Here is a 56,944-nt window from a genome sequence, read left to right on the forward strand (position 1 = left end):
GGGAAGTCCGGGTCGCCGGGGTCGAGTACGGCGGTGAGGCGGTGGAGTACTGAGACGTCACCCCGGATCTGGACGCCGGCTCGGTCGAGACCTTCGGAGGTGATGCCGGTGACGGTCAGGTGCGACAAGGCGCTGACGGTGCTGGTGAGCGTGACGTCGGCGGTGGTCTCCCGCGGGGCGTTGCTGTAGCTGAGGACGCCGTTGGCCAAGGTCAGGCGGTAGCGTTCGTCGGCGTCGGTGAGGTGGACGTCGATGGTGAGCTTCTCGTCCCATGCCTTGGGGCCGTTGATCTGGATGGCGATGGCGTCGAAGAGCATGGTCGGGGTGAGGTGGGCGATGACGTCGGGTGACGCGGTGACCGTGGGGGTGCCGAACTGGCCTTGGCGTAGTTCGGTGGTGGCGGACAGGTAGAAGTTGCGCCAGGTGCCGTTCTCCGCGCCGTAGCCGAGTTGCTCGAAGGTGTCGGCGAGCAGATCGCGGGCTGCGGTGTGCTGGGGGTCGGCGAAGACGACGTGGCTGAGGACTTCGGCCGCCCAGCGGTAGTCACCCGCCTCGAACGACGCACGCGCCTTGTCCACGACGGTGTCGGCGCCGCCCATGAACTGGACGTAGCGTTTCCCGGCTTCGACCGGCGGGTGCTGCCACAGGTGTGCAGGGTTGCCGTCGAACCAGCCCATGTAGCGCTGGTAGACGGCCTTGAGGTTGTGGCTGACCGAGCCGTAGTAACCATGGGCGCTCCAGGCGTTCTCCAGTGACGGCGGCAGGGGGAGGTGTTCGGCGATCTCGATGCCGGTCCAGCCTTTGTTGATCAGGCGCAGTGACTGGTCGTGGAGGTAGCCGTACAGGTCGCGCTGGGCGCTCAGGAAGGCGGTCACCCGTTCTTGGCCCCAGGTGGGCCAGTGGTGGGAGGCGAACGCGACGTCCGTCGTCTCGCCGAAGAGATCGATGGTCGCGGTCAGCGCGTGGGACCAGGCGTGCGGGTCGCGGACCACCGCGCCGCGCAGGGTGAGCATGTTGTGCAGCGTGTGGGTGGCGTCCTCCGCCGTGCACAGTGCCCTGAAGCCCGGGAAGTGGATGAGCAGTTCAGCGGGTGCCTCGGTGTTGGGGGCCATCTGGAAGACCATCCGGATGCCGTCGACGGTCTCCTCCTGCCCTGTCCGGGTGACGGTCAGGGTCGGTGCGATCAGGGTGACGGTGCCGGTGGAGGTGGTCTGCCCGAGTCCGGCGCCGACGGCGCCCTGCGGTCCGCGGGCGAGCGCGGCCCCGTACATGTAGGCGGCCCGGCGCCCCATGGCGGTGCCCGCGTACACGTTCTCCGCCACGGCGTGCTCGGTGAAACCCTCCGGCGCGAGCACGGGGCACCGGCCGGCGTCGACGTCCTCCTGCGTGGTGACGCCCTTCACGCCGCCGAAGTGGTCGACGTGCGAGTGCGTGTACAGGACGCCGGTCACCGGGCGCTCGCCGCGGTGCTCGCGGTAGAGGGCCAGAGCCGCGGCGGCGGTCTCCGTCGAGATCAGGGGGTCGATGACGAGGACGCCGGTGGCTCCCTCGACGAACGTGATGTTCGACAGATCGAGACCACGCACCTGATAGATGCCTTCGACGACCTCGAACAGGCCCTGTTCGGCGACCAGCTGGGACTGCCTCCACAGACTCGGGTTCACCGTGTCGGGTGCCTCACCCTGGAGAAACGCGTACGTGTCGTTGTCCCACACGACGGTGCCGGAGGCGTCGGTGACGGCACCGGGCACCCTGCGCGCGATGAGACCCCGCCTGGCGTCCTCAAAATCCTGTCCGTCTGAGAACGGGAGCCGCTCCCGGATCTCGCTCTGCTGTCGGACGACGGGCGACTGAGCAACCTTCGGTGTCGAAGCCATAGAGGTAGATTCACACCAGAGGCACCTAAAATATGGTCACGACACCGCTACTCTCCTCGTCCAGATCCGGGGCGGTTGCACCGGAGTCCTGGGGCAGTTGCTGGCGCGGAGCCCGGGGCGGGTCGTTGGGATACGGGGCAGGAAACAGCAGGAAGTGATACCGCGGTGCGAGGGTCGCTGTCCGAGGTGTCCGCACATGGTGACGAGGAGGCCGCAGTTCCCTTCCACCACTGGCCCAACTTTCACTGACGGAGAGGTATGACGAGTGTTCTCGGACCCGCGTGTCCACACGCGTAAATGGGCCGCAAGGCATCCAATCCGTACAGGGTTGATCGTGGGAGTGCTCTTCTATCTCGTGGAGATCCTCGCCACCACCGACGCTCTCGGTTCCCTGCCGTTCGCCGTCGCGATCGCAGCGATCTTTACTCTGACCGCCTTTGGCGAGAGGCGACGGCGGAAGAAGCGCACGTTGCCACTCTGACGTAAAACTGGGTGCTGCGAGGCCCCCCGGCCTCGCATCACCCACTGCTCTTTCAGGCCGACCGCTCATCGCCACGGGCCGCGCGGCCGACTGCATGCGTGTCGAGTGGCGCCGCCTTCATCAGGGTGGCATGCGCAGGTGAGAGAGGGAGGGACGGGCGGTGGTGCCCTGGTTACCAGCGCGTCACGAATCGGTCAACCGCCTGCTGGAGCTGCGCGCGACTCTCTACGCCGATTACCTGCTCGCGATGGAGGAGACGGGCAGATGGCTTCTCCAGGTGTGGAGCACCGCTGAGGCGTCCGAGAGGCTTCGAGCCGCGCATGCCGCGTTCGACGGCTGCGGCCTCGGTGGTGCTCGGCAAAAGATCCATGTCCTGGCGCCGGCTTCCACAGTCGAAGCTGCGGATGCGGTCTTCCATGGGCTGAGGGGCGCCCGAGACTTCGTGGCCACCGCCGACCAGCACGACTCCGACAGCTTGCACGTCTTCAGAGAAGAAGTCGGTGCACTGCGCGACGTCTTCCAGGAGGCGGCGCGAAACGACGTGCGCGCCCTGCTGGCCGGTTCGGCACGCTGGACGGTGTGAGCTGTCATTCAGCTCTGCTTCCAGGTGGGACGCGCGACGTACCGGGACACGGCGTGGCTGAATCAGCCGCAGGCCCCGGCCCGGCTCGGGGTCGTCCTCCGGCTCCAGCGGTGCGGCGGGCTCAAGGCGGGCGGCTTCGGCGGCCTCCTGGCGGGCGACGTCGTCGGCGCGGCACGGGCCGCACTCGGATGTGCCGCGTGCGCAGACGATGAGGCAGGGCCCGCCCCGTCTGCCACGATGGTCGGGTGACCGAGACCGCTGTAGAGTTCTAGTCGTGGGCGGCAGCGACCTACCGCTACCGGGCCCTGCGCCAGATCGAGGGCTGCTCCTGGTCGCCCGCTTCGATCTTCGTCACCGTGCTGCAGCCGGTGGAGGACGGCGGGCTGATCGTCGGCCGGAGCTCCGACCTCACCGCGCAGCCGGGAAGGTGGGCGCTGCCCGGGGGATCGGCGCAGCCGCCGACCGGCGGCGAGCGTTTCGACCTGGCGGCGTTGCGACGGCATGCCGCGCAGGAGCTGCTGGAGGAGATCGGTGTCGTCTCCGACCCCGAGGACATGACCGCCTGGGGCGTGACCCGTGGCGAGTACGGAAACATCGGTGTCCACTTCCTGGCGCCGGCAGTCCCGGCCGCCCTGGCGCTCAAGCAACACGAGGTGCTGGCGGACGAGGAGCGTGCCCGCGGTGAGGGCCCCGAACTGGATCGGCTCGCGGTCGTGCACAGCGTGCAGGGCGTGAGTGGCCTCGGGCACTGCGCGGACTTCCTTCCGCTGGTCGTCTCCCGCTACGGCCGCGGCGAACCCGCCACCGCCTGAGCGCCTTGCTCCGGCGGCCGGGTCCGGCGGCGTGTCGGCCCCGCCGTCGGTCCGTCGGCCCCCTCGTGAGCCCTGCCGCGGGCGGTGGCCACTGGGCTGTGATGGTCACCGGTGCTGAACTGCTGCACCAGGACCGCACGCCTGGGGGACTCCATGTCCGCACGCTCCCAACGCTCTGCCGCTCTGCCGCTCTGCCGCTCTGCCGCCCGGCCGGCGGCAGGTTCGTCAACCGACCGCCGGTGCCGCCGGACCTGCCGCATCTCGGTGCCGCCTTCGCCGGCCAGGGGGCGGGCAGTGAGGTGCCGCCGTGGGTCGGGCGGGAAGCCCTCGCTCTGTGCCATGCCGAGCGCGCCGCCGTCTCCGTCGACGCGTTGACCGCCCGACGCCCGGACGTGGACCTGCTGGACGCCTACCGGATTCAGTGGGCAGGCACTGCGCTGCGGATGGCGGGCGGGGCCCGGCCGATCGGCCACAAGGTCGGCCTCACCTCCGAGGCGATGCGCCAGCAGACGGGCATCGACGGCCCGGACTCCGGCATCCTGCTTGACTACATGGCCGTCCCCAGCGGAGGCACGGTCGACACCATCGCCCTGGTGTCCCCGTTGGTCGAGACCGAGTTCGCTTTCGGCCTCGGCAAGGACCTGGCCGGCCGGGAGGTCGACGTCGCCGCCGCCCGCGCAGCGGTGTCCGAGGTGATGGTCGCCCTGGAAGTGATCGACACCCGCTACCGGGGCCGGCAACTCACACTGGCGGACAGCATCGCGGACAACGCAGCGTGCGCGCGGATCGTCACCGGACCCGCCGTGCCTTTCCGCCCCGGCCTCCAGCTGCCCGAGCGCCTTCTGACCCTGGGGATCGGCGGCACCCCCGGCCGCCTCCGGAGGGCCGCGAGGTCCTCGGCGACCCACTCGCGGCCGTGGCGTGGCTGACCCGGGCCCTGGCCGAGTTCGGCACCGGACTGAAGGCGCGCGACATCGTGCTGGCCGGCTCCGTGCACCGGGCCGTCCCGCTGCGCCCCGGCATGCTTCTCGAAGCTGGCTGCGACGCCCTGCCCCCGGTGACTGCCCACGCCATCTGAACACCGCCCCGCCCGCGCCCGGCACCGGAGCCGGGACGCGGCCCGCCGTCCTGCACAGCTCACCCCTACAGGAGGACTTCGCCATGAACGGACCGGGAGAGCGGCCCCGCGCCGTCGTGCTCGGATGCGGAAAGATCGGAATGGACCTGGCCGAACGCATCGGCTACTCCGGCCTGCTGGAGTGCGCGCTGATCGTCGGCCGCGACCGGACCTCGCCGGGGCTGGGCCGCGCCCAGGAACTCGGCCTGCCGACGATGGCAGGCGGGATCGCCGCGTTCGTCGACGCCGCAGAGCACTTCGACGTGGTCTTCGACGCCTCCAACGCCGCAGCGCACACCGCCCACTGGCAGGCCCTCGCTGCCACCGGCACGGTGCTGGTCGACCTGACCCCCAGCGGCACCGGCACCCGCGTGGTGCCCGCCGTCAACGGGGACGCGGCCGTGCAGTCGTCCCGGCACTTCAACATGATCAGCTGCGGTGTGCAGAGCGCGATCCCCGTTCTGCACGCCATCGCCGTAACCTGCACTCCTTCCTACGTGGAGATCGTGGCTACCGGCGCCTTCGCCAGCACGGGGCGCGCGACCCGCCTCAACATTGACGAGTACGTCGCCACCACGCAGGACGCCGTCCGTGAGCTCGCCGGTGTGCCCGAGGCCCCGGTCAAGGCGCTGGTGAACCTCAGCCCCGCCCAGCCCGAGCCACCCTTTCGCGTCCTGGCCACCGTCCTGGCCGACGACGCCCGCCCCGAGCCCGTCCAGGCCGCCGTCCGCGCCGCCGCCGCCCGCGTCCGCGCCTACGCCCCCGGCTACACCCTTACCTCCTGCACCGTCACGGACGGCAGGGTCGACGTCGCGCTGGAGATCACCGCCCACGGCAGCCACATCCCCCCTGGGCGGGAAACCTCGACATCATCAACGCCGCCGCCGTGCGGATCGCCGAGCGGGCCGTCGCTGCCCTCGCCCGGGAAGGAGCGGCCCCGTGGAGCAGCTGACCGCCGGCCCCGTAACCCTGCACGACCCGACCCTTCGCGACGGTCACCACGCGGTGCGCCACCAGCTCGGCGCCGACCAGCTGCGCGCCTACGCCAGCGCCGCCAACGCCGCGGGCGTGCCCGTCGTCGAGGTCGGACACGGTAACGGTCTGGGCGCCTCCTCCCTCCAGCTCGGCCGCGCCCGCCTCGCCGACGAGGAAACGATCACTGCCGTTCGCGAGTGCCTGACCACCAGCCGGCTCGGAGTCTTCCTCGCGCCGGGCTGGGGTACCGGCATCGACCTGCGGGCGGCGGTGCGCCACGGCGCGGACGTGGTACCGATCGCCGCGCACTGCTTCCAGGCCGACGTCGCCGAGCGCCACCTCGGCGAGACGCGTGCCGCCGGTGTCGAAGCCCAGGCCGTCCTGCTGATGAGCCACATGCTCGGCCCCGCAGAACTAGCCGACCAGTGCGCCCAGTTGATCGGATTCGGCGCGCAGGACGTCGGCATCATGGACTCCGCCGGCCACTACCTGCCCGACGACGTCGTTCACCGCATCAGCGCCATCCGGGAGGCCGCCGGGACTGTGCCGATCATCTTCCACGGCCACAACAACCTCGGCATGGCGATGGCCAACTCCCTCGGCGCAGTTGCGGCCGGTGCCACCGTCATCGACGGCTGCGCCCGCGGCTTTGGCGCGGGGGCGGGCAACACCCAGCTGGAAGTCCTCGCGGCCGTCCTGCAGCGCACCGGGCACACCACCGGAATCGACCTGCGCCGCCTGCTGGCCGCCGCCGACATCGGCGAGGTGCAGCTGATGGACGCGCCCCCGACGATCGACTCCATCAGCCTGGCCTCCGGCCTGGCGGGGGTGTTCTCCGGGTCCAAACTGCCGGTCCTGGACGCCGCCCGGCGCGGGGGAGTGAACCCCATCGACGTGCTGTTCGAACTCGGCCGCCGCCAGGTCGTCGCGGGCCAGGAAGACCAGATCCACGCCGTCGTCCGCGACCTCCAGCACACCTGACCGACCGGCCCGCCGCTGTGCCCCCATGGCGGTGGGCCGCTCACCCACCGAACAGGAGGACCCGATGACCGCCACCACCCGGTGGAGCACCCCAGGCGGGCCGTGGATCGTCACCCCGGCCACCGCCCCCGCCCGCTTCGCCGCCGCCCGCGCCAGCGGCGCCACCGTCACGGTGGTCGACCTGGAGGACTCCGTCGCCCCCGGGGGCAAGGACGCCGCACGGGAGCGCGCGGCCGACTTCTTCGCCACCGCCGACCCCGCCGGACCCGTCCCCGGCATCCGGATCAACGCCCTGACCAACAGAGAAGGGCTGCGTGACCTGACCACCCTCGCCGACTACCCCCACCGCCCGCAGATCGTGGTCCTCCCGATGGTCGAGTCCGCCCGCGACATCGAACTGGCCGCCGCCGCCCTCGACACCGACAGCTACGCCCCGCAGCTATGGGCGCTCGTCGAGACCCCGCGGGCGGTCGAGAAGGCCGCCGAGATCTGCGCCGCACCCCGACTGGCCGGATTGGCGTTCGGCGCGGCCGACTACGCCGCCGCCACCGGCGCCGCCCGCACCTGGGAGGCGCTGCTGCACCCGCGGGCCCAACTCGCCAACAGCGCTGCCGCCGCCGGGATCGCCGCCCTGGACTTCCCCTGGTTCGACCTGAAACACGAGCAGGGGCTGCGCCGCGAGGCGCTGCGGGCCCGGGACCTGGGCTTACCGGCAAGATCGCCGTCCACCCCCGCCAGGTCGTGGCCATCGCTGAGGCGTTCCGCCCCACCGAGGAACAACTTGTTCACGCTCGCGCCGTCGTCGCCGCCCGGGAGCGGACCGACGGTTCGATCACCAGCGTCGACGGCCGCATGACCGGCGCCCCCCTCTACGCTGCCGCGACCGCCCTGCTCGCCCGCGCCGACTACCGTCCCGCCTGACCGCCCGTCGAAGGAGCACCCCATGGACACCAGCACCGACGGCTTCCTCCCGCAGGGCTTTCGCTGGATCGGGCAGCTGCGCTTCCGCGAGACGGTCGGCGCCGGACTTGCCGACTTCCCTACGGGATGGTGATCGAGCACCGGCCGCGGCGCACCGTCACCGAACTCGACCACGCCATGGTGCCTTCCATCCCGGGCAGCGGCGGTTCGCCGAAGCCCGCGCGTACGGGACCACCTCCGCTGGGGTCCGCCTGTCCGAGGCTAGGACCAGGACAGCTCGGGATTGCTCCGAGGCAGAGAGTGCGGATGCCGTTCATCCGGTCGCTGGGTTTTTCCGCTCCCAGCGCCAGAGGGTATTGACCCGGTGGTCGTGGACCGTGTCGCTCTCGTCTCCCCAGGGTCCTACCCGCTCGATCGCCTGCCTCGTGCGAGGGTCGTCGCGCTGGGCCAGGCCGTATGCCGCTTCGAGGCGTACCAGCTGGTCTTCGTCATGTGTGAGGGCGGCGAGGGTGTCCGCGGCAGCGGGCGTACGGTGCTTCGGGAAAGCGAGCTGTTCCGCCGCCCCGCGCCGGATGCGGGCATCCGGGTCGCTGGTGAGCGAGAGAAGGGCGTCGGTGACTTCGGGCAGAGGGGTGTCGCCCCAGCTGCCCACCGTGCAGGCATCGGTACGGACCCACGGGTCCGGGTCCCGCACCAGGCGGAGAAGAGCGGCCTGGGCCGCAGGGGAGGCGCCCGCAGAGTCCTCGTACCGCCGGAGGGCGTAGGGCACCTGTCGGCGCACCTCAGGGCCGGGGTGGTCGGCGAGCTGGAGACCAACCCGCTCGTGACCGGGATGCTCGTAGCTCGTGTACGTGTCGAGGACCCGGGCGAGCACCGCCCCGTCGGCCTCCCGCAAAGCCCACCCGTACAAGAGATCACCGGCCTCCCGCGCCCGGTAGGGATCGCCGACCGGCGGCGACGCGAGGATCAACAGATACCGCGCCACGAACACACGGCGCGCGGGGTCAGGATGGGTATGGTGCGCCACCACTGCCGACCACGTCCGCTCACTGCGACGCCGGCTGAGTACCCAGCAGGCTTCCCACGCGTCCACATGCTCCTCGTCCGCGTGACGCAGCGCGCGGCCGACGAGCTCGTCGACCGACGCCGAGATACCAAAGGCCCACTCCAGCTTGGTCAGAACCGCACCGTGACCCGCCCGCACGGTGCGCCCGCCCACGGTCACTTCGTCGACGTAGTTGTACTCGCCGTCGAGGACACGTACGGACACGGCGGGCTCCAGGGAGCCGGTCCTGCGCCGCAGCTCTTCGGCGGCTCCGCGGGTGTACCAGGTCCGCGCGGCGCCGAGCGCTTGTACACGGTCCGCTCCGGAGAGCCGCAGCACGAGGTCCTCGCCCAGGAGCGCCTGGACGACGGCCGGTGACCCGCCGTCGACAGCCAGTGTCAGCGGTGTGGTTCCGTCCGGCTGTACGAGCAGAGGATCCGCGCCGCTGTCCACCAGGGCGCTCGCGATCTCCTCCTCGTACGAGGCCACCGCCCCGGTGAGCGCTGAGAAACCGTCCGGACCCGCGACGTCCGGGTCCGCCCCGTCACCCAGCAGGTCCCGGACCGCCTCCGCATCACTACGCGCCGCTGCTGCCAGCAACAAGCTCTCAAGTTCGCCCCGGATCAAGCCCGCCCCCGAAATCTGCGACACTTTCTCGATAGCGGGAGGGACACCGAGGGCATGTGCCACGCCACCATCGCGGGCGCCGCGTGGACTCGGGCTCGGGCAGCCGGCCTGACACGGCTGGTCAAGGCAGACGAACGGTCCCGCGTTCGCGCGCGTGGAGGTGTCCCTCGGCCTCGTGCGGGGTACGAGGCGGCAGGACGCTCTCCAGGGTGTAGCCCGTCTTTTGCGCGACTCGGCAGGAGGCGGGGTTGCCGGTGTCGTGGATCAGTTCCAGCCGGCTGAGTCCCGCTCCCGTCCTGGTGTCGAAGGCCCAGCTCGTCAGCAGTTCCACGGCCCTGGAAGCAACGCCGAGGCCCCGTGCCGAGGCGCCCGTCCAGTAGCCGACCTCACCGCGCGCCTCGCCGCCGGACCGCTTGAGAACGACGTGTCCCACGACCCGCCCAGTCATGAGGATGGCGAAGCTGAGGCGCTTCCCGGACTTCCAGCCCGCCTCCTGCGTCGCGATCCAGCGCACCGCGTCCTGCGGGCCCGCCACGCGGTGCGACGTCCAGCGACGCAGATTCTCGTCATCGGCCAGCGCCGCCAGCGCGTCAGCGTCACCCGGCTCCCACGGCCTCAGCGTCAGATCGGTCGAGCTCAGCACCACAGTCGTCACCGCTTGGTCCTTCCTGTCCTCCCACCACCCTAGATGACCACGGTCACACCACTTGACCTGCACCGGAGCGTTCGACCGGGAGAGCAGGACGTCTGCTCTCCACCCCGAAGAAGCACAGAGGCCATCACGGCTGTCGGGTCGGAGTCGATTCGCCAATGACGTCGTCCCTTTCCCGACGGCACGGCCATGCGTCCCGACCAGTGGCCATGGGGCGGTTCTGGGGCAGCCCGCCCGTCCAACCGGGCGTGCAAGAACGTCACATGGTGTGGTGAAACCATTCCCGGTGACTGAACACGATGAAGGGCGCACGGCGGAACTCCAGCCCCCACCAAGCTGGACGCTCCAGAGGATCCGGGACGTGTCCGGCGACCAGGAGGCTGTCGTGCTCTCTGCGGACCGGGTGGTGAAGTGGGTCGCCTCCGACGGGCCTGACGAAGCGATGGACGCGGAGGTCGTGCTCGGGTTCCACGGCCTGTGCATCGTGAAGACCGTGCGGGACGACGACTGGTACATGGGGAGCCTGTACGAGGACGGCAGCATCGACTGCTGGACCGCCTACGGCGAGCTGTACGAGGCGCTGCGCGGGCTCTGACGGCGTGCTGCGCCGCGTGGCGGTAGGCGCAGCGCCCGGTGTGCAGGCGGTGCGGCCAGAAGTTCACCGACGAGCGCTGGAAGGAGATCACCGTGCACCGGACCGCCGTACGGGCCGGGGACAAGTCCGAGTGCGGCCCGTGCCGCGCCGACGACGTCGCCCGCCAGGAGGCCGCCGAAGCCGCCCGCCTTGAGCCCGCCGCACCGCTGGAGCCGGAGGACGACCCCGAGCCGGGCCGGGGCCTGCGGCTGGTTCCGCCTTCGCCCCCCTCGACGACCGTCTCAGCCATGCCTACGCCGGCCCCTACCGCAACGAACCCGCATGCCCCCTCTACGACCTCCTGCTCCTCGAATTAGGCAGAGACGCTGTTCCCGTGACCGCGGCCTCTGTCCCATGTGGTGATCAAGCTTCTGGCTTGCTCCTGCCGGGAGCCGTTGCCGGGTTCGTGGTCCGTGACCACAGGCCGTCGTTCCCTTAGCTTGACTCTGTCGGGGATCTTGGAGTGGTCGAGGTCAGGTGCCCAGGGTCCGCCAGGATTTCGGTCGGGGTAGCTCGCGCTGGTCGAGATAATTCTGGAAGGCAGTCGGTCGGCGGGGTGCAGGTACGTCCTCTGCCGTTGGCAGTTTGCTGAGGCGCTCGATGTTGACGGCGATGGCCGTCAGGACGTGTTGGATGTGGGCTTTCCCCTGTCCTCGGTAGCGGCAGCGTCGCATGCCGTGGCCGTGGGCGAACTCGTTGACCGTGCCCTCCACTCCGGAGCGGATCGCGTAGCGGGCCTTCCATTCCGGCGTCTGCTGCTCTGTTCGGACACGGAGTTGCAGATCGCGGAGTTCTCGCGGGGGAAAGCCCACCGTGCGGGCGCTGTCTGCGGTGCTGGTGCACTGCGCGCGGGTTGGGCAGGGGCGGCACTGGCTCTTGGTGAACCTGGCCACGATCAGCGGGGCCGCGGTGGGTGAGGAGGTCGGGTAGGGGCCGTGCCAGCCGGCGCTGACCTGTCCCTGGGGACAGGTGACCTGCTGGCGGTCGTAGTCGATGTGGAAGTCGTCCCGGGCGAAGCCCTCGTTCCGACGATGCTGGCGGGTGGGATTGCTGGTCAGCGGCCCGGAGACGGTGACCTGGTGCTCCCGGGCGGCTTGTTCCAGGTGGGGCAGGGAGGTGTAGCCGGCGTCGACCAAGTGCTCGGCGGGCAGCAGTCCCCGACGTGCCAGGCGGGTGTGGATGCCGGGCAGGACCTTGCTGTCGTGGGTGGTGGCCGCGGTGGTGGCCACGTCCGTGATCACCTTGGGGCTGTGGGGAGCGCAGGTCTCGGTCAGGTGAGCGGAGAACCCCGTCCAGCTGATGATGTGTCCATGGCGTGCGTAACGAGCCGAGGTGTCGTAGGGGGAGATGATCGCCCGGGACGAGGGCGGCAGTCCGGGGCCATCTTCCTTTTCGGCGGTGCGCCAGCGCAGGTGTCCTGCGGTGTCATGGTGGTAGTTCTGCAGGATGATCTGGCGCAGGGCCTGGACGCGAGGGCCGGACGCGCGGTCCGCTCCGTGCCGGTAGAGGTGTTCCAGGAGCCGGACAGCATCATTTCCCGTGGCAAGGGTCCTGGTCTTGAGCCTGGTGGGGTTCTTGCCCAGGCGGACCGGCCGCCCGTAGCGGCGCCCCCAGTCCTCGCCGACCAGTTCGTCCAGCAGGTGAGGCGCGGTGCCGGCGACTTCTTCCAGTGCGGCGCGGACCGCCTCGCTGATCAGCTCCAGGCGGGTCAGGTCGCGCACCAAGGCCAGGACGTGGGTGGAGTCGGTGCGCTGCGTGGTGCGCTCGCCCACCAGTCCGGCCTCCTTGAGGCGGGCCAGCGCGAGGTCGAGGAGGCGGTCGGCGCGGTCGTCTTCGGCGAGACGGTCGCGGAAATCGCCCAGCACGCTGTGGTGGAAGCCGGGATCGTCCAGCTCCATGGCCATCGCGTACTTGAAGTCGATGCGGCAGCGGACTGCCTCGGCGGCCTGCCGGTCCGAGAGACCGAGCAGGAACTGCAGCACACAGACGGTGGCCAGTTGAGCAGGCGAAAGACCCGGACGCCCGTCACGCGGGTACCAGTCCGCGAAGTCCTCGTCGCACCACAGCCCATCCAGCCGATCGCGCACCCATATTGCCGTCGTACCAGCCGGGTTGCTCGCCCGCGCGATCCGCGCAGTCAGAGGCGGAACTTGCTCACCGGAACGGGGGCGAAGGGACAACGGGCACCTCGACAGTTGCATCGGTCGGCGGAACTATCCGAGCATGCCCGTCGATCGTGCTGCCGCACCGGGAAACTCCAAGATCCCCGACAGAGTCAAGCTCAGAGCGGGATCACATGGCCCGTAAGCGATATGGCATCGCAGCCCTGCAGCCGCTTGGTGCTCCCATGGCCGACGCCGTAATCGATCCAGTCGTAGCGTTCTCGCGCAGCCCGCCGCATCGGCTCGTGGTAGGTCACCGCCAGATGCGCGTACGGCGTGTTGCGGCCCTCCTCAGTCGTGCCGACATACACGTTCTGCAAGGTCCTCCTGTCGGACACAAAGAGGGCGTGGGCGATCAATCGGCTGTCATGGTGGGCGGTGTAGAGCAACAGGTCTCTGCCGAACGAGTCGATCAGGGTGCGCAGCCGGCGCCGCTCGGACGCCTCGTCCGCGGGTTGCCCATACCAGCGCAGCAGTGCGCACCTGCCCTCGACGACCTCGTCGAACAGTTCGTCGGGGTCCCCCGTGCCGACGACGCAACCGTGTTCCGCCAGTCGGCGCAGCTGACGCCCCGCCTCGATGCGTTGCCGCTTCGAGCGGCTGACTGAGAGGCCCTTCTCGTCGTCCCATGTCACTCGCATCATCGATCGTGTCGTCAGCTCGAAGCTCTCGCCGCCTAGAGCGCCGACCGCGGGCTCCAGGACCTCAGAGGCGGTCGGTGTGGTGTACAGCACCGACACGGTGGCCAGGCCCGCCCCCCTTGCCCACGCGCAAACGTCGGTGAGGCACTGCTTCACGCTTTCGGGCCGGTCCGCGGCGGCCCCCACGGGATCGCCGAGGTAGCCGGGTGCCACCAAAAGCAGTGTCGGCAGGATTTCCTCGGGTCCGTCGCCGAGCTGCGGCAGGACACGCCGACGCGAGCACTCCGCCTCGGGAAAGACGGCGTCCTTGCGGCGCAGGATGGCCCATGGGTTGTATGCCTCGTATGCGTCGCCGTCCCTGATCACGGCACCGGTGAAGGCGAGCGCGCCGTTCGGGCCGGAATGCAGGACCGTCACTGGCTCGCCGGGAAGTCGGCTGATCATCGAGCGCAGCCAGCGGCCACCCTGGACCGCGGCGCCCGGACCCAGGTGGTCCCAGCCGTCGCCGTCGAACGGGCCGGACAACGGGGTCACATCTGTCCTGTACATGACCTTCCTGTATCTATCTCGGCTCTGACCTCTGACGATCGCGCCTAGAGCTTGTCGACGTTTCCGTCGGCGGGATCGGGCGGTGTACCAGTGTCTGGCTTGGGGTCCTGTGTGATGAGACGGCGAACATCCCTGGACAGCAGGGCGGCGAGACTCACCAGAGCGGCCGCAAGCCCTGCCCAGGCGGCCGCGCCCCGGGGGTCGAGGGTGGTCACCAGCGGTCCCATCAGCAGGGCGCCTAGTGGCATCAGGCCGTTGAACCCGAGAAAAGCCAGGCTGCCCACACGGCTGAGCAGGGACTCCGGCACCCGTTCCTGCAACAGGCTGGGGAAGAGTGAGTTGAAGAAGTGCAGGCCGATCCCGTAGACGAAGGCCATAGTGAGAGCGCCCGCGCCACCACCCATGAGGCCGGTTCCCGCGAGGGACAGGGCCATGAGCGCCAGCATGGAGAACAGGATCGGCCCCATCCTGCGCACGGTCAGCCTGGCCAGCACTGCTGCCCCAGCCAGCGCGCCGATGCCCTGGAGCGCGTAGAACGTACCCAGCGCCCTGCCCTCGGACGTCCCCTGCGGTGCCATGATCAGCGGCACCGAGACATCTAGGACGCCTGCGTACACGGCGTTGGTGCAGGCGCCAACCACCAGGGAGACCAGCAGCCAGCGCAGGCCGGCCACATAGCGGCCTGCCACGGCGACGTCCGCGCCGACCTGCCTGAGTCGTTGCATGCCTGACACCGGTTCCCCAGGTGTTCTGGCCTCGGTCACAGGGTCCGGCTTCACTGGGCCGGATTTGCTCTCCTCGCTGTTGTTCCGGGGCGTGCGGATCAGTAGGAGCAGAATCGCCGAGAGCAGGAAGGTCGCGGCGTCGAACGCGAACGTCGCGGAGGCTCCCGCGAGGCTCACCATGAACCCGCCGACAAGGGGGCCGCCGATGAGTCCGATCTGCTGGCCTACGGAGAGCGCCGAGTTCGCGGCGACCAGCTTCTCCCTAGGCGTGATCTCCAGCATGTACGCGAAGGAAACGGGCTGGAAGAAGCCGTCCGCCACACCGATCAGCACGGCGAGAACGACGAGCAGCGCGATGCTGGACGTCCAGTACGTCACCCCGGCGATGAGCAGAAGGACCACCAACCGGGCGATGTCGGCACCGATCATGATTGCCCGACGGGACCGCGTACGGTCTCCGATGGCGCCACCCACCAGGTAGGACACCAGTGAGGGCAAGAGCAGCACGGCCGTTGCCGCGGCCAGTGTGGACGCCGAGCCGCTCGTGCTGATGATGTGTGTTGCAAAGGCGGTACGGAAAGCGTAGTCCCCGACCAGGGACAGGGCGCGCGCCGTCCAGTAGTACCGGAAACCCCGCTCCTGCAGGATGCTTCGCCTCTTGGAGGTGTTGCCGACGTCGGTGACCATCACTCTCCCGTCTTCCTGTGCGATTCCGTGGCGGGACGAGCGAGCCCCCCGGCGAGGGCCTGCGCAGCACGGCGCGCCGGCTCCAGGCCGTCGTCGCTCAGTGGGAGCACGAAGCCGCTCACCTCGTCCAGGCGGCAGCCCCGTTCGAGCTTGGTGCTCTCCGCGCCGTAGCTGAAAGACAACTCCTTACGGCCAGTGCGGTAGGAGTCCTCGACCGGGCGGTAATAACACACCTCGAAATACGTGTCCTTGGACCGGCTGTCGGTGTAGTCGGTGCCGTTTGTCCAGGAGTGTCGTACGTCTCCAGCATCTAGGAAGAGGCAGAACCCGATGATCCGCTCGTCGGCCAGGGCGGCCACGACCTCGCACCGGTCGCCGAAGTCGCGACGAAGCATCATGAGCTGCTCTCGCTCTCCGGTTGCATCGGGACGCCGGCCGTACTTGGAGCGGTACTGGAGCCGCAGCTCAACCAGCCGTTCAACCTGCGCGTCGTCCAGCTCGCTCAGCCGGAACTGGGCGATGGACACGCCCCGTTCGGCCATGCGTCGGCGGACACGGTCCATGCTGTGGACCGCGCTGCGGCCCAGCGTGGCCCGGTAGTCGGCGAACGAGGTGCCGGGCGGGCGCAGGTTGCAGCGCAGGGCAAGCGGGAACTCCACGAACTCCGCGCGGCGCAACGCCTCGGCGAGCGCCCGTTCCTCCGGCTGCACATACAGGAAGGCCACCGACTTCAGGCCCTCGTCACGGGCCCGGCCGAGGAGGTCCGCGACCGCGTGGTCCAGAGCGGCGGGACGGTGGCGGCCCGGACCGGCCGGGAAGCATTCCAGGCCCGGGTACATCAGCACCAGCGAGGGAAACCATGCCTCGCGGGGCGGCCCCCCGGCACGAGCCGCGGCCTGCGCCGCCGTCGCCCCGGGGGTCAGCGTCCGCATGCTGCAGGGTTCGAACAGCAACTGCCAGGGGTTCTTGCTTTCGGAGACCTCACTGTTGTCGATGATGGTGCCGAAGAAGCCGGTGGCGTCCGGTGTACCAGGCGCGCTGACGAAGCGATGGTGGCTGCCCTCGATCCGGTCAGCGACCAGCTCCAGCCACGTCTCGGACGCGAACAACGGCGGATCGGGATCCAACAGTCTCCAAGCCTCGTCTGCCGCCCGGTCGGCGCCGCGGGCCGTCACGCGCTCTTCCTCAGGAAGGGCCGCCCGGTCTCCCCGCGACCGTGTCCCGGCGCCGACCACGCACGTCCCGTCCACGCCCAGGCCGGGACAAGCGGGTCGAGCATGGGGAGCGCGCGGGAGGGGCAACGTGGATCAGTGAACGACCGGTACAGATCCTCGGCCAGGTCCAGAACCAGGCCGAGAGCTTCCTCGTGAGGCAGCCGGTCCGCGAACAGCAGGGTCTCGATCTGCGAGAAAAGTCTGGGAACTTGCGGGAGTTCAGAGATGCGAGCTGCCCTGGTGAGCAGGTGTTTGCCGTCGTGGGTCAGCGGGCCGAACGCGTTCACCGCCGACATCAGCAGGGACTCCGCGGCGCCCCGGCACATCAGCTCACGGGTCGGGCTCGCCAGGACGGTCGAGTCTTCCATCAGGCTGAGCGTGCCGACGAAAGCGAGGGCGGTGGCCGCCGAGCGGACCGCGTCGAGGTCGAGGCCCGCACGGAGCCGGTCCAGTTCTCCGGTGCCGCTCAGCGCGATGCCGCTGTGCATGCGCTGCACGAGCCGTATCTCAAGTCCCTGGAGGTTCGGCAGGTCGACCGTGCCGCCATCCCCGGCGGCGCTCTCCAGCACCTGGGCCAGGTCGTGCAGACGCTCCGCAGAGACGTACTCGACGTTGACAGGAAGGTCACCCACCTGCCCGTCGAAGCTGTCCCCGAGGATCGAGGGGTGGTTCGTGGTGCCGGGCGTTCGGCGCGAACGGTGCCGCTTGGTGAGAACCAGCAGGTCGAGGTCGGAGGTGGGGTTCCACTCCCCGGTCGCATAGGAGCCGGCGAGTAGCACGGGTTCGTCGTCGTCGGCCTCCACCAAGGCCGCCATCGCCGGCAGCGCGGCCTGTCGGCGGTCGAGTTCGGCCCGTACCGGGGCGGGCAGCCGGTCGAGCACGGAGACATCCACTAGAGGCTTCCTCTCACAAGGGAAAACAGCGGTTGGAACGGATCACGACGGGGCGGGCGGCGATATGCCCCGGGGGGTCTCAGGCAGTGGTGAGCGCGTGTCGCAGGCGTTCCAGCCCGGTCGTGAGCTGCGGGGCGGGAAGGGCGAACGACAGCCGTAGATAGCCCGGCGCTCCGAACGCCGCGCCGTCCACGACCGCGACCCGGTGCCGGTCCTTGAGCCAGGCGGCCGGCGCACGAAGCGCCTCGCTCCTGGGCTCGCCAAGGCGACCGAGGCCGGCGAGCGGCTCGCGGACGTCCGGGAACAGGAAGATGCCTCCCTCCGGACGGGGACAGACGAGCCCCTCGACGGAGTCGAGAACTTTCATCGCCAGATCCAGGTTCGCGGTGAGCTCGCGGCCGACCAGCTGTCTCTCCGGCTCCCCCTCAGCCAGCACGACGGCCGCCGCGGACTGCACCAGGCTGCTGGTGTTGCCGATGAGATGGGAGGCTACGGCGACGGCGCGGGCGCGGATGTCCGCGGGGGCGATCGTCCAGCCGAACCGCAACCCTGCCAGGGCATGGCTCTTGGACAGCCCGTCGACGACCACGCAGTGCTCCGGCAGCTCCCCGAACACGTCCCGCACCGAGGGAGCTGTCCGGCCGTCGAGGGGCACCCCTCGGTACACCTCGTCACAGATCACGGTCAGTCCGTGCCGACCTGCCCATTCGATCAGGGCACGCAGCAAATCCTCGGGGATGACAGCACCGTCGGGGTTGCGGGGCGAGTTGACGATGATCGCGGCCGTGTCCGGCGTACGGCGTGCCTCCCACGCGTCCACGTCGAGGGTGCCGTCGCCGACGGGCCCCGGCACCGGAACCGGGACGCCCCCGACCAACTTCACAAGGTGCGGGTAACTGGCCCAGTACGGCGCCGCGAAAAGCACCTCGCGGCGCTCGCCCAGGACCGCGCCGAGCACCGCGACCAGGGCCTGCCGGGCTCCCGGCGCCACGAGAACCTCCTCGGGCGAAACGACCGGAGACCCCTCGGGAGCGGCATACCGGGCGATGAGGGACCTGAGGTCCGGGTCGCCGGCGGGCGCCCGGTAGTGCTGGTCGGCCCGCCGTGCCCGTACAGCGGAGGCGGCCGGGTGGACGGGGACGCGCACGTCGCCGGTGGCGAGGACGACGACGTCCTGCTCGTGGGCCCCGGCGGCCGTCGGGGAGAGCACGGTCACCGGCCCGACCCCTGTCCCCAGACCCGGCCGGGGTGGCCGTCGATCTGTCCGCCGAGGGCCGCCCGCACGAGCTCGGCCACCCGGCGACGGCTGCTGGCCTCAGCCTCCTCGGACAGGAAGGCGCGGTGGCTGGTGACCACGGCCCGGGGATGCCGGAGCACCGGCTGCCACCGGGGATCGTGATGAGGGTTCTCGGGGTAGAAGACATCGAGGGCAGCGCCCGCGATCCACTCCTGCTCCAGTGCCTTGGCCAAGGCTTCGGGATCGACCAGCTTGCCGCGGGCCGCGTTGACCAGATACGCGCCCGGCTTCATGGCGCGCAGCGCGTCGGCGTCCATCAACCCCTCGGTCTCGGGAGTCAACGGGCAGTGCAAGGTCACCAGGTCCGACTCTGTGAGCAGTTCGTCGAGGGTGTCGACGGCGCGGGCCCCGTAGCCCTCGGCGAGGTCCCGGCCCAGGTAGGGGTCGTAGACCCGGACCTCGCCGTAGAAGGAGCCGAGGCGCCGGGCGACGGCGCGGCCGATGCGGCCGAAACCGACGATGCCGAGGGTGCGCCGGTTGGTGCGGTGCGGGGTGCCGCCGGCGTAGATGTCGAAGGTGCCCCCGGTCAGAGTCTGGTGCTGAGGGATCAGCTGCCGCTCCAGTGCCAGGGCGAGTGCCGAGGTGTGGGCGGCGACCTCGTCCACGCAGTAGTCGGGCACGTTGTAGGCGGGGATTCCGCGGGCGGCGAGCAGATCGGCGTTGAGGTTGTCCACGCCGACGCCCTGGCGCACGACCACGCGCAGCCGGTCCCCGGCGGCGTCGAGGAGTTCCTCGGTGACCTGGGTGCGGTAGACCACCAGTACCTCGCACCCGTCGGCCGCCTCGCGCATCGCGGGGCTGTCGACCAGGTAGCGGCCGTTCTCGTACGGGCCGAAGCGCACCTCTACGTCGGGTCCGAGAACCTCCCGTTCCACCGTGGCCCGTTCGCGGCTCCAGGTTCCGTCCTCCACGAGCCACACGGGGTCGGTGTACAGCACGCGGCCAGTCGCCATTGTCGTCCGCCTTTCATCGTTCGTCCGTCATGCTTCGGCGTACGCCGTCGCGTTCTGTCGTGCGTCGTTGTGCTTCGCAGTGCTTCGTGGCGCGGGGCTTCAGCGGAGCAGCTGAAGCACGTCGGCCTCGGTCAGTAGGCAGGGGTTGTTGGTGGCCCGGCCGGAAGCGAGCGCCTCCGTCAGAGGGCCGCGCCAGCGTTCTGCGGGCAACGCCAGGTCCTCGATCCGGGCCGGCTGCCCGGCGCGGATCAGCAACTGCTCCACCAGTTGTCGCACGCTCCGTCCGGCACGGTTACGGGTGACGTCCTCGATGACGGCCACGGCGTCCCGTACCGCTGAGGCGCCCTGCGGATGGCGGCAGTCGGATGCGCCGACGGTCGCGTGCCGCTCCAGCAGCCAGGGCAGATTCAGCGCCACGGCGATGCCGTGTGCCAGGCCCAGTCGCGCCGTCAGGTCGTAGGACAGGGCGTGGGCCGCCGTGGTACGGGTGAGGTCGATCGCCGCGCCCGCCAGGGACGCCCCGTGCGCGGTACCGACGCGGATCGCCGGGTCCGCGAAGGTGCCGGTGTCGGCCGCCCGGGCCAGGGCCGGCACCAGCCGCTCCAGAGCGGTGAGGGCCAACGCCTGGGAGGCGTCGGTGGCCGCGACGGACCAGTACGACTCGACGGCCTGGCTGAGCGCGTCCAAGCCGCTGGCCACCGAGTCGCCGAGCGGGAGCGACGCGGTCAGGTCGGTGTCGACGAGAACCAGGTCGGCCCGGGCCTGGCCGACGTCGAGGGAATGCTTGCGGCCTTCGATGTAGACGGTGGCGAAGCGGGTCATCTCGCTGCCGGAGCCGGCCGTGGTCGGCAGCAGGACAAGTGCGCACTCCCGGCGCTCGGTGACGACCTCGGTGTGGCGCAGGCACTCCTCGGCGTCGTGCCGCTGGGCGGCCAAGACGGCGATCGTCTTGGCTACGTCCAGGCTGCTGCCGCCGCCGATGCCGACAACCGCGTGGGGCGCGAAGCGCCGTACGGCGTCGACACCGGCCCGGATCTGGTCGATGCCGGGGTTGGGGCGCACCCCGTCGAAGTGCTCCACTGTGTGCCGCTCCGACAGGGTCGCCAGGCTCCGGTCGGCGCCGGAGCGCAGGTAGGAGGTCTGGCCGTGCACCACCAGGACCCGCTCGGCGCCCAGCGCGGCAAGCGCGTCGCTCAGCCGGGCCGCGGCACCGGCCCCGAGATGGGCCGCGGGGTGGCCGGGCAGCCGGATCAGTCCGGGCCACGCGCCGGGAAGCACCGGCAGCATGGTGCCGCTCATGCCTCCTCCCGGTGGCCGCCGGGAGGAGGCACGGCTGTCTCGTGCAGGGCGGTGAAGCGCGTCGCGATGTCCGTGACGGACAGGCTGCTGGAGGCCCGCTCGCCGGGCGCGCCGCCGACCTTCCCGTCCACCGCTAGCAGAGCGGGCCCCGGCGCGTCCAGCAGCGCCCGCAGGGCGGGTCGCAGCTCGGCCCTCGTCCCCACCCGGCGCACGTGCCGGTAGCCCACGGCGCGAGCGACCGCGGCGAAGTCGGTGGTCCCGGACGTGGTGGGCTGCCCGCCGGTGGAGTCATACGCCTGGTTGTCGAAGACGACATGGACCAGGTTGGCAGGCGCGAAGTGGCCCACGGTGGCGAGCGAGCCCAGGTGCATCAGGGCCGAACCGTCGCCGTCCAGGACCACGAACCGTTCCTCGGGACGGGCCAGCGCCGCGCCCAGCGCGAGACCCGTGATGTGTCCCATCGAGCCCTGCATGTAGAAGTTCCCGGGCCGGTCGCCCCGGTTGTACAGGGTGCGGGAGAGATACCCGGTGGTGGACAAGATCCGCGCTCCGCGCACCTCGGCCAGGACCGCGTCCACCATGTCGTCACGGTCGGGGACCGAGGCATCGGCCGCGTCCGCCTCCAGATCCGACGCGACGCCCCCGAACGCGCCCTTGCCCACCAGGACGAACGCGCTGTGCCCGGAGTCCAGGGCCATGCCCGCATCCTTCACCACCGCGTCGGGCGAGGGGCCGCCGGCGGTCAGCCACCAGTACGGCACGTCCAGCGAGTCCAGCCATCCGGGTACGACCTTGCCCATCCAGTGGTGTTGCGGCTCGCCCGCGTCGGCCGTGGGCCAGCCCCGCATGCTGACGAAGACCAGCAGGGGGATTCGGTATGGCAGGACCAGCGAGGTCAGCGGGTTGACCAGGTTGCCGAAACCGGAGTTCTGCGCGAACACCGCGGTCGGTTCACCGGTGAGCCGGGCACCGGCGGCGACCGCCAGCGCGCTTCCCTCGTTCACTGCGGGGACGTAGCGGATCGTGGGGTGCCGCTCCAGGCGCCGGATCGGTTCCTTGAAGTAGGAGCAGGGCACCCCGGACACCAGGGAGACCCCGATGTTCTCCAGCCCGGCAAGCAATGCCTTCGACCCGTCGACCATCTGGCTGGTCACGGCTTCGTGTGGAACGTCGACGGCATGCCCTGGAGCGCGAAGACTTCGGCCATCGGCGCGATGCGCTCCTCGATCTCGGCGGCCCGGTCCGCCCCACCGAGATCCCGCAGTACCTCCTGCATGCCCTTGACCGCAGCCCGCAGGCCCTGGTTCGCGTAGATCACAAGCCGGTACCCGGCGTCGTACAGCTCGCTCTCGGTCACGGTGTTGTAGGTGGTCGGTACGGCGACCAGCGGCACCGACGACTGCCAGCGGGAGGCGAACTCCAGCACCTCCTCAGGACGGCGGCTCTTGCTGTGCACGAGGACCGCGTCGGCGCCCGCGGCGACGTAGGCGTGCGCGCGCTCCAGCGCTTCTCCCACCGAATGGCCGGCGATCAGCGCCTCGGTGCGAGCGATCAGCACGGTGTCGGGATCGGACTGCACCTCCTTGATGTTCTTGAGCTTGAGGGCGAAATCCTCGATGGGCAGCAGATCCTGGGCCGCGTTGGCGAAGCTGTTGATCTTCGGGAACAGCTTGTCCTCGATGCAGAGCGCGGCGATACCCGCCCGCTCGTAGCGCTGCATCGCGTACGAGGCGTTCATCGGGCCGCCGAAACCGGTATCGCAGTCGGCGATGACCGGGATATCGGATACCGCGTCCATCGCGATCGCGGCGTCCAGGTACTGCGTCATGGTCACTAGGCTCGCGTCCGGCAGCCCGTGGCTCGCGGAGATCTCGAAGCTGGAGGCCCATACGGCCTCGAAGCCGGCGCGTTGAACCAGCTTGGCGGTGAGACCGTCGTGCGCGCCGACAGCCCGGGCCACGGAGGTCCCGGCGAGCAGCGTGCGCAGGCGGGCAGCCTTGGAGGCTCGGGCCCGGATCGGCTGAGTGTCCGGCACGGCGATCAGTTTCCTTCCTTGCTGTACCACAGGCGGTCTTCGGCGATGTAGCGGTCGATGCCCTGCTCGGCCATGGCGCCCAGCGCATGGCGCACCTCGGGGGTGACGCTTCCGCCGATGCGGAGCAGCAGCACCCGGGGGATGGTGCCGGTGACGCCCGAGAACGTGAGGGGGACGAGTGGTTGGGTGTAGGCGGAGTCGCCCGGTTCAAGCGTGTCGGTGTGGCGCTCGCCATCCCGCTCCCAGCCGACTCGCACGGGTGCGTCACCGAGCACGAACAGGTACTGGTGCTGGTAGGTGACCAGCGGGGCGCTATCGGTGCCCGCCGTGGCCAGCACGTCGAGCTGGAGGGATGAGGTGTGAGGGTGCAGCGGGTCGCCCGCGAGCTGGGTGATCCGGTAGGCGGGCCGGCCGGGGTCCGGGTACACCCAGCATCGCGCGTCCTGGGCGTGCTGAATGGACACGCCGTGCCGCGCTGCGCTGCGTGGCGTCAGCAGGTCCCGTGCGGACACCCCCAGACCTTCGGCGAGTACGACGAGTTCGGCCGGCGTGGGCACAGCGTTCGGGCCGGTGCCGGTCATCTCCCGGATCCGCTCGGCCGTGAGTCCGGTGCGCGTGGAGAGTTCGGCGGGAGTGACACACGCCGCCTCCATGAAGGAGCGGACCGGTCCGGCAGCGGACGAGGCGTCCGGCCTGACAGGCAGGGCCAGGTCGCGGGCTGTCTGCCGGCCGAGCACCGCCAGCTCTCGCTGGGCGTCACCGGTCAGGCCGCCGCCGTAGGTCAGGGCGAGGATGTACGCCGGCTCGGCATCGCTGCGGGCGGTGAAGGAGTGCGGGGCGAACGGCAGGCCCCACACGGAGTCCCCGGTCTTCATGGGGACGCAGTACGACTCGCCCTGCCAGCGGTAGTAGTAATTGACGGGGCCGACGAAATAGGTGAACTGGTACAGCAGGTGCCCCCGGTTCCACTGCACCTTCGGATTGTCCGCCCGGTCGTCTCCGACCACCTGGAGCATACGGATCCACTCCGGCCGGTATGAGGCGAGCCGGGACATGGCGGTGTCGCGGTACTCGTAGTAGTCCGTGCCGCCGCGGGCCAGCAGCCGAGAACTGGCCACGGACTCCTTGGCCCGCAGGACGGTCAGACCGGTCGGACAGTCGTAGTGGACGGGCAGCAGGTCCCGCTCGTTGAGCGGCCAGACCTCGGCGGCCCGGCGCAGGAGCGCCCAGTCGACCGGCCGGCGCCCGGAGGTGTACTCGGCGAAGGTGCCTGGTTCCAGGCCGAGGTCGCGCTCCGCGTTGTCGTCGTCGCGTTTGAGGTCGTTGGCCGCAGCGCGCAGAAGTGCGGCGGCCCTGCGGTCGAATCCCTCTCCCACTAATGCTGACATGGTGTTGTCCCCGAATTTCAAGTCGTCGGGTGCGGGCTGGAGTCTCGTTCCCGCACAAAGGTTCCGGGCCTTTTGGCAAAGGCCCGTACTCAGCCACGCCGTACCGCGCGGCCGAGCGGGTAGGCCTGGAGGCCATAGCGAAGCTTGAACTCGTCGTTGCGGCGGCCGCATTCCAGGACTGGCCGGCCGGAGCCGAACCCCGCTCTCAGTTCCGCCTCGAACAGGGCGTACTGCGGACTCCAGTTGAGTTCCGCCGGGTACAGACAGCCGCCCGCCCAGGCATGCATGCGGGTGTCGTCGTACAGGCAGATGGACGTGGCCAACAGTGTGCCGCCCAGATCGATGCGTAGGATCTGGCATGACTCGCCCAGCCGCTCGATCAGCGCGCCGAGCCGGTCGGGTGGGTAGTAGCCCGGCGCGTGCTTGTTCGCTGTGCCAAGGCACAGATCGAGCACGTCCTGGTCGAGGGCGTCGCGGCCGGTGCGCAGGGTGCTCCGCGCACCAGAGCGCTCGGCTCGGCGCGCGCTCTGCCGCAGCGATCTGCGCGAGGACCGACCGATGCCGGCCAGGTGCTCGTCCAGGGTCGCCGGGCCGCCCGCTATGGGCAGCCGGTAGCGTGGTGCCGTCTCCTCCACCGGTACGCCGATTGCCGTGAGGTGCTCCGCCAGCGGCTCTCTCAGAGCCACGTTGGCCAGGCCCCACAGCTCGGCCCGGTACTCGGCGGCCAGGTCCTCGAGCGCCTGCCAGAACTGTTCGACGAGCAGGACCGTCAGCTCTCCGCGGTGCAATAGGCGGGTGTCGTAGCAGTGCCAGACGTGTCCGACGAGGGCGTTCAGCACCGTGTCGGCGCCGGGGCCGGTCGCGAAGGGGTCGCGGGTCTGCTGGAGGTAGACGGGCAGAGCTGCGACCAGGTCGCCCGCGCCGGTGTGGGCGAGCAGGTACGACGCGGCCGACGGGTACGTTAGCGGGTCGGACTCGACGCTGCGCAGGAAGTCGTAGGACTGGAAGACGCCGGCGCCGCAGGCGGTCACCAGCTCGGTCCACGCCTCGTGGCCCACGGAGGCGAGGGAGTCCGCGACGGTGATCCGGATCCGCGTCTCCGCCCCGGTGGCCGTCATTGGACGGCCTGCCGGCTCGCGCGCAGCGGCTGGAAGTGCAGCGAGGACTCCAGCACCACCCGCTCCCAGGCATCGAGGACCACTCCGGAGCCACGGAGGACCTGATCGGCCACCGACATGCGCGTACCACCGGCCGCCGAGGGCTCGAACTCGCAGGAGAGGAACGACCGCAGTGGTTCGGCGGCGTGGCCGGCGAGCAGTGCCGCCAGTTCGCCTCCGGCGCCCACGTCGCCCAGCCGTGCGGTCTCCGGGAACCGATCCCGCACGCGGTGACGGACCTGGACGGGCAAGCCCTCCCACAGGGCGGCCACCACACGGGTGCGGACAGCGGCGAGCACTTGGTCGAAGTCCCGGTGCTCGGGCGTGTGTGGGGTGATCACCTGGCACAGATAGTCGATCTCGGTCGCCGCAACCTCCGGATCGGCGGCGGCGTCCGCTGCGGTGAGCCCGAAGATGGCGGCCTCGCGCGCGGACTCCACCGGCCCGTCGGAGCTGTGCATCAGTCCGACGATGCTGTTGACCGCGCCGAAGTCCCGGCGCAAGGTGCCGTGTTCTGCCTGTTCGGGGTGTTGATAGCCCTTGCGCCGGGCGAGAACGTCATGAGCGCTGTCATCCGGCCGGGAGCCGGCGTTTCCCTCGTACCGACAGATCAGGGCTATGGCCGGTCCCAGCGTGAGGACCGCGTCCACCAGCCGGTACCGCCAGGTCTGCCACTGGCCGGCGATGAGGTCCGCGTACAGGTCATCGATCAGCTCGGGGTCAGCGTGCAGGGCGCGGGCGGCGACAGGGGGGAATCCCTCCTTGCGTAACCGCTTGACCATATCGGCGTGGACGCCTCGGTAAACCGCGTCGGAACTGAAGAGCACGAAGACGTGGCGGGACCAGAAGTCGGAGTCGGGCACGGCGGAGTTACCTTTCGACCGGTCGGATCGGAGAGGGGCACTCGGGATCACTCATGCCGCACGGGGCGGCACTGCTGGACCGCAAGCGGGCGGGGCGCAATGCGTGCGACTGGGGGCCGGCCGCACGGGGCCGGGTGGGCCTGGGGCGGCATCAGCCGGTGAAGGGGCACTTCTCGGGGCTGCCCACCGACTGGTCGTCCGGCAGCGCGTACTGGCGCCATTTATGGACGGAGGAGTACGTCGGGTCGCCGAGATAAGGATGAGGCGGCACCGTGTCGTAGCGTTCCAGGTCTGCCCGGATGCGCCGCTTGGCGGCCTGCCCGGCCACCGAGGAGCCGCTGAGGCCGTCGAAGACGCGCCGCGTTTGGAAAACCAGCGTCAGGCAAGGTCCCAGATTGCGGCTGTCGCGGTGCTGGTAGCCGGGGCTGGTCATGAACGTGAACCACGGCTCCCCTGCGAAGCACCACTGCCACGCCGGGTCCGCGGTATCGGTGGTGAAACCCTCCGGCCAAGGGACGGTGTCGACGGCGCTCAGGTCCTTCAGCAGCCTCCAGAACGCCGTCTGGTGATCCGAAAGCCTCGCGTGCGGCTCGGGCGGTCCCGCGAACACGATCAGCGTCTGCCGCTTGGGGCCCCGCCACGCCTGCTCGCGGAATTCCACCAGGGCCTCGCCCAGAGCCCGCACCCCTTGGGCCCTCGGGGACGAGGAGTCGAACACCGCGAACCAGTTGTTTCCGCGCTGCTGGCCCTGAACCGCGAAATAGCAGGGGTACGCGCGTTCATGGTCGACCAGCTTTGCCGTAAAGGCTTCGTATGTATGGAGAACCCAGTCGGGAGACCTTGCCGGCCCATCCGTTTGAGGTTGCTCGAGGGCAGACCAGAGATGTCCCACGTGAACCACTTCCCCCCTTCTCTGCCAGGTCCGGAAGAAGACACCGGTCAAGGCCCTGTGCGCCGCAGGAAGAAGCCGCGGACTTTCCTTGTTCAGCGGAGATTCATCGATCGAAGCATGCGAACAAACGATAGTCAAGGTCGAACGATCTTGGTCGGATAAGTGACTGGAAGTGTGCGATTCAATAGTGGAAAGAGTCGCAAATCATCGCCATTGAAATCGGACAAAATCTGATAATGCGGAGGGAATTAGCCGTCGAATTTTTGCCTTCAATGGTCAGGGGTGGACGTTGCCCGAGGCATCTGCCTACGGTGGTTTCGAGACTCGATGGCATGCCTCCCCACTTCCCTGTCCGCCTCTTCGGTCAGCGATCCGTCCGATCTGAAGTGGGCCTCGCGAGGCTCTCGAAATCTCCTACGCGGGACATGCCGGGCGTATACGGCATGCGCACTCAACCGGGGGCAATGACCAGCATGAGTGATCAACGACGCAAGATCCCTGTCCTTCTGGTCGACCGAATCGGCTATTCCTTCTATCGGGACAGGGGTGGGCGCTTATTCCTTCCGGAAGACCGCTACTCGGTACGCCTGGTCACTTCTCTCGACCATGTGGGCGAAGCCACCGGGAAGGAACTGGAATCCGTAATCGCGGTCGATGTCTACGACGACCGTGCGCTCGCCGACGCGGTCCATCACCAGGCTGGCTTTAAGGGGCTGAGAGCGGACCGTCTGGTGGCCATCACCGAACGGCTTCTGCTGCGCGCGGCCGAACTGCGCGAGGAACTCGGTCTGCCGGGTCAGACCGTGCGGGAAGCGCTGCTTTTCCGTGACAAGGTCCGCATGAAAGAGCATCTGAGCGCGCATGGCATCCGCGTCCCGGAGTTCGCGCCGTTCGACGAGGCAGCTGCCCTGGATCTGCTGCTCCGGACCGGTGCCGTGGTCGCCAAGCCCCGGCTGGGCAGCGGTGCGCGGGACATCTTCGTCCTGCGGTCGCGGTCCGAGATCGCTTCCTTCGCCGCCGAACAGGGCGACCGTCTCGCCGAGTTCGAGGTCGAGGAGTTCATCGAGGGCGAACTCTTCCACGTCGACAGCGTCGTCCAGGACTCCAAGGTGCTCGCCGCCGTCGCCGCCCGGTACATCGACGAGACCACGTCCTACACCCGGCTGCGCCCGTGTCGTGACGTGGCTGTAGCCCCCGGCCCGCGACTCGACGCGCTGCTGGAGTTCAACGAGAGCGTCCTCGCGGCCCACCCGGGCTTCACAGGTGTCACTCACCACGAGATGTTCGTTCGCGATGGAGAGATCGTCTTCTGCGAGATCGGCGCCCGGGCCGGTGGCGGCGGAGTCATCGCCGGCTTCCTCTCCCGGACCGGCGTCAACTTGGACGAGGCCGTCATCCAGGCACAGGTGGAGGGGACCGTGCCCGTACCCGCCGCCCCCGCCGGCTATCTCACCGGATTCACCGTCATCTACGCGGATGCCGGTGTTCTCCAGCAGCCCCTGACGCCCCCGGACGAGCCCTGGGTACTGGAATGCCAGGTGCTCGCCCGTCCCGGCGACCGTTTGACCCGCCCCGAGAACTGCAACGACGCCGTGGCGATTGTCTCCGTACGCGGTGATTCCGAGGACGAGGTGATCCAGCGCCTCGACCAGGTAGGCCGGCACATGACCCCCGTGGTGTCATCCGGCAACTGATCACGTTTCGCACACAAGCCAGAAACAACGGAGTGCCGAGAACAGAAGGGGAACGTCATGTCTTCACCGAGGGAAAGTTCGTCAGCGCCGGCGAACTGGGTCCGCGGACCCATCGCTGATCTCTTCTCGTCGTACGTCGCCGCCTCGGCCTTATCCGCCGCCCAGCAACTCGGCATCCTCGACCGCCTCGCCGAGGACGGCCAGGCACCCTTCGGCAACGGCGGCGACGAGAGCCTTTCCGGCACCGTGGTCCGTGCCGTGCACCGCACCCTGCACTGGGCCCGAGTCGTCGAGGTCAAGGACGAGGAGGTGGTGATCCCGGGCGCGCTCTTCGCTGAGGCGTACGCCGCCCGCGGCTACTTCTACTGGCTGGTCAAGGGCTGCGGTGAACTCTTCAGCATCGCCCCCGACGTGGCCCTCGCGGAGCGTAGAACCGGTGACTTCTACCACCGCGACATGCGGGCTGTGGCCGTCGGATCGCGATTGATCGGGGATGAGGAGGTCGAGCCGCTCTTCGATCGCATCCTGGCCGACCCGCCTGTCGGCAAGGTCGCCGACCTCGGCTGCGGCTCCGGGCAGCGACTCATCCGGATCCTCGGCAATCACCCCGACGCACGCGGAGTCGGCGTCGACATCGCCCCCGCAGCGGTGCAGCTGGCCGCCGAATCCGTCGAGTCCGCCGGCCTCTCCGACCGCATCACCCTGCTCCAAGGCAACGTCCTCGACCTCGAACCGCGCCCCGAGTTCGCCGATGTGGACACGGTCACCTGTGTGTTCATGGGGCACGACTTCTGGCCGTACGACAGCTGCGTACAGACGCTGCGCAGGCTGCGCACCGCGTTTCCGGCGGCCCGCCGCCTGCTCATCTGCGACGTCGTACGAACCAGCGAGCTGCCCAGCCCGGACACCACCATCTTCACCCTCGGCTTCGAGGCCGTACATGCGTTGATGGGCGACTACCTCCCCACCCTCGACCAGTGGCAGGAGGCATTCCGGGAGTCCGGTTGGAAGTGCCTGAACGTCCAGTCGACCACTGTTCCGCCCAACGGCTACCTGTTCGAGTTGTCTCCCGTCGCGGACTGACCCGCAGCGGCGGCGGGGGCAGGGACGCCGGTGTGCTCCAGATGAAGGCGGAACACACCGGTTTCCCGTCGCACGAAACCGGCCTTTTCATACAGGCGGTGCGCTGCCACGCGGCTCGGCCGGGACGTCAGATCGACCTGGCGGGCTCCGTGGGATTGCGCCAGTTCCAGGCCCCGCCGTACGAGCGCCTGGCCGATGCCCGCGCCGCGTGCCGACTCGTCGACTACCACGTCCTCGAAACGGGCGGTGATCCCGGTTGGCAGGGCGAGCATGACCAGGGTGAGCAGCCCGACCACCCGCTGGCCGGCACGCGCCGCGAGCACGAGATTCGCTGGGTAGGTGACGACGCACCGGACGAACTCTGCTGTCAGTTCAGGGGTCTGCTTGCCTAGTTGAGGCAGCAACCTGTGGAACGCTTCGACCACGGCATCGTCGGCATCCGCAAGGATGTCGATGGCAGGCTCCGACATGCCCCTCCTTGATTGCATCTGCTTAGACCTGACCTGATTTCCGTCACTCTAACCCGCGAAGTCGGCAACACCACTGGATACTTGCGGTCATGGTGAAGCGTGTGGCAGTTCTCTCCGACATCCACGGTGTGTTGCCGGCCGTCGAGGCGGTCCTTGCAGAACCCGATGTCAGAGGCGCAGATCTGATCGTTCTCGCGGGTGACATCGCGTGCGGGCCGCAGCCCGCTGCGGTGTTGGACCTGCTGACCGGTCTCGGCGACCGGGCGGCCTGGATCCGGGGCAACGCTGACCGGGAACTGGTCGAGTACCGGCGCGGGCTGCGGGACTCCATTCCTGATCCGATTGGCCCCTCTGCCGCACGCGGCCTGCGTGAGGACCAGGTCGACCTCCTCGAACGGCTGCCGACCTCATTCACCCTCCCGGTCGAGGGACTCGGCATGGTGCTGTTCTGCCATGCCACCCCACGCGACGACGAGGAGGTGCTTTTGGTCGATAGCCCCCTGGAGCGGTGGGCGCAGGCGTTTGCTGGCGTCGGTTCCGAAGTCACCACGGTCGTCTGCGGCCACACACACATGCCTTTCACTCGTCTCGCGGCTGGCCGCCTTGTCGTGAACCCCGGCAGTGTCGGCATGCCGTACGGCAGACCAGGTGCCCACTGGTCCCTGCTCGGCCCGGATGTCCAGCTGCGCCGCACCCTCCTGGACGTTCCCTCCGCCAGGGCCCGCATCGCCATGGACTCCTCCTTCGAGCATGCGGCGGAGTGGGCCGACTACTGCCTAAACGCTCGGTGCTCGGAGGACGAGGCGCTTAAGATCTTCGGTCGGGCACCGTCGCGCTGACCTGCAGCAATTCGCTGAGTGTTCCCAGATCGGGCTTAGCAGCTGTTGCCTTTCCGGTCTTGAGGGCTGCGTTTCCGCTGTTCAGGCATGGGGTCGGCGGTCTCGGGGAGTGGTGACGTGTCGTGTCGTCGCTCTGATGGAGGTCGGGGATGCCGTCGGTCGTGGGGCTGCTGGAAGAGGGTGAGCTGACCGCTCGCCGTCGTGTGGACACGCTGCGGGAGGAGGCAGACCGGATCCAGGCCGAGCTGGTCGTGGCCGAGCGGGAGTTGAACGAGTGGGTCATCGCCCGTTCACGCGTCAGCGAGGTGCTGTCGCCGGGCGACGTCGCCGGCCCGGGCGACGCCGAGGAGCAGCCGGATCGCGGTGAGCCGCCCGCGCTGCCTGGATCTTCGGAGGCGGCGAAGCCGAAATCGGTGGTCCCGGTATGGCGTGCGGGCCTGGCCCAGTCGGCGGACTACCAGCGCGTCGTGCAGGCTCTCGCGGACCGCAACCGGCTCGGCCAGGGCCCGCTGACCTGCCAGGAGATGGCCGCCCGCTTCGGCCTGGACCCGGTACCCGCGAAGATCGAGGCGCTGCGGGCGAAGGCGAAACGGCTGACAGCGCGCGGGTGGCTCGCCGAGCCGACGCCGGGCCGCTTCATGCTCGGGAGGGCCGTGGCCGGGCCAGGCGGCGGGTCATGAGCAGGGTCATCGACCAGTGGACCATCGCCTCCGCGCTGCCGGCAGACCGTTCGAAGTCCCGCACGAGGCGGCGGCTTCGCATCAGGTGCGCGAAGAACCGCTCCACGACCCACCGTTTGGGCAGCACGACGAAACCACGCATACCGTCACTTCGCTTGACGATGGCGAGGACCAGAGCGAGGACGGTGAGGCCGTACTCGACGAGGTTGCCCGTGTAGCCACCGTCGGCCCAGACCAGCGCCAGCCGGTGGTGCACGGCCGCGACCCGGGCGAGCAGGACCTGCGCGGCGACGCGGTCGCCGATGGCCGCGCTCGTGATCAAGACGCCCAGCAGCAGGCCGAGGGTGTCGACCACGACGTGCCGCTTGCGGCCGTTGATCAGCTTGCCTCCGTCGAAGCCCCGGCTGGCGGCACCGACGACGCCGTCCGCCTTGACCGACTGGGAGTCGATCACGCCCGCGCTCGGCTCCGGATCCCGCCCGGCCTGCTCGCGGACTTGCAGCGGAGCCGGTCATGGAACTCCTTGACCAGACCGTGGTCGCGCCAGCGGCGGAAGAACGCGTAGACCCGGTCCCACGGCGGGAAGTCGGCCGGCATGGCCCGCCACTTCGTTCCGTTGTCCACCAGGTAGCGGATCGCGTCCAACATCACGCGGTGGCAGTACGCCTCCGGCTGCCCGCCCCGCCCGCGCAGCCAGCCCGGCACCGGCAGCAGCGGCCGCACCACCGCCCACTCCGCATCGGACATATCCGTCGGGTAGCGGCGCCCACGGACCCCATGGTCGGCGGCGTTCCCGAACCGGTGTGCCAGGCAGTCACACGCGAGAGTGGCCGAAGTGGACCTCGCGCCCGCGATGCCGTAGAACTGCGGTAACAGGGCCTCCTGGACAGCTCTTTGGCGTAGACACCCTTTGAGCTACCAAGAGGCCCTGCTTTCATGCACGACTGTCGCCGCACTCACCCGATTACTCCCGTACGACTGGCATCCTCAAGAGCTGACCGGCACCGTTTCACTGAGCTCGTCAGTCAAGGTCGCGGGCGGGGTTCAGTGGGTAGTGGTCATCGCCGGAAGAGCTGAGGGTAGGGACAGGCGTCCAGGGGCTCCGCAGGCCGGTCCGCCCAGTGCCACCAGGTGTGACTCGCCGGGCACTTCCAGGCATGTCGGCACACGCGCTGCTGGTCCTCGTCTCGGAGAGACAGGACCAGGCCCAGACTTCTCAGCGGTTGCCCGCAGTCGGGGCAGGTCAGCGGCTCGGGAGTATGGTCCACGGCGCACAGGCTAGCTCACCCGATCCGGACTCCCGTTCGACCAGCACTCCTCAAGATCGGAACGGCAACAGCCACTCAAACACCGGGCGCCGCGGTGGGGCAGCCCTTCGCGGGAGGGACCGCCCCATCGTCGATCACCCGGAGGCTGGGATCCTGCCTCGTGCAGCACAACCATTCCGTCCGGGCACCGCACGTCCCCCGCCGAATCCAGTGACGTGCAGAACCCGTCGGACTCCCCAGCGCGTCCTTCGGTGATGTCGTGGCCGCCGCCAGGGCAGGCTCGGCGACGGCGGTGGGGCGTGCGCGTCAGGCGTAGTGGTGGATGGTGCCGTGCAGTGCGGGGTCGGTGCCGTCGCAGCGCAGCGTGAAGGTGGCGGCGAAGGCCTTGATGGCGCCGTCGTCGTCCCGCGTCAGCCGGGTGAAGGACAGGTCGCCGGTGACGGTGCGGACGCAGCCGTAGGCGGACACGTTGATGACGACGCCCGCGACGTCCTCACTGCTGGAGAACGCGAGGGGGTAGGTGCGGCCCGCCTCGAACCGCTCGCCCGTCGGCGGCTCCAGCGACATCTCCCAGTACTCGCGCTGGCCCGACACCATGTACTGGACGCCTTCGGCGGACGGGGTGAGCGCGAACGTACTGCTGCCACCGGTATGTGTGCTGGACGCGGCGATCGCGTGCTGCGCGAAGGTGCTCCCCGGATCCGCACTGTAGGAGTAACTCAGTGGCAGGGCATGGTACTTGAAGGAGCCCCTCAGTGCCGGCGCGGTCGCGTTCCCGCATCGCTGGGTGTAGCTGGCGTCGAGGACGGTGACCGCACCCGAGGCGTCCGTCTCCATCTGGTTGATCGTGAACTGGCCGTAGGTGTCCCCACAGCCGCGGCCGTCACCGATCACGGAGAGCCCCGGGGCGTGCCCGGTGCGTACCGCCGCTCCCTCCGCCCGGGTGTAGACCCCGGGGGTGAGCTCGTCGCCGTGCGGCGCGGCGAACTCCACGTCCCAGTAGGAGATATCGCTGGGCATGACGCGGATCCGTACGTACTCGGCGGTGCCGGAAACGGTAAAACTCGCTGTCTCGGGTGTGTAGGCCAGGCTGCTTCCCTGGCCTACTGGGTCGCCTGCCTCACTGGTCTGCGTCCACCTGGTCACGGCCACCGGCGCCGCGGCCGCGGACGAGACAGTGGCCGCCTGCACCGCGGTCTTGGTCGACGCCGTGTTCTGGGACGAGTTCGTGACTGTCGCCGTGCCCGCGCCCGCCGCACCGGACGCGGCCGACGCGCCGGTACCGCCGTAGGCGGTGGATCCGAGCACGACCGTCAAACTCGCCAGCGCGCCGATGAGAGCGCGACGCCACCCTGTGCGTGTGCGCACGGAGACCCCCCTTTGTGAATACGGCGCCCCCACCGGGCGCCCCCTGCACAGTTCTAACACCACTGCTTGCGACAGGAGTTGCCGTTGTGACACGGCTCTCCAGTCTCGACCCGGCCGGAAGGGGCGGAGGCGAGGGGCGCGGGCTGCAGGTGGGACGGCAGGGCGGGGCCGAGAGGTGGCGGGTCCAGGGCGCGCCGACCGGGGGGCGCGGCGGGGCGCTTGCGGCGGCCCGGCGGGTGCCGATGAGTTCACCTTTTATGAACGGTCTACCCAGTGACACGACCGTTCCCGACAGGAGTGCCATGTCCACCATCCAGCCCGTGATCCTGACTGCCGACCAGCACGCCCTGCTCAGCTTCTACACGAACCTGTTCGGCGCCGAGGAGATCTTCCGGGTACCGGAGGAAGGGCCGGCCTTCTACTGCGGCTTGCGCATCGGCGACACCGACCTCGGGCTGGTGGCCAAGACGGACAACGGGACCGGGGCGGCACCGCGGATCCTGCTCAGCATCAGTGTCGACGACATCGACGAGACGCTTGGCCGCGTGGAGGCTCTGGGCGGCTCGGTCCGCAGCGGTCCCACCGACATGCCGTGGGGACAGCGCGTCGCCCACATTCAGGACCCCGACGGAAACCCGGTCAACCTGACCCAGCCGACCCCGGCCCAGTGACACCGTTCCCGCCGACCGCAGGAAACGGCTTTCGGCAATGGGACCGCAGCCCCTCACTCTGACGCGCTGGCCACCCGTACGGATCACGCCGTCACGGCCATCGCCGACCAGCCCAGAAGGAGGCCCTTGACGCCGTTCCCCGCCTGCGGGACGGTCGGTGCGCAACAACCCGCGACTGGTTTTCTCGGGAGGTGATCATGGCGTTACTTTTCTTCGGTACGGACCCGAACTCGGGCGGCGGGAACTGCCCTGGGTGCGGGTGGACACCGACACCGCTGAGGGACCGGAACTCGTGCTCCAGGGCAAGTTCGCCGACGCGGACACCCGGGCCGCCTGCAGTCAGGACAGTCCGCCCGCGGAGGACGAGGGCGTCATCCGGATCCCGGGCCGGATGGTGGATCAGATCAGGAAGGCGTGTGATGCCGCAGAAGCCGCCGGCCCTCAGCTTTGAGGACCTCCTAGACTCCGCCCAACGGCACGCCCTGCACCTGGAGCTTCGTGACGTCTACGCCGTGGGGGAGGAGCGGGACGTCTACGACACCTTCCTGCGCGACGGGGGCGTCCCCGCGGACGACTCGGAGTTCTGGGGCGGGTGGCTGCCGCTGGTGCAGCGGACCGTGGCGCGCGGGGTGAAGGTCCGCCGGGCCCGGATCATCTCCGAGCCCGTCACCGCCTACATCCGCTTCGAGCACGCCCTTACCGACGCCAACCTCCGCGCCGGCGAGCAGGTCTGCTGGCTGTCCCGCCGCCGCGCCTCCACGCTCGCGCTGCCGGGCAACGACTTCTGGCTCATCGACGACCAGGTCGTGCGGTTCAACGTCTTCTCCGGTGACGGCGAGGCCCTGGAGCCCGACCACACCGCGGACCCGCAGGCCATCAAGCTGTGCACGGAAGCGTTCCGTACGGTGTGGGACTTGGCCACCCCGCACGCCGACTACCGCATCTGACCCACGCACACCCAAGGGCCACGCACCTCACGACGGCCACCTCTCCCTCGTCCAGCGCCCAGTCGGCCCGCGAGGCGCTCGCCGTGCGGCTCACGCACCTGCGCAAGGACGCCGGCCTCACCGGGCGCGAACTCTCCGCCCGATGCGGCTGGCACCCCGCGAAAACGACCCGGATTCAGAAGGGCGACGCCCCGCCCTCGGACACCGACATCCCCACCTGGTGTTCGGCGTGCGGCACCGACGACCAGGCCGACGACCTCATCGCCACCGCCCGCGCGGTCGACTCCATGTACCTGGAGTGGCGCCGCCTGCACCGCAACGGCATGCGCAAGATCCAACAGGACTGGAACACCCTGCACGAGCGGACCCGCGTCTGCCGGATCTACGTCTCCAACGTCCCGCCGGGCTTCTTCCAGACCCCCGGCTTCGCCACCGCCCTCATGGAGCAGATCACCCGCTTCCAAGGCACCCCCAACGACGTCGCCGAAGCCGTCGCCGCCCGCATCGCCCGCTCCCGCTTCCTCTACGAAGGCGGCCACCGCTAAGTCGTCCTCATGGAGGAATCCGTCCTGCGCTTCCGCACCGCCGACCCCGACGCGATGCGCGGCCAGCTGCGCCACCTCCTGGCCGTGATGCCGCTCGCCTCGGTCTCGCTGGGCATCATCCCGTTCACCGCGCAGCGCACCGTCTGGCCGCTGGAAGCGTTCTACCTCCACGACGACACCATGGCCGTAGTGGAGACGCTGACGGCGGAGATCAAGGTGACCCAGCCCCGCGAGCTCGCCGACTACACCAGAGCGTTCGCCGGCCTCACGGAAATGGCCGTCTACGGCGACGCCGCCCGCACCCTCATCCAGACCGCGATCGACGCCCTCGACGAGTGAACCTCCGCAATTCTCCGCAACCTTGTTGAGAGGAAGCCGGGTACTCCCTACCGTCGGAACGCCACCGAAGCAACCACCCAGGAGACGGGGCAGCATGCGCACACCCGCCCACAGCACCACCGCCCCGGAGCCCCAACCCGCAGCACCGGGTGCCGAGTCCGGCCCCGGGCCAGCCGTGTACGGCGTCCCCTCCCCGAACCTCCTCGCCCGCGCCCACCGCGGCTACGCCCGCTTCCTCGACCACGGCCCGGGGGGCCAGGATGACGAGGCCGCGCGCCGTACGAGCACCGCGCGGTGACCGCCAGCCTGCCGCACGACGCCCAGGCGCCGCCGCCGTCGCGTCCCAGCACGCACACGGTCCTCTACGACCCCGACGGACAGCTCGGGGCGGCGCTTCCGCTCGACCGCGAACCGTACGAGAGCCTCATCAAGGCCGTTCTCGCCTGGACCTGCCCCGACACCCTCGCGATCCGCGACTACCACCAGATCGCCCTTCAGCTCACCGGCCACGCCCGCGCCGTCGCCGCCGAACTCCGCCACCACGCCGACCAACTCCCCAAGAGCAGCGGGCCCCGGGCGCTCGCCGACCTCGTCCTGAGCGAGGCGCAAGATCAGCTGTCCCTGCTCCCCGAGGGCACCATGAACTGCGTCCAGGCCCGCGCCCGGACCGTCCGCGCCCTCTACGAACGCCTGGACCGACTGGATGCTGCACTTCGGGGCGACAACCAGCACACGTGACCCCCGTCGCAGGCGGTGCTGACCTCGAGCACGAGTGATCCAGCGGATCGGCCAGCCCGGAGGACAGTCTTGCCGGGCAACCGATCTGTCTTCCGCGGTGTTCGCTCGGAGCTTTCGCGGTCCGGCGCCTGGCCGCGGCCAGCTCGAGCTCTGCTCTCAGCCGCGGTGGGTGTCAGTGGTCTCGTGCATGCTCATCAAGGAAGAGATCGGCATCGGCCACCCCTTCCACTGGCTCGGCCTGCGCCGGGTTTCTGAGAGGTCGTGAGTAGGCGTGCTCATGTGTGTGCGTCTGCTCGTGGGCAGGGTGGTGTTGTCGTGACAGGTGTTCACGAGGGGAGGGAGTACGCGATGCGTACGAGGAATGTGTCCATGGTGGCGGTGCTGGGTGCCGGCGTGATGGCCGTGCTGGGTGCCGGCCCGGCAGCGGCGGCTGGTGGTCTGCTTCCGCATCCGGGGCCGGAGGGCCTGGTGTGGGTTCAGGAGATGGTCGGGGACGGGGGAGTGGCTTCCGGCGGGGCGTGGGATCGCCTGCCGACGGTGCTGACAGTGGCGTGCGAGGGGGACGGCACCCTGCACGTGATGATGGACTCGCAGGGCTACCAGGTCGCCGATTTCACCGTGGGCTGTCCCGCCGGTACTACAGGTATGGGTTCGGTGACCATGGACCCGGGCGTAGTACGACCCGGGTCCTTCAGCATCGGCATCGACGCCTCCGACGACACCATCCGCTGGGCCCTGACGGTCACCCAGCCCGAATAGAACCAACTCAGCGCGCCACGGAGCGTCCTGCGGCGGGCGCCCAGCGGGTGTCTCTGGTCTACGCCGCGAGCAGGCCCTTCTGCCTCAGCAGCGGCAGGACGTGGTCCCGAACCGCGGGAGCGAGGCGGAGATCCTCCTCGCGACCTGACACCCACCGCATGTGCGCGAGCTCGGCGGCCGGGCTCGGGGCACCGCTGAGGCGCGCCTCGAAGACGGTCATCAGCATGGGGACACCCTCCAGAGCCGCGACGGACTCGACCTCGGCCAGCAACCGCGGCTCCATGGGCTGCACGCCGAGTTCCTCCTCGAATTCCCGTACCAGCGTCTCCAGGGGCTCCTCGTCCGCGTCGGGCTTCCCACCGGGAAGGTAGAAGATCTCGGGGGCCGCTTTCTTGCTCACCACGAGGAGCCGCCCGTCCCGGACGACCGCTGCCGCCACGACGACGAGAGACTCACCCTGCGCGGGCGACATGGCCGCCAGATTTCCTTGGGTCATGCACGCAATTCTTCCAGACGGGAAACCTAGACAGCTCCCCGCCCCCGTGGGACCGGCCAGTCGCTGCACGGTGGGGGAGAGGTTCGCGAGCCGTAGGTCGGCGCGGTCGTGGGTGGCAAAGACCAGCCGGAGGAACGAGGAGTCGGCGAACGTGATGCCGCCGGCGTCCAGGACGACCGCGCCGCGCTCGGCGACGGCGTCGTCGTTCTGTTCCGTCAGCGGCCCGAGGGAGTCGAGGTCCAGCTCTCCCCGGGGGGCGAGTACCGGTTCGGGTGCGGAGACTTCGTCTCGGATCTCATGGCGGTCATGACGCCATTGTTCCCGGCTTGTCTGTGACGTGAAGTCAGTCATCGGCCGCACCCACGCCGTCGCCGCCGGACTTTGAAGGCAAAGAATCCACCCCCTGGTCTGCCCACCGGCTACGGGGCCGACTTCTCCCAGCCGCCATACAGCCAGGCAGAGGGAACACTCAAAACCCCAGGGCTTACACGAACGCCAGTGCGATGCGAGGCCCGTTGATGCCTGTCATCAAACTGGCGTGCGTGTAGGCCCTGGGATGCGACGCCGTCGACTCCGGGCGGCAGAAGGCCGGTTCGGCCGCGGCCGACCACACAGCGGCGGGCCCGAACAGGACCCCCCCTGTCCGGCCCCGCACTCGTTCCCGGCTGCTCACCGGCTGAGGCGGGTACGCGGCCCCCACACGAACTCGAGGTCCCCAAGAACACGATCTCCAGCTCCTCCTCCCACTGGGCGCGCAGGAGGAACGGCGCGCTCTCCATCCGCTCCACGATGACCAGGGTCTCGGGCTGTCCGATCAGCGCGTAGCGGCCGTGCGTGGCGGGCTTGCTGCCGGGCCCGTGCGTGCGCAGCATCTTCTCCAGGCGGGGGCGGTGCTCCACCACGAACGCCTCCAGGCGCTCGATGTACCCCGCGCGTTCCTCGGGGCGTACCGCGCTCAGCGCGACGTCCAGGAAGTCGCCGCCGTCCGGCCAGTGCCGTACCCCTGGCGCGGCCACGGCCCACGGGAAGCGTTCCGCCGCCGCCAGGACGTCCGTCGCGTCCAGCACCCCGGCCGGGGCGGCCGGGGCGGCCGGGGTCGCCTCCTCGACCGGAGCCGCCTGCGGGGCGGGGGAGGCGGGCTGCTGAAGGTGGGCGACCAACATGGCGTTGGACGCGGCGAGCCCCCGCCCCGTGGTGGCGGTGGTGTCGGCGATGCGCAGCAGGGAGCTGGCGACGTCGCGGACTCGGGCGTGCCAGCCGTCCTCGAACCGCGGCTCGGATCCGTGCGGGGCGCTGCTCTCGGAGATCCAGGTGTGGGCGCCGGCCACCGCTCCGGCCTCCAGCTGCGCCACGATGTCGTCGGCCTGCTCGTGTCCGATCCCGACGGCGGCCAGGGCCTGGAAGACCATGGACCGCGCGTCGATGGCCTTGCTCTGGTGGTGGTTGATGCGGGCCAGCTCCTGGCCGTACGCATCGGCGCCCGGCTGCTCGGTGCTCATGCTGCCCACTCCAGCCCGTGGCCGGCCAGCGCGGCGATGTGACGGATCGGTGATCTTCAGGGGGTTGGATTGCGTTGGTCTGGTGTCCCGTCTTTGGGGTGGGACTCAGGACGGCTGAAGCTGCTGTGTTCGGGCGTGATGGGCGTGGCTTGCTGGCGTGTTCGGTTTGGTTGTTCGGGCGCTTGGCCTGTGGTCCGGTAGTTGTGTGGGATTGATCTTGGGTTTCTCGTAAATGTGGTGGTGCGTCTATAGGCGGCTGCGTTCTCTGGAGGGTTGGGGTTCCGGACGATGCTGGTCAGTGGCGTGTGTGGGTGAGGAAGACGCGGAGGGGATCGTTCGCGTTGCTGGCCAGGCGGGACAGGCCGAGTCGGTGGGCGATGACGCTGAGGGCGTCGTCGGTGGTGCGATGTGGCCGGTTCGGCAGAGTGGCGAGTATGCGGGCGAGGGCAACGGTTTCGGGATAGGTCACCAGGTCGCGGGTCAGCAGGGCTGGGGAGGCGTTGCCCGTGGTGGTCAGGTGGGGGTTGGTCGCGCAAAGCCGGGTCAGGCGGGTGTGCCAGCGGTGGGTGATGTGTTGCTGGTGGTCGTACCAGCGGGTGGTGATGGCGTGTGCTGCGGTCCAGGCGGTGTCGGCACGTGGGTGCTGTAGGAGGCGCTGGTGGCTGTGGTGCGCGGCGGCGAGTTCGGGCACCCCTTGGGTGTGGACGGTGGAGGTGAGTCGGCGGTCGGGAGCGGCTTGCTGATGCCGTGGGCACACCAGCCGTTGCGGCGCCGCTTGCACCCATGCGGTATCGGTGGCGCCGTCGCTGCGGTGGCGGGTGCACAGGGTGCAGGCGCGGACGGGCTGCTGTGCGGACTCGAGCCGCTTCCAGCGTGCGGCCGCCCCGGTGGCGTGGGCGTCGTCGTTGGCGGCGAGGCAGGGCAGGGCGCGCGTCAGGTGGGGGAGTGGGGTGCTGGTCAGGACGGCGAAGTGCTGGGCCGCGTTGCGGCTGAGGTGGAGTTCAGCCGCGGGTGGGGCACCGTGGCCGTGAAGGGCGATGCCAGCGCCGTCGATGAGCTGGGGCAGCGTCAGCCAGTAGGCATCAGCGAGACGTTGGGTGTAGGAGGCGGTTGCTTCTCCGCGCAGCGGCCGTACACGGAGCACGCCCGGTGCGGCTGACGGGACTCGAAGCCAGGCCCCCGCGACGACGATGCGCCGTGCGGCGCCGGTCCCTGTTGCGGCGCGGGTTGTGACGTTTGACCGGCTCACGAGGTGCTGGTACTCCGGCTTCGCGGCCGCGTGTAGGGGCGGTGGTGCTGTTCGGCGAGGTGGTCGAGGCGGATCGCGTCGAGGGTGGTTTTGGTGATCCGTTCGGTGCCGTCGATGAGGGCGGTGATGGCGGCCTGGCGGATGAGGCGGGCGAGGCTGCCGATGCGGCCGGCGGTGCGCTCGTGCAAGTAGGGAGCCAGCTTGGGGAGGGTCCCGGGCCGGTGGTGGCGCAGGTCGAGCGCGCTTTCCATCGCGGTGATGAGATCGCGGAAGGGCTCTTCGTCGCCGAGGCGGGCGGGGAAGGGGTCGCAGTCGATGAGGGAGGCGCGTCCGGCGAGCTGCGCGCCGCGTACTCCGGTGAACAGGGGGGTGGTGGTGACGTCGATGCCGGCGTAGACGAAGGTGGCGCCGATGCGTTCGGTGAGGTCTTTGATCAGGTCGGCGCTCTGGGCGCCGGTGGTGGTGCGGGGGTTGAGCCGGTGGACCTCGTCGATCATGACCAGCTGCACCCGGGCGGTGGTGTAGGTGTGGCAGACGGCGTTCATGATCTGGGCCTGGGACATGCCGGCGGCGACGGGGATGCCGAGGTAGCGAACTCGGTGGCCAGGGTCTTGGCGCTGGCGGCGGGCGGGACCAGGACGTAGGCGACGGGGACCTGCCCGGCCGCTGCCGCGGGGCCGTGGCGGCGGGCGTGGGCGAGGTGGCAGGCGCGCCCGACCTGGAGCAGCGCGGTGGTTTTCCCGGCGCCGGCGGGGCCGGTGACGATGAGGGACGGGCGTGCGGTGACTGCCTGGTGGCGGCCGAGGATCATCAGCATGCGCACGTTCTTGGCGAGGGCGTCGATGGCCGGGGTGCGCACGGTGACGAACCGCGAGTGGTAGGCCAGGCGTTCTTCGAGGCTGCGGGGCGGCCCACCGGGCGGGGGAAGTGCTGCCACGGGCGTGGTGGCGAAAGCCTGGAACCCGTCCCAGGTGGTCACCGACTGAGGCTGCGCGTCAGGGACATCGCCGTCGGTGCTTGTCGCGGTACCGGGAGGCCGGTCCGCTGCCGACGCCGACCGGTCGGCCTGGGCATTTCCCGTGCCCGGTGGGGTGTTCACCATCGCTCGGCCTCCGCTTCGGCGTCCCACAGCCCGTAGCCGCCGGCCTCGCCCGGCAGCACGCCCGCGCCCTCCAACTCGCTGGTGTCGGTCTCGGCCGCCGCGTCGACGCTGATGAGGTCGTCCAGGCTGTCGCTCCAGACCGTGGCAGCGGCCGGTGCGGTATCTGTGTCGAGTGGGCGCCGCTGGCCTGGCAGATCGGGCAGAGCTGGCGCGCTGCCAGCGCGGCGGGTCTTCCTGCGAGGGGCGGTGTGCTCGGCCCCGACGGTGCTGCGGGTGCGGCGCAGGAGCTGGTCGAGGGCATCGGCGAGGTCAGCTTCGTGCGTCTCGCGGTCCCCGCGCTGTTCGACCTCGGTCTGGATGTGGCGCCAGGTCTGATCGTTGACGGGTTGGCGGACGTGGCCGCGGTGGATCCACGGGATCTCGTGGAGCTGTCCGTCGGTGAGGCGGACGAAGATCTGGCGGGCGTCGTGGGGGTTGTGGTGGACCTCCCACTTACCGACCCTGGCCACGACGGGAGAGCGCTGGCTGCGGTGGGGGTCCAGGACGGGATGGTTGTAGGTGCGGTAATCAAGTCGAATGCCGCGCTCGGTGATGGGCTGCCAGCGCACCGGTAGCAGTTCGAAGTAATCGGCACCGGTCAGCGGAACGGGAACGTAGCCGCTGATGGTGATCAGCGCGGCCCACATCTGGTTCGGTGTGAGGGCGGTTTTGGGCAGGACGGGGTGGCGCAGTCCGTCGTGGGGGCGGTTCTGCCAGCCGCAGGTGATCCATTCGTCGAGGAAGTCCTGGAGCTGCGGGATCGTCCACCGCGCCTCGGCCGCCGTCTTGGAGCCGCGCCGCTGGGGGTTGGATCCGGTGTGGCCGGCGACGTGCTGGCAGAACAGGTCGTTGATCGCACCGAACGTCCGCTCCACCACGCCCTTGGCCTGCGGCCGGCGGGGCGGGGCCGGCTGCACGCTCACCCCGAGCGTCTCGCAGGCGGCGACGAAGCCCTGCGAGAGGTAGATCTTCCCGCGGTCCACGACGATCGTCTCGGGCACGATCACCGGACGGGCGGCCGCGCCCTCCAGGCGTTCATCCAGCGATAACATCCGCTGATACGGCACCTCGGCACAGGAAAGTTGCAGCGCAACGGGCCAGGTAGGCCGGGCAGGGTGGGGGACGGCCATCTCTGCCAGGAGGAGGGCGGCGTCGACGGCTTTGGTGCTGTGCGGGCGCAGGACGGCGGCCAGGATGGAGCGGGTGGCGACGTCGACGGCGATGGTCAGCTCCGGCCGGCCCAGGCTGCCGTCCTCGAGGACGGCCATGATGTCCAGGCGGGTGGTGTCGATCTGCACCTGCTCGCCGGGCCGCAGCACTACCGGCGCCGACGAGGCGCGGGCGGGTGCGGTGGCGGTACGCGCCGGGCGTCCCGGGCGATCGGCCGGGTCGGCCAGCACACTAACCAGCCGGTAGAACGTCGACCGTGACGGCATCTCCACCGCCCCGCGCCCGTGCGTGTCTTCCAGGATCTGCCCGACCAGAACCTGCAGGCCCTTCACCGTTCCCTTCGACCGTCCCCGCTGGCGTCGCAGCGCCTCCAGCACCGCGGCCACGACCCGTTCGTCGGCATACCCCGTCGGATGACGGCCACGGGCCGGCACCGTGCGTTTGACGACCAGCCCCCACAGGCCCTGCTTGCGGTAGGTGTGCCGCATCCGCTCCACCGTCGTACGCGTCACCCGGGTGAAGCCGAGCGCCGCCAGCTCCTGCGCCTTGGCCGCGTCCCGCTGCGCCAGCGTCCACCGCTCGGGGTCGTACTCCGGGCGCATCGTCTGGCCGTCGTGGCTGCCCGGGGCGTGCGGCAGTCCGGTCTCCACCTCCCGGATATGGGGCAGCCAGGCCAGTGCCCGCTGCTGAGCCGCCAGCGGAACGGTCTCGAACAGTCCCCATTGCGGCACCGCGTCCGGCATCCGTGCGCCCACTACTTCGAAGCCCGGATCGGCGAACAACCGCCCCAGCAGCAGGCTCGTTTCGGTGCCGTCCTCCTGCAGCAGGTAGACCCGCGGCCCTTGCAGGGCGGCGACCTGCCAGGTCTGTCCCCGGTAGGCGACGTGCGCGGCGATCTCCATCACCGGTCGCTGGCTCTTACCGTGTGTGCCGCCCACTGCGCTCACCCCTTCGCTGGCCGCCGACGGCGCTCAGTCGCGTTCCGCTGCCCCCACCACTACGTTCTGCGTCAGCGCAGACCAGCGCCTCCTCGTGCAGCGGCTCATCAAGAGGCGTCGTCAGAAGCCCGCACCACAGCGCGTGATAGACGGCCGGCAGTACGTGCAGAGGATCGCCCACCGCACCTGCGCCGTCGGCCAGCGGCCGGGGCCCGGCGAATGCCTCAGCCAGCGCGGCCTGCAGCCCGGATGGGCCCTGATTGCGGGGGTGGCGGTAGCCAGCCAGCCACCGCAGATTCGCCGCCACCACCGCTGGAGGCGGCTCGAGGCGCCGGTAAGCCCAGCCCACGCGCGCGCACGCCGCCTCCAGAACTCCCTGCGCCCGCCGCGCCCTGTTTCCACCGGCGGCCGGGCTGGAGGGGCAGTCGGCGAGCAGGCCGGTGCCATCCGCGTACCGGGCGAACAACTGAGGCACCCACGAACGCACCTGCCCGTCGGCCTCCCGCCACAGCAGCCGTACTGGGCGCGCGGACAGGCCGGTCACTGCCGGGTCCCGGTCCAGGACCATCAGCTGGGTGCGCATCGCGGCCGAGCCGTGCACCACGTGCCGTCCGGTGGTCGCCGACCACCACCAGCCAGGACCCCACCGACGGCCTGGCACGACAGGAAACTCCGATACCGGCGACAGGTCCTCGAACCGCACCGCTGACACCGCTTGATCCCACGGCAACTGCGTCACCTGCCCGGCAGCGGTAGCGAACGCCGCTTCGAAGCCCCTCGCGTTGACAGCCTGCTGCTCCACACCGGACAGCCAAGTACCTGCCGACCTCGGGAGGAGGGGCACCGCGACACCATCACCCGAATGGGTGACCAAGTTGAGCGGGCCGCTGCGTCACAGGGAGCTGGAGCGTCCTCGCTGAAGAGCTACCTGCCCACGCTGGTGCCGATGTCGGACAAGAGCTGCTGCTGGCCAGGGTGCAGGAGCGGCCACGCCCGGCGCTGGGCGGTGATCCATCGTGTGGCGCGAGTGGTATCCGGGTGGGCACGGGCGCGGTGGTAGGCGTATTGCCACCGCATCGGCCAGGGTGGGTTCCACCACGGGTCCAGGCTGGTCAGGACCCGGGCTTGAGGTGATGTTCCGGTTCTTTTACGGGCGCGTTGGCGGTGTTCGGCCAGCCAGCGTCCGATCGGGAACCCTTCGTGTTCCTCGCTCGAGCGTGCGGCGAGGTGCCCGTGCTGGGCCGTGTACGAGCGGGCATGGGCGACGTCGGTATCGAAGCGCGGGGTGGTGGTCAGCCGGCGGGAGTCACGCGGGCCGACCCGCGCCCGGGCGGCGTCGCGGGTGATGCCGATAGCGGCGAGCAGGTGTTGCTGGTCGGGGTGGAGGCTTGTGTAGAGGGTGCACTGGCGCTTGACCCAGATACCCAGGGCGTCCTTCCCGACGGGAAGACCACCCACCGTGTCGGCTCCGCGGCCGGCACGTATGGCGTCGCGGGCGCGGTAGTAGTTGCGCTGCCAGTGCAGATGCCACGGCGGGTTCCACCATGGATCGATCGCGGCCAGTTGTCCGAGGTGCGGCGAGGCGGGCTCGCCCTGCCGGGCGCGTTGCTTGGCGCGGTTGCGCTGGCTGAACAGCCACATTCCGAGCGCGAAGCCGCTCTGCTGTGTATTCCGTGGAACGGCCAGGTGCCCATGGACGTCGGCCCAGGCCCGCGCGTGCTCCAGCGCCCTTTGGAATCCGGCACGGTGGTCGGGGCGCTGTCCGAGCCGGGCAATACCCAGCGGCCTCTGCTGCGCGACCGCAGAAAGGCATCCCACCGCTGGTGCACCTTCCTCATCACCTTGTGGGCCACCCTGGGCCCGTACGGGGGCAACAGAGGCACTGGCCGTGGCGTCCGGTGCCTGGGCGATGGCCGTCTCAGGCGTCAGACCGAGCTGGTGCAGGAGATCGTGCTGGCCCGGCAGGAGGAGGTGGTAGCGGCGCTGCTGGATGCGCAGCCACTCCTGCGCCGGCTTGTCCATGAGCGCAAAGTCGGCCACCAACTCACCGCCCCCTACCTGCTGGAGCTGCTGGCACGCGTGCTCGTAGGAACGCTGCCAGGACAAGTGCCAGGGCGGCCGCCACCACGGATCGATCCGCGCCAGAGCCTCGGCACGGCCGGGCGACAGCACTCCACGCCCCATCTGGCCGCGCCTGTCGGAAAGCCACCTGCCCAGTGGGTAGTCCTCATGCACGGTGCTGCCACGGACTCCCGCCAGGCTTCCGTGCTCCAGAGCCCATGCCCGGGCATGGGCGAGCGCCTCCTGCTCCCCGGCGCGCTGACTGCGACGCCGGGGCCGGGCATCCCGAGCCGCCGCGGCATCGATGCCCAACTGGGCAAGGAGCCGTTGCTGCTCAGGATACAGATCCGGATACCTGGTGCACTGCAGGTACAGCCACTCGCCCAGGCTCAGACCGGTACCGGGAAATCCTCTCTGCGCAACCATCGGGCCCTGTTCCGCGACGTGGCACCTGGCCTCGTGGTAGGTGCGCTGCCACAGGGTCGGCCATGGCGTGTTCCAGTACGGGTCCAGTGCCCGCAGCGCGGTGCTGCGCCAGGCAGGCATCCCCAAATGAAGCATGCGCTGGTTGGTCATCCACGCCCCCAGAGGAAAGCCGTCCTGGAGCGTGTCTGCCCGTGTGGCCAGATGCCCCCGCTCAGCCGCGTAGGCCCGGGCACGAGTCAGGCCCGCTTGGAAGGCATCGTCGGCCTGACGGCTGTGCCCGCGCCGCCGCTTGGGGAGCGGAGCCCTTGCGGCTTCACCGCCGCCCGTCTCCTGCAGGCGCTCGGCGAGCTCGTCAGCCAAGGGACGAGGCCGGTGCGCTGGATGGACCTTCCACAGCAACCGCTGCCCGTTGCCATCGGGCGCTTCCTCCGCCTTGCTGCACTGGTGCGCCCAGGCGAACAGCGGTCCGTCCATGCAGGATGTCAGGCGATCAACGAGCCAAGGCCGCCGCAGACAGCGCGCCAGCTCACTGACGAGCACGGGGAGGTCACCCAGACAGAAAAGGAGGTGGCCGCGCAGGCCGCGTACCTGGGTTGTGATGCGGCGCCTCATCGTCTGGTCTACCAACATCTTGGCAACGGCCACCGTCTCCGGATAGGTAGCCAAACCGCGTGCCAGGACCCGCCATCGCCCGGGCTCCTCGCCCTCGGGAACCGTCGCGCACAGCCTTGTTGGCCACAGAGTTTCCTCCGGCCACTTCTGGGCCCACCACCAGGCTGTGACCGCCCCAGCGACCTCGAACGCCGGCCCAGCGACGGGAGAGCGGCGCAGCAGCTTCCGGTGATCCTCCTGTGCCTGGGCCACCTCCGGGCATCCGGCCAGCCCGACGACACGGCCCCCGCTGCCAGGCACGCTCATCAGCCAGTACCGGTGGCGTGGGCAGACTCGTTGGTGCGCCGCCAGGTACACCCGGGCTGGCGCCATACGACCGGTCTGCGCAGCCACACAGCCCGGGCACGCCGGACCCCAGGCAGCAACCGTCTCCACCCCGTTGTGGAGCCGCGCCGTCGGCCTCTCTTTCGAGGGGCCCAGCTGCTCCTCTCGCATCCACGCTGGCAACGCGCGGCCTAGATCCACCTGCGGCACCCGACACAGCGCTGCGACCCGGTCCCGGGCCGCAGCGTTCAAGAACACCTCACTGTCGCCCTGCAGAGCCCCGGCCACGTCTTGGCGGCCGGCCACTTCGGTAACCGACGACAGCAGACTCCGCACTGACAGGCCGTACCTGTCCGCGATCCGCTCCAGGAACGACAGCGTCATCTCACCTTGCAGAGGAGCCACCCGAAAGGCGCCCGCGGCCAGCAACAGCTTCCCCACCCCCCGTCGCTTGTGACAGCTTGTGACGACTATCGTGCTTCGGCTCAACAGTGTGATCCGGCTACCCGACCACAACAGGCAGTGCCGGCCCGCGGCCGGTGTCCGGTCAGTAGTCGAGGTCGAGGTAGTCGATGTCGTTGAGGGTGACGTCGGAGAGACCTGCCGCTCGGTCTCCGCCGTCTTGGAAGTAGATCTCTTTGAAGCCTTCGGCGATGATGCTGCGCATCTCCTGCTCGCTGACTCCGGATTCACGGGCGTCGAAGAGGCGTTGTGCGTACGTCGGGGGGAGGTGCACGGTGAGGCGGCGGAACCTTCCGTCGTCGGTGGTGCCGACCGGCGCGGTGTAGCCGAACCGTGCCCGGGTCTCCACGGTGATCCCGCCGGATGTGGCGGCTTGCTTCTGCCGGCGTTTGCGGACCTGGGGCTGCCAGCGCTGCCGTACGGCGTCGTTGATCTTCGCGGCGACGTCGGCGCGGGCGTGCTTGCGGGCGCCGCGCCGGTAGCGGTTGACGGAGTCGGCGGTGACACCGAGCTCCGCCGCGACGGCCTTGGCGCTGGCCATCTGCTTGAGCAGGTAGCCGATCTGGCCCTTGAGGGTCTTGGGCGGTTGGCGGGTGAAGCTTTCCCGGTCGGCCCGCTCGATGGCGTCCTCGATCTCCCCCACGGTCTACTCTCCTTCGTCCAGGACGGCGTCGCCGCCCTTGATGTGGCGGGCTGGATTGAGTCCCTTCTCCATGAGGTCGACGGCCCACAGCATCGACTGGATGCCCTCCAGCTTCGCCAGGCCCGGGGTGGGGCCGAGGCGGAAGGCGCCGGGCTGCGGCTTGCCCGAGGCGGCGTAGGGGAGGAAGTCGAGCGGGCTCTCACCCGGGCTCGGGTAGACGACGCAGTCGGAGAGCACGGCGAGCGGGTACAGGCCGGTCATCTTGACCATGTTGTTGAGCTTGCGGTGCATGTTGACCCGGGCCTTGCTGATGACGGCGGCTCGGATGTCGGGGCGCCACGTCGGCCGGGCCAGGGCCGGCCACGTCTCGCCCTCCTTGTAGGACTTGCCCTGCGGGCGCTCGCGGAGCTTGCCGACGCCGCCCTTCACCGTGGCCTTGATCGCGGACAGGACGGCGGCCAGCGCCGGGTCGTTCTGCTTGTGCTGCTCCATCGCCGCCAGGAACTCCACGTCGGTGAGGTCCTTGGTGACGCCGAGATCGGCGAGGGTGTCGACGTAGGCGTTCTTCAGCCGGTCGTGCCACGGGTCCAGGTACGCCCCGGTCTCCCTGCGCAGGTACGCCTCGATCGGGTGCACGTCGTGCCCGAGCTCCTGGGCGTAGGCGAGGGTGTGCGTCTGATACCAAGCCGGACCGGTCGGCCGGGAGCCGTCCGGGGTGAACGGCGAGGGCAGGCGCGGGTCCAGCTCGATGCGGGAGAGGTCGGCCAGCCAGCTCCCGGGGATCTTCGGGTTGAACTTCGGGGCGTGGAAGTGGTCGGGCGCGGAGAGGCCGACGACCAGGCGGGCCGCAGCGGCGAGGAACGCGGTGTTCAGGTCGAGGCCGACCGCGAAGGGCAGCGTGCACTCCTCATCGGACAGCGCGTCCACGTCCCGCACCCACTGGTACGCCTCCTCGTTGAGGAAGCCGCCGGTCCAGCCGCTGCTGACGACGACGGGGTGCTCGGGGGTGGCCTCCGGCGGCGCCGGGTCCATCGGGTCCGTCCCGAGCGAGCCCGCGTTGTGGCCGGACACCCAGTTCCCGGTCTCCTCGTCCCGCACGGCCTTCGTCGGCGGCCGCAGCGCCGTCATCAGCTCCAGCCCGGACACGGCCGTCGAGCCGCGCGGCGTGATGACCCGCATCGCGTACACCCCCAGCACGCGGGCGATATCGGCCGGCTCCATCTCGCTGACACCGGGCCAGGACCGCTCATCGAGCGCGTCCCACGACAGGACTGCCAGCTGCACGCACTGCCGCTCGCGGCCCTGCGCCTTGCGATAGATCCGGGCCCACGGGCCGAAGCCCCGCTGGGTGAGCTGCCACTTCGCCTTCGCGACCTGCTTGACGACGGGGTGGTCCTCCGGGAGGCGCAGGGAGCGGCGCTGTTCGTGGCCCTCCAGGCGCTCGGGCAGTCCGAGCTTCACGGCGGCGGCCGCGGTGAGCACGATCAGCGGGTCGGAGTCCTTGCCGTACCGGTTCAGCTTCGCGGCACCGAGGCCGGACTCGCGCAGCGTCCACTCCACCAGCTCCGGGATCGTGGTCGCCGGGCAGTCCAGCACGATCCCGCCCGCGCCGTACGCGGAGCCGTCGCCGTCCAGCACGGCGAGCGGGCCGTGGGGGAAGCGCGGGTCGACGGCGGGCGCGGCAGCCTTCTTGGCCGCCGGACGCCGCGACGTTGCCGAACGTGCGGGGCGTTCGGGCGCCGCCAGGGCGGCCGGGGCCTGAACCGGCGCGGCAACCTCCGCCTGCTCCGGGGCGGCCGAGCCGGTGAACGTCTCGGGCACCTCCGGCTGCGGCGCGACGACCGGTGCGGGCGCGGCCGACGAGGAAGTGCGCGCGGGGTACTTCGCTGCCCACCCCTTCAGGAGCCGCTGGTAAGCCTCCAGGCGCGGCGACTTCGGTTCCGAGCGGCCGTTCTCGTAGTTCTTCACCGTCTGCGTCGACGTCTTCAGCGCGACCGCGAGGCGGGCCTGGGTGATGCCGGCGGCCTCACGCAGCCGGGCACGCTCCGCCGGAGGCGGGAGCTGCGGCTCCTCCTCCAACAGCGCGTCCACGCTCGCGAACAGCTCTTCCTCAGACGCCATTCCATGCACCTTCACGTCAGGACTCGATACTGCTTATCCAAAAACTTAGCCTACCCTTTAACCCTCTCGCGCCCATTCCAGCCCGAGCGCGGAGATGTCCAGGATCAGTTGTCCTGATCAGTAGGTGGAGGGTTGGTCTGCGTTGATCAGCTTGGTGCCCGGTGGCCGTAGGGCTCCAAGGTCTCGGTTGCTGCGAGTTGGAGACGGAGGGAGTCGACTCAGACTGTGCGGTGAGCTGGCGCTTTGTCAGGTTTAGGTGAGCATTAGTCAGCTATGGTCAGGTTCTCCGAGCGATGATCAGGTTCGTTGATTGTGGCTGTGTGCTGGCTGTGGTGTGGGTGGGGTGGTTGCGCCAGTACAGCTCGGTGCCCATACCTCGTTCGGGCCGGCTCTAGGTGGGAGCGGCCTGCGATAGCGCGCCCGGCGCCGGGGCGAAGTAGCAACTGGTCGAAAGCGACCGGCCATTGCATGTGACGCTCTAATATGACGTTCTGCGCCGAGGCCTCACGCACCACCGCGGCGTCGGTGCTACCCGCACGTCACGCCCCGTCCCATAGAGAGCGGGGAGATACGGAGCCTTTCGACTGTGCAGCTCACCCGCTTTTCCGCCTGTGGTTTCCGCTCGCTGGCCCACGTCGAGGACATCCCGGTCAGCAGTCCCACGATCCTGACAGGGCGCAACGACGGTGGTAAGAGTGCGGTCCTGACCGCTTTGGCCTTCCTGCTCGGCAAGCATCCGCTGACCGACGAAGACCGCACCTAGGAGCAGGGCGGCGCGACGAAAGGCCGTCGCTGCGCCGAGACGTGGGTAGAAGGCGAGTTCCTCCTCGACTCCGGAGAGCAGGCCGAGCACAGCCTGCCCGAGACGGTACGCATCCGCCGGATCTCCCGGCGGGACCAGTCGGCCTCCTTGGAGTACCTCGGATACCAGCCGGCTGACAGCCGCCTGCATTGGCCGGGGCTTGGGCAGTTACTCAAGAACCCGCTCGGTGATCTGGTCGACGAGTACGGGCTCAGCCCGGCAGGCACGAGCAAGGGTGACTTCCTGACGGCGCTGCAGGCTTACGCGGCCACCGGGCCACAGACGGAGGACTGGCTTTCGGTGCCGAAGAGTCTGGAGGCTCGCCTTCCGCGGCTGCTGCCCTTCGGAGGCAAGAACGAGCTTCCCGACGATGCCGTACGAACCGCACTGAGCGGCTGCTACGAGGCGCATCTGGGCGACGAGGAGCTGCAGGGCAAGGTTCGAGAGATCGAAGCTGAGATCACTGAGCGGCTCGAGAAGGAAGCCGACTCACTTTGTCAGCACATTCGGCGGCACTGCAGCGAGTACGTGGGAGTTGAGGTCAAGCCCGAAGTCTCGTTCAGAGGCGGATTCAAGCGTGCGCCGCTGGAAGTCTCGAAGGCTGACGGCGAACCGGTTGACCTTTCGCGCTCAGGATTGGGCAGCAATCGACGTATCGCGCTCGCGGTGTGGGAGTGGACCAGCAACCTGCTTGAGACCGCCGAACTGGCCAGCGACGGTGAACCGGCAGAGCAGGAGCCGACACAGACCATCGTCGTCTACGACGAGCCCGACACCCACCTCGACTACCGCCACCAACGCACGGTGATGGAGATCATCCGCAAGCAGTGCTCTCTGCCGCACGTTGCCGTCATGGTTGCCACACACTCGATGAATCTCATCGACGGCGTCGATATCGCCGACGTTGTTCATCTGCGGCTCAGCCCCACCGGCCGCACGCAGGTCGAGCGACTCAAGGACGACACTCACGACGGCATTGACCTCCATCTCGGTCAGGTGGCGGCCGCAGTGGGACTGCGGAACTCGGTGCTGCTGCACAAGCGGTGCTTCCTGGCAGTGGAGGGCATCACTGAGCAGCAGTGCGTGCCGTTGCTGTTCCGGATTGCTCAGGGGCTGTCCCTGCAAGCGGCAGGCATCGCCCTGTGGGCGTGTGGCAACAATGAAGGAGCCCTTCACCTGGCTGGCTACCTGGCCAAGCACGGCCGCACGGTCCGCCTCATGATCGATGCCGACAGTCGGAGTAACAAGCAGTTCAAAGAAGACAAACTGATCAAATTTGGCCTCGACCCTATGGCGCTGTTGTCTTTCCGAGTCTGACGGCTGTGTTTTCGCTGGTCAGGGGTAGGGGCGGCGTTGATGTGGGAGTGATGGGGTGTCGTTTCGTCGCTCTCGTGGAGGTCGCGGATGCCGTCGGTTGTCGGACTGCTGGAACAGCACGAGCTTGCCGCTCGTCGTCGTGTGGACGGGCTGCGCGAGGAAGCCGACCGGATCCAGGCCGAGCTCGCGATGGCCGAGCAGGAGTGGTCGGAGTGGACGATCGCCCGCGAGCGTGTCGGTGCGGTGCTGTCCGCGCCGGGCAATGACTCAGCCGGCGTGGTCGCCACCGACATGCCAGAGGGTGTTGTGACGGAAGCCGAGGTGCAGGCGTCACCGCCTCTGGTGGTGAAGGCGAAGTCACAGGTTCCGATGTGGCGCGAAGGGCTGGCCGGGACGGCACTGTCGGTGGACTACCAGCGCATCCTGGCCGCGCTCGAGGATCGGATCCGTCTCGGTCAAGGGCCATTGACATGTCAGGAGTTGGCCGCCGCGTTCGGCATGGATGTGGTGCCGGCCAAGGTGGAGGGGCTGCGGTCGAAGGCGAAACGCCTGGTGTCGCGGGGCTGGCTGGCCGAGCCGGCACCGGGCCGGTTCACCCTCGCGCGGAGCGTGAGCGGGCCAGGCGGCGGGTCATGACCATGGTCATCGACCAGTAGATCATCGCCTCGGCGCTGCTGGTGGATCGTTCGAAGTCGCGCACCAGGCGGCGGCTTCGCATCAGGTGCGCGAAGAGACGCTCGACGATCCACCGCTTGGGCAGCACCACGAATCCGCGCATGTCGTCGCTCCGCTTGACGATTGCCAGGACCAGCGCGAGCGCGGCCAAGCAGTACTCGACGAGGCTGCCGGTGTATCCGCCGTCGGCCCAGACGAGTTCCAGCCGGTGGTGAGCGTCGATCACCCGCTCAAGCAGCACCTTCGCAGCAGCGCGGTCACCAATATCCGCCGCGGTGACCATCACGCCCAGCAGCAGGCCGAGGGTGTCGACCACCACGTGCCGCTTGCGGCCGTTGATCAGCTTGCCGCCGTCGAAGCCGCGGCTGTCCGCGCCGACGACCGCGTCCGCCTTGACGGACTGCGAGTCGATCACGCCGGCCGTCGGCTCCGCATCCCGCCCCGCCTCCTCGCGGACCCGGCCGCGCAGCCGGTCGTGGAACTCCCTGACCAGCACGTGGTCGCGCCAACGGCGGAAGAACGCATAGACACGGTCCCACGGCGGGAAGTCGGCCGGCATCGCCCGCCACTTGATCCCGTTGTCCACGAGATAGCGGATCGCGTCCAATATCGCCCGGTGGCAGTACGCCTCCGGCTGCCCGCCCCGGCCTCGCATCCAGCCCGGCACCGGCAGCAGCGGCCGGACCACAGACCACTTTGCCTCCGTCATGTCCGAGGGATACCGCCGAACACGCTCCGGATGGTCGGCCGCATTCCCGAACCGGTGAGCGACACAATCACACGACAGAGCAGCCGAGTTGAACTCCACCGGCGCGAGCACGTACAACTGCGGCAACAGGGTCTCCTGGATCTCGGTTGGCTTCGCAACCCCGAGCTACCAAGAGGCCCTGCCTTCATGCCCACAGCCAGCCGCGATCACCCGAACGAGACTCCCGTTCGACGCCCACCCCTCAAGATCGGAACGACAACAGCTACTAAGCCAACTGACCGCTGGCCGCCGCCACCGCACTGCTCCTGCTCACCGCCGGCATCGCGGCCACGACCCTCCTCACACCGCGCCGCCACGCCTCGCGTCCTGCCGCTGCCTGACGAGCCTCGCACTCCGTGCCCTTCCAGAGACCTGAGATCGAGATGTATGAGCTGCTGACGGCCTGTCCTTTGCCTCGCGGGTGTCAGGTGTTGGCTGCCGCGTAGCGCAGGATCCCGTCACGGGGCAGCAGGTATCCCATGCCGCGTTCCGTGGGCAGCTCGTCCGCCAGTGCTGAGGCGTCGGCGAGCCCGGAGACCATCCAGCCGACAAGCCCCAAGGCGAAGGGCCCCGTGTGAAGGTTTTCATCGCGATGCCGGCGAGCCAGTCGTCGATGACCGCGGACCCGAACTGCGGCTGGTCGTTCCCGTACACGATGCCTGCCTTGTCCACTGCTCCGGTGGGAACGTAGAAGTCCAGCCAGTCACTGCTGTCGTCACCGCCGCGAACGGCCGTGCATCCGCATACCGCCAGTCGTCCGTTGGGCAGGCGGACCTGGCCGAGCAGGTGACCGTACTCAGCCAGCGAGTCCACCGTGCACGGCACTTCGTCCTGCTCGTCGGGCTCCCAGTCGCGCCGGCCGAAGTACCCCCGCACGCCGGCCGCCGACCACAGAGCGCTCAGGAGATTCTGCAGCCCGGCGTCATCGGTGGAGCCGACCTCGATGCCCAGCTCATAGCCATCGCCCCAGTTGGACGGGTCACGGAAAGACGCAGGATTCGACGTGTCACGATCATGCAGCGCGAGCCGCCCCCGGTGACACGCCATTCGGTCTGCGACAGCCCGCGTGACAGTGCCTGAGTCCGCCGACGGCAGTGTCGGGGGCAGGTGCGATCATCCCGGGGCATGAGCAGAGACGACAGTGACGAGGCGTACGTGGTCGGCCTGTGCAACCAGGTCCTCGTGGAGACGGCGCTCACCCAGCACCGATTCGACTGGCTCCTCGGCGACCCCGGGTCGGGTGGTGGGCGGGCCAGGCTCCCGGTGGACGCGTTCTGGCCCGGACATCATCTGGTGGTCGAGTACCGGGAGATCCAGCACGACCAGCCGGTCGCGCACTTCGACAAGCCCGACCGGCTCACCGTCAGCGGTGTGCACCGCGGCAAGCAACGGGCCCTGT

The 56,944-nt window shown here is 69.6% G+C and carries 55 protein-coding genes and 1 pseudogene (2 of these 56 cut by a window edge); 23 read left to right on the forward strand and 33 right to left on the reverse strand.

Annotation, left to right across the window (positions count from 1 at the left end):
• Positions 1–1,877: the 5' portion of an alkyl sulfatase dimerization domain-containing protein gene (locus ACFZAX_RS11655; protein WP_390960918.1), read on the reverse strand. It extends 16 nt beyond the left edge of the window; only the first 1,877 of its 1,893 coding nucleotides appear in the window; the start codon lies at positions 1,875–1,877; its stop codon lies off the left edge, out of view.
• A 340-nt stretch (positions 1,878–2,217) separates the two neighbouring features.
• Here ACFZAX_RS11655 and ACFZAX_RS11660 point away from each other — a divergent pair, with 340 nt between their 5' ends.
• The 8 genes from ACFZAX_RS11660 (at position 2,218) to ACFZAX_RS11695 (ending at position 7,682) form a co-directional block, all read left to right on the forward strand.
• A complete protein-coding gene (locus ACFZAX_RS11660; protein WP_390960919.1) occupies positions 2,218–2,358 on the forward strand; it encodes a hypothetical protein in 141 nt (46 codons plus the stop codon).
• A 160-nt stretch (positions 2,359–2,518) separates the two neighbouring features.
• Positions 2,519–2,941, forward strand: a complete 423-nt coding sequence (locus tag ACFZAX_RS11665) for a hypothetical protein (RefSeq protein WP_390960920.1) — start codon at positions 2,519–2,521, stop codon at positions 2,939–2,941.
• A gap of 356 nt (positions 2,942–3,297) precedes the next feature.
• On the forward strand, positions 3,298–3,753 hold the full coding sequence (locus ACFZAX_RS11670) for an NUDIX hydrolase (RefSeq protein ID WP_390960921.1): 456 nt from the start codon (positions 3,298–3,300) through the stop codon (positions 3,751–3,753).
• A 239-nt stretch (positions 3,754–3,992) separates the two neighbouring features.
• Positions 3,993–4,682 carry a 2-keto-4-pentenoate hydratase gene (locus ACFZAX_RS11675; protein WP_390960923.1) on the forward strand — a complete coding sequence of 230 codons (690 nt, stop codon included), beginning with the start codon at positions 3,993–3,995 and terminating at the stop codon, positions 4,680–4,682.
• Positions 4,670–4,831, forward strand: coding sequence for a hypothetical protein (locus ACFZAX_RS11680; protein WP_390960925.1), 162 nt, complete (start codon positions 4,670–4,672; stop codon positions 4,829–4,831). Before ACFZAX_RS11675 ends, ACFZAX_RS11680 begins: the two co-directional genes overlap by 13 nt.
• A gap of 83 nt (positions 4,832–4,914) precedes the next feature.
• Positions 4,915–5,967, forward strand: coding sequence for an acetaldehyde dehydrogenase (acetylating) (locus tag ACFZAX_RS11685; RefSeq protein WP_390960926.1), 1,053 nt, complete (start codon positions 4,915–4,917; stop codon positions 5,965–5,967).
• Positions 5,876–6,826: a 4-hydroxy-2-oxovalerate aldolase gene (gene dmpG, locus ACFZAX_RS11690; protein WP_390960928.1), complete on the forward strand. Its 951-nt coding sequence runs from the start codon at positions 5,876–5,878 to the stop codon at positions 6,824–6,826. Before ACFZAX_RS11685 ends, dmpG begins: the two co-directional genes overlap by 92 nt.
• 64 nt (positions 6,827–6,890) lie before the next feature.
• Positions 6,891–7,682 (forward strand): aldolase/citrate lyase family protein, encoded by a 792-nt coding sequence (locus ACFZAX_RS11695; RefSeq protein ID WP_390960929.1) that lies wholly within the window; start codon positions 6,891–6,893, stop codon positions 7,680–7,682.
• 378 nt (positions 7,683–8,060) lie between these two features.
• On the opposite strand, the gene ACFZAX_RS11700 is transcribed toward ACFZAX_RS11695, so the two are convergent.
• Together ACFZAX_RS11700 and ACFZAX_RS11705 are read right to left on the reverse strand one after the other, a co-directional pair.
• On the reverse strand, positions 8,061–9,395 hold the full coding sequence (locus ACFZAX_RS11700; protein WP_390960931.1) for a HEAT repeat domain-containing protein: 1,335 nt from the start codon (positions 9,393–9,395) through the stop codon (positions 8,061–8,063).
• Between the two features lie 145 nt (positions 9,396–9,540).
• Positions 9,541–10,074 (reverse strand): GNAT family N-acetyltransferase, encoded by a 534-nt coding sequence (locus ACFZAX_RS11705; protein WP_390960932.1) that lies wholly within the window; start codon positions 10,072–10,074, stop codon positions 9,541–9,543.
• A 358-nt stretch (positions 10,075–10,432) separates the two neighbouring features.
• Between ACFZAX_RS11705 and ACFZAX_RS11710 the strand changes: the two genes are divergently transcribed.
• The gene (locus ACFZAX_RS11710; protein ID WP_390960934.1) at positions 10,433–10,666 is read left to right on the forward strand and encodes a hypothetical protein; all 234 of its coding nucleotides are present in this window, start codon (positions 10,433–10,435) and stop codon (positions 10,664–10,666) included.
• A 512-nt stretch (positions 10,667–11,178) separates the two neighbouring features.
• On the opposite strand, the gene ACFZAX_RS11715 is transcribed toward ACFZAX_RS11710, so the two are convergent.
• The 14 genes from ACFZAX_RS11715 to ACFZAX_RS11780 form a co-directional block, all read right to left on the reverse strand.
• A complete protein-coding gene (locus ACFZAX_RS11715; protein ID WP_390960935.1) occupies positions 11,179–12,792 on the reverse strand; it encodes an IS1182 family transposase in 1,614 nt (537 codons plus the stop codon).
• Between the two features lie 194 nt (positions 12,793–12,986).
• The gene (locus tag ACFZAX_RS11720; protein ID WP_390960936.1) at positions 12,987–14,057 is read right to left on the reverse strand and encodes a GNAT family N-acetyltransferase; all 1,071 of its coding nucleotides are present in this window, start codon (positions 14,055–14,057) and stop codon (positions 12,987–12,989) included.
• Positions 14,058–14,101: 44 nt separating this feature from the next.
• The gene (locus ACFZAX_RS11725; protein WP_390961018.1) at positions 14,102–15,469 is read right to left on the reverse strand and encodes an MFS transporter; all 1,368 of its coding nucleotides are present in this window, start codon (positions 15,467–15,469) and stop codon (positions 14,102–14,104) included.
• A complete protein-coding gene (locus ACFZAX_RS11730) occupies positions 15,469–16,644 on the reverse strand; it encodes a GNAT family N-acetyltransferase (protein ID WP_390960937.1) in 1,176 nt (391 codons plus the stop codon). The genes ACFZAX_RS11725 and ACFZAX_RS11730 overlap by 1 nt, the downstream gene beginning before the upstream one ends.
• Positions 16,641–17,576, reverse strand: coding sequence for a nucleotidyltransferase domain-containing protein (locus ACFZAX_RS11735; protein WP_390960938.1), 936 nt, complete (start codon positions 17,574–17,576; stop codon positions 16,641–16,643). The genes ACFZAX_RS11730 and ACFZAX_RS11735 overlap by 4 nt, the downstream gene beginning before the upstream one ends.
• 79 nt (positions 17,577–17,655) lie before the next feature.
• Positions 17,656–18,792: an aminotransferase class I/II-fold pyridoxal phosphate-dependent enzyme gene (locus ACFZAX_RS11740; protein WP_390960939.1), complete on the reverse strand. Its 1,137-nt coding sequence runs from the start codon at positions 18,790–18,792 to the stop codon at positions 17,656–17,658.
• Entirely contained in the window at positions 18,789–19,826 is a 1,038-nt protein-coding gene (locus ACFZAX_RS11745; RefSeq protein WP_390960940.1) for an NAD(P)-dependent oxidoreductase, read from the reverse strand. The genes ACFZAX_RS11740 and ACFZAX_RS11745 overlap by 4 nt, the downstream gene beginning before the upstream one ends.
• A 99-nt stretch (positions 19,827–19,925) precedes the next feature.
• A complete protein-coding gene (locus ACFZAX_RS11750) occupies positions 19,926–21,125 on the reverse strand; it encodes an iron-containing alcohol dehydrogenase (protein ID WP_390960941.1) in 1,200 nt (399 codons plus the stop codon).
• Positions 21,122–22,279: a phosphonopyruvate decarboxylase gene (gene aepY / locus ACFZAX_RS11755; RefSeq protein ID WP_390960942.1), complete on the reverse strand. Its 1,158-nt coding sequence runs from the start codon at positions 22,277–22,279 to the stop codon at positions 21,122–21,124. Before aepY ends, ACFZAX_RS11750 begins: the two co-directional genes overlap by 4 nt.
• A complete protein-coding gene (locus tag ACFZAX_RS11760; protein WP_390960943.1) occupies positions 22,276–23,160 on the reverse strand; it encodes an isocitrate lyase/phosphoenolpyruvate mutase family protein in 885 nt (294 codons plus the stop codon). Before ACFZAX_RS11760 ends, aepY begins: the two co-directional genes overlap by 4 nt.
• 5 nt (positions 23,161–23,165) lie before the next feature.
• Positions 23,166–24,548 (reverse strand): hypothetical protein, encoded by a 1,383-nt coding sequence (locus ACFZAX_RS11765; protein WP_390960945.1) that lies wholly within the window; start codon positions 24,546–24,548, stop codon positions 23,166–23,168.
• A gap of 89 nt (positions 24,549–24,637) precedes the next feature.
• On the reverse strand, positions 24,638–25,666 hold the full coding sequence (locus ACFZAX_RS11770; protein WP_390960946.1) for a GNAT family N-acetyltransferase: 1,029 nt from the start codon (positions 25,664–25,666) through the stop codon (positions 24,638–24,640).
• Positions 25,663–26,568, reverse strand: coding sequence for a nucleoside-diphosphate kinase (locus ACFZAX_RS11775; RefSeq protein ID WP_390960947.1), 906 nt, complete (start codon positions 26,566–26,568; stop codon positions 25,663–25,665). The genes ACFZAX_RS11770 and ACFZAX_RS11775 overlap by 4 nt, the downstream gene beginning before the upstream one ends.
• A 151-nt stretch (positions 26,569–26,719) precedes the next feature.
• Positions 26,720–27,460, reverse strand: a complete 741-nt coding sequence (locus tag ACFZAX_RS11780; protein ID WP_390960949.1) for a YqcI/YcgG family protein — start codon at positions 27,458–27,460, stop codon at positions 26,720–26,722.
• 473 nt (positions 27,461–27,933) lie between these two features.
• Between ACFZAX_RS11780 and ACFZAX_RS11785 the strand changes: the two genes are divergently transcribed.
• Positions 27,934–29,154 (forward strand): ATP-grasp domain-containing protein, encoded by a 1,221-nt coding sequence (locus tag ACFZAX_RS11785; protein ID WP_390960952.1) that lies wholly within the window; start codon positions 27,934–27,936, stop codon positions 29,152–29,154.
• Between the two features lie 57 nt (positions 29,155–29,211).
• On the forward strand, positions 29,212–30,237 hold the full coding sequence (locus ACFZAX_RS11790) for a methyltransferase domain-containing protein (RefSeq protein ID WP_390960954.1): 1,026 nt from the start codon (positions 29,212–29,214) through the stop codon (positions 30,235–30,237).
• On the opposite strand, the gene ACFZAX_RS11795 is transcribed toward ACFZAX_RS11790, so the two are convergent.
• On the reverse strand, positions 30,204–30,707 hold the full coding sequence (locus ACFZAX_RS11795; RefSeq protein WP_390960955.1) for a GNAT family N-acetyltransferase: 504 nt from the start codon (positions 30,705–30,707) through the stop codon (positions 30,204–30,206). The genes ACFZAX_RS11790 and ACFZAX_RS11795 overlap by 34 nt on opposite strands.
• A gap of 89 nt (positions 30,708–30,796) precedes the next feature.
• Here ACFZAX_RS11795 and ACFZAX_RS11800 point away from each other — a divergent pair, with 89 nt between their 5' ends.
• Positions 30,797–31,546, forward strand: coding sequence for a metallophosphoesterase family protein (locus ACFZAX_RS11800; protein WP_390960956.1), 750 nt, complete (start codon positions 30,797–30,799; stop codon positions 31,544–31,546).
• Between the two features lie 149 nt (positions 31,547–31,695).
• Positions 31,696–32,226 carry a hypothetical protein gene (locus ACFZAX_RS11805; protein ID WP_390960957.1) on the forward strand — a complete coding sequence of 177 codons (531 nt, stop codon included), beginning with the start codon at positions 31,696–31,698 and terminating at the stop codon, positions 32,224–32,226.
• On the opposite strand, the gene ACFZAX_RS11810 is transcribed toward ACFZAX_RS11805, so the two are convergent.
• The 3 genes from ACFZAX_RS11810 to ACFZAX_RS11820 form a co-directional block, all read right to left on the reverse strand.
• Complete coding sequence (locus tag ACFZAX_RS11810) at positions 32,183–32,680, reverse strand: transposase (RefSeq protein ID WP_390960960.1); 498 nt, start codon at positions 32,678–32,680, stop codon at positions 32,183–32,185. The two genes, ACFZAX_RS11805 and ACFZAX_RS11810, sit on opposite strands and share 44 nt — an antisense overlap.
• Positions 32,677–32,973, reverse strand: coding sequence for a transposase (locus tag ACFZAX_RS11815; RefSeq protein WP_390960961.1), 297 nt, complete (start codon positions 32,971–32,973; stop codon positions 32,677–32,679). Before ACFZAX_RS11815 ends, ACFZAX_RS11810 begins: the two co-directional genes overlap by 4 nt.
• 827 nt (positions 32,974–33,800) lie before the next feature.
• Positions 33,801–34,862: a hypothetical protein gene (locus ACFZAX_RS11820; RefSeq protein ID WP_390960962.1), complete on the reverse strand. Its 1,062-nt coding sequence runs from the start codon at positions 34,860–34,862 to the stop codon at positions 33,801–33,803.
• Between the two features lie 302 nt (positions 34,863–35,164).
• On the opposite strand from ACFZAX_RS11820, the gene ACFZAX_RS11825 reads away from it, so the two are divergent.
• The 6 genes and pseudogenes from ACFZAX_RS11825 (at position 35,165) to ACFZAX_RS11850 (ending at position 38,861) form a co-directional block, all read left to right on the forward strand.
• Positions 35,165–35,533, forward strand: coding sequence for a VOC family protein (locus ACFZAX_RS11825; RefSeq protein WP_390960965.1), 369 nt, complete (start codon positions 35,165–35,167; stop codon positions 35,531–35,533).
• Positions 35,534–35,952: 419 nt separating this feature from the next.
• Complete coding sequence (locus ACFZAX_RS11830) at positions 35,953–36,480, forward strand: DUF6879 family protein (RefSeq protein ID WP_390960966.1); 528 nt, start codon at positions 35,953–35,955, stop codon at positions 36,478–36,480.
• 83 nt (positions 36,481–36,563) lie between these two features.
• Positions 36,564–37,364: pseudogene (locus ACFZAX_RS11835) on the forward strand (helix-turn-helix domain-containing protein).
• A 94-nt stretch (positions 37,365–37,458) separates the two neighbouring features.
• On the forward strand, positions 37,459–37,662 hold the full coding sequence (locus ACFZAX_RS11840; RefSeq protein ID WP_390960968.1) for a hypothetical protein: 204 nt from the start codon (positions 37,459–37,461) through the stop codon (positions 37,660–37,662).
• Positions 37,659–38,102 carry a restriction endonuclease gene (locus ACFZAX_RS11845; RefSeq protein WP_390960969.1) on the forward strand — a complete coding sequence of 148 codons (444 nt, stop codon included), beginning with the start codon at positions 37,659–37,661 and terminating at the stop codon, positions 38,100–38,102. Before ACFZAX_RS11840 ends, ACFZAX_RS11845 begins: the two co-directional genes overlap by 4 nt.
• Before the next feature lie 348 nt (positions 38,103–38,450).
• A complete protein-coding gene (locus tag ACFZAX_RS11850) occupies positions 38,451–38,861 on the forward strand; it encodes a hypothetical protein (protein ID WP_390960971.1) in 411 nt (136 codons plus the stop codon).
• 58 nt (positions 38,862–38,919) lie between these two features.
• On the opposite strand, the gene ACFZAX_RS11855 is transcribed toward ACFZAX_RS11850, so the two are convergent.
• The 10 genes from ACFZAX_RS11855 to tap form a co-directional block, all read right to left on the reverse strand.
• Positions 38,920–39,708, reverse strand: a complete 789-nt coding sequence (locus tag ACFZAX_RS11855) for an NUDIX domain-containing protein (protein ID WP_390960973.1) — start codon at positions 39,706–39,708, stop codon at positions 38,920–38,922.
• A gap of 68 nt (positions 39,709–39,776) precedes the next feature.
• Positions 39,777–40,856, reverse strand: coding sequence for a hypothetical protein (locus tag ACFZAX_RS11860; RefSeq protein WP_390960975.1), 1,080 nt, complete (start codon positions 40,854–40,856; stop codon positions 39,777–39,779).
• A gap of 295 nt (positions 40,857–41,151) precedes the next feature.
• On the reverse strand, positions 41,152–42,000 hold the full coding sequence (locus ACFZAX_RS11865) for a TniQ family protein (RefSeq protein ID WP_390960977.1): 849 nt from the start codon (positions 41,998–42,000) through the stop codon (positions 41,152–41,154).
• 101 nt (positions 42,001–42,101) lie between these two features.
• On the reverse strand, positions 42,102–42,668 hold the full coding sequence (locus ACFZAX_RS11870) for an ATP/GTP-binding protein (RefSeq protein ID WP_390960978.1): 567 nt from the start codon (positions 42,666–42,668) through the stop codon (positions 42,102–42,104).
• A complete protein-coding gene (locus ACFZAX_RS11875) occupies positions 42,647–43,084 on the reverse strand; it encodes a hypothetical protein (RefSeq protein ID WP_390960980.1) in 438 nt (145 codons plus the stop codon). The genes ACFZAX_RS11870 and ACFZAX_RS11875 overlap by 22 nt, the downstream gene beginning before the upstream one ends.
• 116 nt (positions 43,085–43,200) lie before the next feature.
• Positions 43,201–45,318 carry a transposase gene (locus ACFZAX_RS11880; RefSeq protein ID WP_390961020.1) on the reverse strand — a complete coding sequence of 706 codons (2,118 nt, stop codon included), beginning with the start codon at positions 45,316–45,318 and terminating at the stop codon, positions 43,201–43,203.
• 16 nt (positions 45,319–45,334) lie between these two features.
• The gene (locus ACFZAX_RS11885; protein ID WP_390960981.1) at positions 45,335–46,156 is read right to left on the reverse strand and encodes a TnsA-like heteromeric transposase endonuclease subunit; all 822 of its coding nucleotides are present in this window, start codon (positions 46,154–46,156) and stop codon (positions 45,335–45,337) included.
• A 122-nt stretch (positions 46,157–46,278) separates the two neighbouring features.
• Positions 46,279–49,218 carry a Helicase associated domain protein gene (locus ACFZAX_RS11890; RefSeq protein WP_390960982.1) on the reverse strand — a complete coding sequence of 980 codons (2,940 nt, stop codon included), beginning with the start codon at positions 49,216–49,218 and terminating at the stop codon, positions 46,279–46,281.
• Positions 49,219–49,324: 106 nt separating this feature from the next.
• The gene (gene tpg, locus ACFZAX_RS11895) at positions 49,325–49,882 is read right to left on the reverse strand and encodes a telomere-protecting terminal protein Tpg (RefSeq protein ID WP_390960984.1); all 558 of its coding nucleotides are present in this window, start codon (positions 49,880–49,882) and stop codon (positions 49,325–49,327) included.
• 3 nt (positions 49,883–49,885) lie between these two features.
• Positions 49,886–52,003: a telomere-associated protein Tap gene (gene tap, locus ACFZAX_RS11900; RefSeq protein WP_390960986.1), complete on the reverse strand. Its 2,118-nt coding sequence runs from the start codon at positions 52,001–52,003 to the stop codon at positions 49,886–49,888.
• 586 nt (positions 52,004–52,589) lie between these two features.
• On the opposite strand from tap, the gene ACFZAX_RS11905 reads away from it, so the two are divergent.
• From ACFZAX_RS11905 to ACFZAX_RS11915, 3 genes are all read left to right on the forward strand, one after another.
• The gene (locus tag ACFZAX_RS11905; protein ID WP_390960988.1) at positions 52,590–52,766 is read left to right on the forward strand and encodes a hypothetical protein; all 177 of its coding nucleotides are present in this window, start codon (positions 52,590–52,592) and stop codon (positions 52,764–52,766) included.
• A gap of 147 nt (positions 52,767–52,913) precedes the next feature.
• On the forward strand, positions 52,914–54,122 hold the full coding sequence (locus ACFZAX_RS11910; RefSeq protein ID WP_390960989.1) for an AAA family ATPase: 1,209 nt from the start codon (positions 52,914–52,916) through the stop codon (positions 54,120–54,122).
• A gap of 87 nt (positions 54,123–54,209) precedes the next feature.
• Positions 54,210–54,758 carry a hypothetical protein gene (locus ACFZAX_RS11915; RefSeq protein ID WP_390960990.1) on the forward strand — a complete coding sequence of 183 codons (549 nt, stop codon included), beginning with the start codon at positions 54,210–54,212 and terminating at the stop codon, positions 54,756–54,758.
• On the opposite strand, the gene ACFZAX_RS11920 is transcribed toward ACFZAX_RS11915, so the two are convergent.
• Positions 54,715–55,506: an IS5 family transposase gene (locus tag ACFZAX_RS11920; RefSeq protein ID WP_390960991.1), complete on the reverse strand. Its 792-nt coding sequence runs from the start codon at positions 55,504–55,506 to the stop codon at positions 54,715–54,717. The genes ACFZAX_RS11915 and ACFZAX_RS11920 overlap by 44 nt on opposite strands.
• Before the next feature lie 463 nt (positions 55,507–55,969).
• A complete protein-coding gene (locus tag ACFZAX_RS11925; protein ID WP_390960992.1) occupies positions 55,970–56,104 on the reverse strand; it encodes a hypothetical protein in 135 nt (44 codons plus the stop codon).
• 566 nt (positions 56,105–56,670) lie between these two features.
• Here ACFZAX_RS11925 and ACFZAX_RS11930 point away from each other — a divergent pair.
• Positions 56,671–56,944 carry the 5' portion of a hypothetical protein gene (locus ACFZAX_RS11930; RefSeq protein WP_390960994.1) on the forward strand. The gene runs 500 nt beyond the window's last position, so only the first 274 of its 774 coding nucleotides appear in the window; it begins with the start codon at positions 56,671–56,673; its stop codon lies beyond the right edge, outside the window.

Origin of the sequence: Streptomyces sp. NPDC008125, from assembly GCF_042957125.1 — a bacterium.
Taxonomy (GTDB): Bacteria; Actinomycetota; Actinomycetes; order Streptomycetales; family Streptomycetaceae; genus Streptomyces.

What these genes read in the sequence shown, in the direction of transcription:
- ACFZAX_RS11795 (WP_390960955.1), bottom strand. Translation starts at nt 30,707, where the DNA reads ATGTCGGAGCCTGCCATCGACATCCTTGCGGATGCCGACGATGCCGTG.
- tap (WP_390960986.1), bottom strand. Translation starts at nt 52,003, where the DNA reads ATGGCGTCTGAGGAAGAGCTGTTCGCGAGCGTGGACGCGCTGTTGGAG.
- ACFZAX_RS11880 (WP_390961020.1), bottom strand. Translation starts at nt 45,318, where the DNA reads ATGGAGATCGCCGCGCACGTCGCCTACCGGGGACAGACCTGGCAGGTC.
- ACFZAX_RS11825 (WP_390960965.1), top strand. Translation starts at nt 35,165, where the DNA reads ATGTCCACCATCCAGCCCGTGATCCTGACTGCCGACCAGCACGCCCTG.
- ACFZAX_RS11855 (WP_390960973.1), bottom strand. Translation starts at nt 39,708, where the DNA reads ATGACTGACTTCACGTCACAGACAAGCCGGGAACAATGGCGTCATGAC.
- ACFZAX_RS11805 (WP_390960957.1), top strand. Translation starts at nt 31,696, where the DNA reads ATGCCGTCGGTCGTGGGGCTGCTGGAAGAGGGTGAGCTGACCGCTCGC.
- ACFZAX_RS11750 (WP_390960941.1), bottom strand. Translation starts at nt 21,125, where the DNA reads ATGAGCGGCACCATGCTGCCGGTGCTTCCCGGCGCGTGGCCCGGACTG.
- ACFZAX_RS11785 (WP_390960952.1), top strand. Translation starts at nt 27,934, where the DNA reads ATGAGTGATCAACGACGCAAGATCCCTGTCCTTCTGGTCGACCGAATC.
- ACFZAX_RS11745 (WP_390960940.1), bottom strand. Translation starts at nt 19,826, where the DNA reads ATGGCGACTGGCCGCGTGCTGTACACCGACCCCGTGTGGCTCGTGGAG.
- ACFZAX_RS11860 (WP_390960975.1), bottom strand. Translation starts at nt 40,856, where the DNA reads ATGAGCACCGAGCAGCCGGGCGCCGATGCGTACGGCCAGGAGCTGGCC.
- ACFZAX_RS11800 (WP_390960956.1), top strand. Translation starts at nt 30,797, where the DNA reads ATGGTGAAGCGTGTGGCAGTTCTCTCCGACATCCACGGTGTGTTGCCG.
- ACFZAX_RS11915 (WP_390960990.1), top strand. Translation starts at nt 54,210, where the DNA reads ATGCCGTCGGTTGTCGGACTGCTGGAACAGCACGAGCTTGCCGCTCGT.
- ACFZAX_RS11840 (WP_390960968.1), top strand. Translation starts at nt 37,459, where the DNA reads ATGCGCACACCCGCCCACAGCACCACCGCCCCGGAGCCCCAACCCGCA.
- ACFZAX_RS11725 (WP_390961018.1), bottom strand. Translation starts at nt 15,469, where the DNA reads ATGGTCACCGACGTCGGCAACACCTCCAAGAGGCGAAGCATCCTGCAG.
- ACFZAX_RS11765 (WP_390960945.1), bottom strand. Translation starts at nt 24,548, where the DNA reads ATGTCAGCATTAGTGGGAGAGGGATTCGACCGCAGGGCCGCCGCACTT.
- ACFZAX_RS11920 (WP_390960991.1), bottom strand. Translation starts at nt 55,506, where the DNA reads ATGACGGAGGCAAAGTGGTCTGTGGTCCGGCCGCTGCTGCCGGTGCCG.
- ACFZAX_RS11770 (WP_390960946.1), bottom strand. Translation starts at nt 25,666, where the DNA reads ATGACGGCCACCGGGGCGGAGACGCGGATCCGGATCACCGTCGCGGAC.
- ACFZAX_RS11720 (WP_390960936.1), bottom strand. Translation starts at nt 14,057, where the DNA reads ATGTACAGGACAGATGTGACCCCGTTGTCCGGCCCGTTCGACGGCGAC.
- ACFZAX_RS11830 (WP_390960966.1), top strand. Translation starts at nt 35,953, where the DNA reads ATGCCGCAGAAGCCGCCGGCCCTCAGCTTTGAGGACCTCCTAGACTCC.
- ACFZAX_RS11850 (WP_390960971.1), top strand. Translation starts at nt 38,451, where the DNA reads ATGCGTACGAGGAATGTGTCCATGGTGGCGGTGCTGGGTGCCGGCGTG.
- ACFZAX_RS11790 (WP_390960954.1), top strand. Translation starts at nt 29,212, where the DNA reads ATGTCTTCACCGAGGGAAAGTTCGTCAGCGCCGGCGAACTGGGTCCGC.
- ACFZAX_RS11815 (WP_390960961.1), bottom strand. Translation starts at nt 32,973, where the DNA reads ATGTCCGATGCGGAGTGGGCGGTGGTGCGGCCGCTGCTGCCGGTGCCG.
- ACFZAX_RS11685 (WP_390960926.1), top strand. Translation starts at nt 4,915, where the DNA reads ATGAACGGACCGGGAGAGCGGCCCCGCGCCGTCGTGCTCGGATGCGGA.
- ACFZAX_RS11870 (WP_390960978.1), bottom strand. Translation starts at nt 42,668, where the DNA reads ATGTCCCAGGCCCAGATCATGAACGCCGTCTGCCACACCTACACCACC.
- ACFZAX_RS11695 (WP_390960929.1), top strand. Translation starts at nt 6,891, where the DNA reads ATGACCGCCACCACCCGGTGGAGCACCCCAGGCGGGCCGTGGATCGTC.